49 protein-coding genes (1 of these 49 running past the window's edge) are annotated in these 57671 nt (G+C 72.6%); 37 read left to right on the forward strand and 12 right to left on the reverse strand.

The features are described from left to right. Window positions 1-105: 105 nt before the first annotated feature. The 10 genes from AC07FY_RS08880 (at window position 106) to AC07FY_RS08925 (ending at window position 11344) form a co-directional block, all read left to right on the forward strand. Window positions 106-852, forward strand: a complete 747-nt coding sequence (locus AC07FY_RS08880) for an enhanced serine sensitivity protein SseB (protein WP_479002613.1) — start codon at window positions 106-108, stop codon at window positions 850-852. Between the two features lie 54 nt (window positions 853-906). Beyond that, a complete protein-coding gene (locus AC07FY_RS08885; protein ID WP_479002616.1) occupies window positions 907-1647 on the forward strand; it encodes an enhanced serine sensitivity protein SseB C-terminal domain-containing protein in 741 nt (246 codons plus the stop codon). Window positions 1648-2099: 452 nt separating this feature from the next. Then, window positions 2100-3095 (forward strand): ABC transporter permease, encoded by a 996-nt coding sequence (locus AC07FY_RS08890; RefSeq protein ID WP_479002619.1) that lies wholly within the window; start codon window positions 2100-2102, stop codon window positions 3093-3095. A 73-nt stretch (window positions 3096-3168) separates the two neighbouring features. Beyond that, window positions 3169-4950 (forward strand): ABC transporter substrate-binding protein, encoded by a 1782-nt coding sequence (locus AC07FY_RS08895; protein ID WP_479002621.1) that lies wholly within the window; start codon window positions 3169-3171, stop codon window positions 4948-4950. Window positions 4951-5102: 152 nt separating this feature from the next. Next, window positions 5103-6101, forward strand: a complete 999-nt coding sequence (locus AC07FY_RS08900; RefSeq protein ID WP_479002624.1) for an ABC transporter permease — start codon at window positions 5103-5105, stop codon at window positions 6099-6101. After that, window positions 6098-7195 carry an ABC transporter ATP-binding protein gene (locus AC07FY_RS08905; protein ID WP_479002627.1) on the forward strand — a complete coding sequence of 366 codons (1098 nt, stop codon included), beginning with the start codon at window positions 6098-6100 and terminating at the stop codon, window positions 7193-7195. Before AC07FY_RS08900 ends, AC07FY_RS08905 begins: the two co-directional genes overlap by 4 nt. Window positions 7196-7200: 5 nt before the next feature. Next, entirely contained in the window at window positions 7201-8316 is a 1116-nt protein-coding gene (locus tag AC07FY_RS08910) for an ABC transporter ATP-binding protein (protein WP_479003187.1), read from the forward strand. Window positions 8317-8533: 217 nt separating this feature from the next. After that, the gene (locus AC07FY_RS08915; RefSeq protein ID WP_479002630.1) at window positions 8534-9190 is read left to right on the forward strand and encodes a trimeric intracellular cation channel family protein; all 657 of its coding nucleotides are present in this window, start codon (window positions 8534-8536) and stop codon (window positions 9188-9190) included. Window positions 9191-9237: 47 nt separating this feature from the next. Then, window positions 9238-10092, forward strand: a complete 855-nt coding sequence (locus AC07FY_RS08920; protein ID WP_479002633.1) for a thioesterase family protein — start codon at window positions 9238-9240, stop codon at window positions 10090-10092. A gap of 88 nt (window positions 10093-10180) precedes the next feature. Continuing rightward, a complete protein-coding gene (locus tag AC07FY_RS08925; RefSeq protein WP_479002636.1) occupies window positions 10181-11344 on the forward strand; it encodes a cysteine desulfurase family protein in 1164 nt (387 codons plus the stop codon). 91 nt (window positions 11345-11435) lie between these two features. Here the strand turns inward: AC07FY_RS08925 and AC07FY_RS08930 are convergent, their stop codons facing one another. Beyond that, complete coding sequence (locus AC07FY_RS08930) at window positions 11436-12119, reverse strand: N-acetylmuramoyl-L-alanine amidase (RefSeq protein ID WP_479002639.1); 684 nt, start codon at window positions 12117-12119, stop codon at window positions 11436-11438. Window positions 12120-12187: 68 nt separating this feature from the next. On the opposite strand from AC07FY_RS08930, the gene mnmA reads away from it, so the two are divergent. Beyond that, window positions 12188-13327 (forward strand): tRNA 2-thiouridine(34) synthase MnmA, encoded by a 1140-nt coding sequence (gene mnmA, locus AC07FY_RS08935; RefSeq protein WP_479002642.1) that lies wholly within the window; start codon window positions 12188-12190, stop codon window positions 13325-13327. A 214-nt stretch (window positions 13328-13541) separates the two neighbouring features. Here mnmA and AC07FY_RS08940 read toward each other — a convergent pair whose 3' ends face one another. Further along, the gene (locus tag AC07FY_RS08940; protein WP_479002645.1) at window positions 13542-14471 is read right to left on the reverse strand and encodes an NADP-dependent oxidoreductase; all 930 of its coding nucleotides are present in this window, start codon (window positions 14469-14471) and stop codon (window positions 13542-13544) included. A 125-nt stretch (window positions 14472-14596) separates the two neighbouring features. Here AC07FY_RS08940 and AC07FY_RS08945 point away from each other — a divergent pair, with 125 nt between their 5' ends. The 10 genes from AC07FY_RS08945 (at window position 14597) to gatB (ending at window position 26420) form a co-directional block, all read left to right on the forward strand. Beyond that, a complete protein-coding gene (locus tag AC07FY_RS08945; protein ID WP_479002648.1) occupies window positions 14597-15631 on the forward strand; it encodes a GlxA family transcriptional regulator in 1035 nt (344 codons plus the stop codon). Window positions 15632-15718: 87 nt separating this feature from the next. After that, window positions 15719-16063, forward strand: coding sequence for a DUF1330 domain-containing protein (locus AC07FY_RS08950; protein ID WP_479002651.1), 345 nt, complete (start codon window positions 15719-15721; stop codon window positions 16061-16063). Window positions 16064-16099: 36 nt separating this feature from the next. Beyond that, window positions 16100-16789 carry an SDR family oxidoreductase gene (locus AC07FY_RS08955; RefSeq protein WP_479002653.1) on the forward strand — a complete coding sequence of 230 codons (690 nt, stop codon included), beginning with the start codon at window positions 16100-16102 and terminating at the stop codon, window positions 16787-16789. After that, window positions 16786-17781, forward strand: coding sequence for a methionine synthase (locus AC07FY_RS08960; protein WP_479002655.1), 996 nt, complete (start codon window positions 16786-16788; stop codon window positions 17779-17781). The genes AC07FY_RS08955 and AC07FY_RS08960 overlap by 4 nt, the downstream gene beginning before the upstream one ends. A 30-nt stretch (window positions 17782-17811) precedes the next feature. Next, on the forward strand, window positions 17812-20010 hold the full coding sequence (ligA, locus tag AC07FY_RS08965) for an NAD-dependent DNA ligase LigA (protein ID WP_479002658.1): 2199 nt from the start codon (window positions 17812-17814) through the stop codon (window positions 20008-20010). Window positions 20011-20423: 413 nt separating this feature from the next. Next, on the forward strand, window positions 20424-22604 hold the full coding sequence (locus AC07FY_RS08970) for a putative bifunctional diguanylate cyclase/phosphodiesterase (RefSeq protein ID WP_479002661.1): 2181 nt from the start codon (window positions 20424-20426) through the stop codon (window positions 22602-22604). Between the two features lie 241 nt (window positions 22605-22845). Beyond that, a complete protein-coding gene (gene gatC, locus AC07FY_RS08975) occupies window positions 22846-23142 on the forward strand; it encodes an Asp-tRNA(Asn)/Glu-tRNA(Gln) amidotransferase subunit GatC (RefSeq protein WP_165335824.1) in 297 nt (98 codons plus the stop codon). Between the two features lie 5 nt (window positions 23143-23147). Then, window positions 23148-24647, forward strand: a complete 1500-nt coding sequence (gatA, locus tag AC07FY_RS08980) for an Asp-tRNA(Asn)/Glu-tRNA(Gln) amidotransferase subunit GatA (RefSeq protein ID WP_479002664.1) — start codon at window positions 23148-23150, stop codon at window positions 24645-24647. Continuing rightward, window positions 24644-24889 (forward strand): hypothetical protein, encoded by a 246-nt coding sequence (locus AC07FY_RS08985; RefSeq protein WP_479002667.1) that lies wholly within the window; start codon window positions 24644-24646, stop codon window positions 24887-24889. Before gatA ends, AC07FY_RS08985 begins: the two co-directional genes overlap by 4 nt. 37 nt (window positions 24890-24926) lie before the next feature. Then, window positions 24927-26420 (forward strand): Asp-tRNA(Asn)/Glu-tRNA(Gln) amidotransferase subunit GatB, encoded by a 1494-nt coding sequence (gene gatB / locus AC07FY_RS08990; protein WP_479003190.1) that lies wholly within the window; start codon window positions 24927-24929, stop codon window positions 26418-26420. Between the two features lie 72 nt (window positions 26421-26492). Here gatB and AC07FY_RS08995 read toward each other — a convergent pair whose 3' ends face one another. Continuing rightward, on the reverse strand, window positions 26493-27089 hold the full coding sequence (locus AC07FY_RS08995; RefSeq protein WP_479002669.1) for a GNAT family N-acetyltransferase: 597 nt from the start codon (window positions 27087-27089) through the stop codon (window positions 26493-26495). Continuing rightward, window positions 27086-29251, reverse strand: coding sequence for a penicillin acylase family protein (locus AC07FY_RS09000; protein ID WP_479002672.1), 2166 nt, complete (start codon window positions 29249-29251; stop codon window positions 27086-27088). Before AC07FY_RS09000 ends, AC07FY_RS08995 begins: the two co-directional genes overlap by 4 nt. A 52-nt stretch (window positions 29252-29303) precedes the next feature. Here AC07FY_RS09000 and AC07FY_RS09005 point away from each other — a divergent pair, with 52 nt between their 5' ends. Continuing rightward, window positions 29304-30038 carry a siderophore-interacting protein gene (locus tag AC07FY_RS09005; RefSeq protein WP_479002675.1) on the forward strand — a complete coding sequence of 245 codons (735 nt, stop codon included), beginning with the start codon at window positions 29304-29306 and terminating at the stop codon, window positions 30036-30038. Window positions 30039-30098: 60 nt separating this feature from the next. On the opposite strand, the gene AC07FY_RS09010 is transcribed toward AC07FY_RS09005, so the two are convergent. Then, entirely contained in the window at window positions 30099-30644 is a 546-nt protein-coding gene (locus AC07FY_RS09010; protein WP_479002678.1) for a DinB family protein, read from the reverse strand. Between the two features lie 56 nt (window positions 30645-30700). Then, window positions 30701-31495, reverse strand: coding sequence for a GNAT family N-acetyltransferase (locus AC07FY_RS09015; RefSeq protein WP_479002681.1), 795 nt, complete (start codon window positions 31493-31495; stop codon window positions 30701-30703). 60 nt (window positions 31496-31555) lie between these two features. Between AC07FY_RS09015 and AC07FY_RS09020 the strand changes: the two genes are divergently transcribed. The 5 genes from AC07FY_RS09020 to AC07FY_RS09040 all read left to right on the forward strand — a co-directional run bounded on the left by AC07FY_RS09020 (window position 31556) and on the right by AC07FY_RS09040 (window position 38529). Further along, a complete protein-coding gene (locus AC07FY_RS09020) occupies window positions 31556-31966 on the forward strand; it encodes a cupin domain-containing protein (protein ID WP_479002684.1) in 411 nt (136 codons plus the stop codon). A 171-nt stretch (window positions 31967-32137) separates the two neighbouring features. After that, window positions 32138-34378, forward strand: a complete 2241-nt coding sequence (locus tag AC07FY_RS09025) for an MMPL family transporter (RefSeq protein ID WP_479002687.1) — start codon at window positions 32138-32140, stop codon at window positions 34376-34378. A 94-nt stretch (window positions 34379-34472) separates the two neighbouring features. Continuing rightward, the gene (locus AC07FY_RS09030; RefSeq protein ID WP_479002690.1) at window positions 34473-35042 is read left to right on the forward strand and encodes a hypothetical protein; all 570 of its coding nucleotides are present in this window, start codon (window positions 34473-34475) and stop codon (window positions 35040-35042) included. Window positions 35043-35209: 167 nt separating this feature from the next. Further along, window positions 35210-35380: a hypothetical protein gene (locus tag AC07FY_RS09035; RefSeq protein WP_479002692.1), complete on the forward strand. Its 171-nt coding sequence runs from the start codon at window positions 35210-35212 to the stop codon at window positions 35378-35380. 80 nt (window positions 35381-35460) lie between these two features. After that, a complete protein-coding gene (locus AC07FY_RS09040; protein ID WP_479002695.1) occupies window positions 35461-38529 on the forward strand; it encodes a helix-turn-helix transcriptional regulator in 3069 nt (1022 codons plus the stop codon). Here the strand turns inward: AC07FY_RS09040 and AC07FY_RS09045 are convergent. The 3 genes from AC07FY_RS09045 to AC07FY_RS09055 all read right to left on the reverse strand — a co-directional run bounded on the left by AC07FY_RS09045 (window position 38492) and on the right by AC07FY_RS09055 (window position 41075). Next, window positions 38492-38680, reverse strand: coding sequence for a DUF6191 domain-containing protein (locus AC07FY_RS09045; protein WP_479002698.1), 189 nt, complete (start codon window positions 38678-38680; stop codon window positions 38492-38494). The two genes, AC07FY_RS09040 and AC07FY_RS09045, sit on opposite strands and share 38 nt — an antisense overlap. 34 nt (window positions 38681-38714) lie before the next feature. Further along, window positions 38715-39950, reverse strand: coding sequence for a PQQ-dependent sugar dehydrogenase (locus AC07FY_RS09050; protein ID WP_479002701.1), 1236 nt, complete (start codon window positions 39948-39950; stop codon window positions 38715-38717). A gap of 117 nt (window positions 39951-40067) precedes the next feature. After that, window positions 40068-41075 (reverse strand): aldo/keto reductase, encoded by a 1008-nt coding sequence (locus tag AC07FY_RS09055; protein ID WP_479002704.1) that lies wholly within the window; start codon window positions 41073-41075, stop codon window positions 40068-40070. Window positions 41076-41150: 75 nt separating this feature from the next. Here AC07FY_RS09055 and AC07FY_RS09060 point away from each other — a divergent pair, with 75 nt between their 5' ends. The 7 genes from AC07FY_RS09060 (at window position 41151) to AC07FY_RS09090 (ending at window position 51666) form a co-directional block, all read left to right on the forward strand. After that, complete coding sequence (locus AC07FY_RS09060; protein WP_479002707.1) at window positions 41151-42098, forward strand: 2-hydroxyacid dehydrogenase; 948 nt, start codon at window positions 41151-41153, stop codon at window positions 42096-42098. A gap of 278 nt (window positions 42099-42376) precedes the next feature. Beyond that, a complete protein-coding gene (locus AC07FY_RS09065) occupies window positions 42377-45277 on the forward strand; it encodes a putative bifunctional diguanylate cyclase/phosphodiesterase (protein WP_479002709.1) in 2901 nt (966 codons plus the stop codon). A 204-nt stretch (window positions 45278-45481) separates the two neighbouring features. After that, window positions 45482-47368, forward strand: coding sequence for an acetolactate synthase large subunit (locus AC07FY_RS09070; RefSeq protein ID WP_479002712.1), 1887 nt, complete (start codon window positions 45482-45484; stop codon window positions 47366-47368). Between the two features lie 31 nt (window positions 47369-47399). Continuing rightward, window positions 47400-47924, forward strand: a complete 525-nt coding sequence (ilvN, locus tag AC07FY_RS09075) for an acetolactate synthase small subunit (RefSeq protein ID WP_069922074.1) — start codon at window positions 47400-47402, stop codon at window positions 47922-47924. An 85-nt stretch (window positions 47925-48009) separates the two neighbouring features. Further along, window positions 48010-49011, forward strand: coding sequence for a ketol-acid reductoisomerase (ilvC, locus tag AC07FY_RS09080; RefSeq protein ID WP_479002715.1), 1002 nt, complete (start codon window positions 48010-48012; stop codon window positions 49009-49011). Window positions 49012-49272: 261 nt separating this feature from the next. Next, entirely contained in the window at window positions 49273-50862 is a 1590-nt protein-coding gene (serA, locus tag AC07FY_RS09085; protein WP_479002718.1) for a phosphoglycerate dehydrogenase, read from the forward strand. 183 nt (window positions 50863-51045) lie between these two features. Beyond that, on the forward strand, window positions 51046-51666 hold the full coding sequence (locus tag AC07FY_RS09090; RefSeq protein WP_479002721.1) for a TetR/AcrR family transcriptional regulator: 621 nt from the start codon (window positions 51046-51048) through the stop codon (window positions 51664-51666). An 89-nt stretch (window positions 51667-51755) separates the two neighbouring features. Here AC07FY_RS09090 and AC07FY_RS09095 read toward each other — a convergent pair whose 3' ends face one another. Further along, window positions 51756-52970 (reverse strand): PucR family transcriptional regulator, encoded by a 1215-nt coding sequence (locus AC07FY_RS09095; protein ID WP_479002724.1) that lies wholly within the window; start codon window positions 52968-52970, stop codon window positions 51756-51758. Between the two features lie 161 nt (window positions 52971-53131). On the opposite strand from AC07FY_RS09095, the gene AC07FY_RS09100 reads away from it, so the two are divergent. Both AC07FY_RS09100 and pruA read left to right on the forward strand, forming a co-directional pair. Further along, window positions 53132-54058: a proline dehydrogenase family protein gene (locus tag AC07FY_RS09100; RefSeq protein ID WP_479002727.1), complete on the forward strand. Its 927-nt coding sequence runs from the start codon at window positions 53132-53134 to the stop codon at window positions 54056-54058. A 31-nt stretch (window positions 54059-54089) separates the two neighbouring features. Next, window positions 54090-55721, forward strand: coding sequence for an L-glutamate gamma-semialdehyde dehydrogenase (pruA, locus tag AC07FY_RS09105; protein WP_479002729.1), 1632 nt, complete (start codon window positions 54090-54092; stop codon window positions 55719-55721). An 85-nt stretch (window positions 55722-55806) separates the two neighbouring features. On the opposite strand, the gene AC07FY_RS09110 is transcribed toward pruA, so the two are convergent. Further along, entirely contained in the window at window positions 55807-56508 is a 702-nt protein-coding gene (locus AC07FY_RS09110) for a nitroreductase family protein (protein ID WP_479002731.1), read from the reverse strand. A gap of 77 nt (window positions 56509-56585) precedes the next feature. Here AC07FY_RS09110 and AC07FY_RS09115 point away from each other — a divergent pair, with 77 nt between their 5' ends. Then, window positions 56586-57131, forward strand: coding sequence for a GNAT family N-acetyltransferase (locus AC07FY_RS09115; RefSeq protein WP_479002734.1), 546 nt, complete (start codon window positions 56586-56588; stop codon window positions 57129-57131). 100 nt (window positions 57132-57231) lie between these two features. Here the strand turns inward: AC07FY_RS09115 and AC07FY_RS09120 are convergent, their stop codons facing one another. Next, on the reverse strand, window positions 57232-57671 hold the 3' portion of the coding sequence (locus AC07FY_RS09120; protein ID WP_479002737.1) for an NADP-dependent oxidoreductase. It continues 508 nt past the right edge of the window; the window shows 440 of its 948 coding nt (coding positions 509-948); its start codon lies off the right edge, out of view; its stop codon occupies window positions 57232-57234.

The following is a 57671-nucleotide window of genomic DNA, read 5'->3' on the forward strand; positions in this document are numbered from 1 at the left end:
GCCCGTCCGGCGTCCGGGTGGCGGCTCCCCTGGCGGAGCCCGGGGCGGGCCGGGCCGATAACCTCGCCTCGACACGCGCGGACCACAGACGGAGGCAACGGGCACATGGAAGGCAGCGTCAGCGGAAACGGCTGGCCCGGGAACGAGCTGGAGCAGGTGCTCGGCGCCGCGCTCGGGCAGCCCGATGCCGGGGCCCGGATCCTGGAGGTGCTGGGCCGCAGCAAGGTCTGGGTGCCCCTGCCGGGCGGCGGCTCACCGGACGCCGGGAGCCTGGACCTGCCCACCATGGACATCGGCGGCGCGGCATACGTCCCCGTCTACAGTTCCGAGGCCCAGTTCCGCTTCTGCGCCGGCCCCGGCATGGACTTCGCCGTGGCCCCGGCCGTCGAATTCGCGCGCGGCCTGCCCCCGCAGCTCGGCATCGCGCTCAACCCCGAGGGCGCCGTCGGCGTCCCCCTGCCGCCGCCCGCCGTGGCGGAGCTGTGCCGCACCGGGAGGTCCCCGCTCGACGGGCCGGCCACCGGCGGCCGGGTCCGGCTCTACGAGCCCGACTGGCAGGAGGACCCGGTGGACTTCCTGGCCGCCGCCGGCGAGGAGTTCCGCGCCACCGGCGTGGTCGCGGCGGCGCACCGCTGCCTCGCCAGCGTCGAGGGCGGGGAGCCGGAACTGTTCATCGGCGTCCGCCTGGTGGGATGGGAGCCCGAGACGCAGGGCGCCCCGATGGAGGCCCTCGGCCGCGCCCTGGCCCGGGTGCCGGCGCCCTGGCCGGTGCAGTTGATCCTCCTCGACGCCGTGCAGGACCCGGTCACGGACTGGATTCGTGAGCGCGTACGCCCCTTCTACCTTCCGTAGGGCCGCTTAAGCTGGGGTACGCGTGGACGACGGGCGGACGAAGAGGGGTACCGGGTGAGTGCGTCAGGCACGGCCGCGGCCGGGCAGGTCGAGCACATGCTGCGCCAGGTGACTCCCGGGCGCTATGAGAGCTACGAGTCACTTCTGCACGCCCTCGCCGAGGGCCGGCTGTGGATGCTGCTGTGGCAGGGGCAGGCGGGCTCCGCCGACGCCCAGTACGGCGGCATGGAGGTGGAGGGCCTCGGCTACGCGCCGTGCGTCACCTCCCCGCAGGAGCTGGCCGCCAGCGGCTGGAACCGGGGATACGAGGTGGTCACCGGGCGGGACGTGGCCCGCGCGCTCTACCCGGACCGGTGGGGCCTGTGGCTCAACCCGCACGCCCAGGGCGGCGGACTGGGCGTCCCGTGGGCCGACCTGCGCCGGGTCGCGACCGGCCTGGACCGGATGCCGGCCGGGCCGCTGCGGCTGTCCGAGCCCTCCCTGGAGCTCCCGCAGTTCTACGGGCTGCTGACGCAGCACGCGCACCGCACCCCGGCCGTCCGGTCGCTGCGCCGCGCCTGGGTGCAGCCCGCGCTGGGCTCCCCGTACCTCGCCGTCGGGCTCGACCTGTACGACGCCTCCGCGCCCGCGCTGGAGTCCGTGCGCGAGATGATGCGGCAGTCGGTCGGCGTGGTTCCCGAGGGCGTCCCGGTGTGCACGGTCGCGCTGGCGGACGAGCACGACCCCGTCGCGATGTGGCTGCGCGCGCAGTCCCGCCCCTTCTACGACCGCGAGGGCCAGGCCCCCGCCTACTGACGGCGCCGTTCCGGCCGCACGCCGACCGGATCCCGCGCATCCGCATACCGAGACATCCTTCTCGAAGGCCGCACCGGCCCCACCGGTGCGGCCTTCGGCATATCCGCCGAATGCACCCAAGATCCGCCCCGGAAAAGGCAGTTGGGCCGGATGTCCGTTCCGCGCCGAACAAGCGGTGTTTCACCGCTCACCAGAGCACGCGGTTCGGATAACGGAAGGTGGCGGTGCAGATCACGGTTGCGCATCACATCCCCGGCAGGTCTGGCGGCAGATTGAGAGGCCGTTGAAGACTCCCCCCACCGAAGGCCGGTCAATCTGACAACCACCAGCCCTTCACGTGCACTTCAGGCGCATTTCGCGCCATTCGCACCACACGCGACGCCGAACGAAACAAGCCGCCACAGCGGCGGGCATGGGCCGGCCACCGTCGGCCGAGAGGGGTCCCCACCACGATGACGGCACCACTGCACGACACCACCGCGGCCGAGCCCGCAGCCGTGGACGCCCCCGGAATCCCCCAGAAGGCGATCGAGGGACGTTCACCCTGGAAGATCGCCTGGCTGCGCCTCAAGCGTGACAAGGTCGCCCTGGCCGGCGGTGTCATCGTGCTCCTGCTGATCCTCGTCGCGATCTTCGCGCCGCTGATCGTCAAGGCGTTCGGCCACCCGCCGGAGGAGCTGCACGAGGACATGCTGGACCCGCTGCTCGGCCTGCCGGCAGGCGACTGGGGCGGGATCAGCGGCGACTTCCTGCTGGGCGTGGAACCGGTCAACGGCCGCGACGTGTTCAGCCGGATCGTCTACGGCGCCCGGATCTCGCTCCTGGTCGCCTTCCTGTCCGCCTTCGTGGCGGTCTCGCTCGGCACCTTCTTCGGCATCATCGCGGGCTACTTCGGCGGCTGGATCGACGCGGCGATCAGCCGGGTGATGGACCTCCTGCTGGCCTTCCCGCAGCTGCTCTTCATCATCGCGCTGATCTCCGTCGTCCCCGGCAAGCTGTGGGGCTTCGAGGGATCGGGCCTGCGCATCGCCGTCCTGGTGCTGGTCATCGGGTTCTTCGGCTGGCCCTACATCGGCCGCATCGTGCGCGGGCAGACCCTGTCCCTGCGCGAGCGCGAGTACGTGGAAGCCGCGCGCAGCCTCGGCGCGGGCCGCATGTACATCCTCTTCCGCGAGCTGCTCCCCAACCTGGTGGCGCCCATCACCGTCTACTCGACGCTGATGATCCCCACCAACGTGCTGACCGAGGCGGCGCTCAGCTTCCTCGGCGTCGGCGTCAAGCCGCCCACGCCGTCCTGGGGGGAGACCCTCTCCACGGCCGTGCGGACCTACGAGGACGATCCGCTCTTCATGATCTTCCCCGGCGTAGCGATCTTCATCACCGTGCTGGCCTTCAACCTCTTCGGCGACGGCGTCCGCGACGCCCTCGACCCGAAGGGCTCCCGCTAGCCGCAGCAGGGCACACCAGGAACCGGCTCCGAGCCGTTCGTTCACCGTAACTACACCGGAGGTTGCGAGCATCGTGACTACCCATCGCACGTCGAAGCGCAGGCTCGCCGCTGGCACGGCCACCGTGCTCGCGGTCATGCTGACCGCGACCGCCTGTGGCGGAAACGACAAGGACGCCAAGGACGACAAGGCCGCGTCCGGCGGCGGTTTCAACGCCGGCATCAACAAGATCGCCAACCCGTCGGACAAGAAGGGCGGCGAGCTCAAGTTCGTCGGCACCCAGGAAGCCGACTCGTGGGACCCGCAGCGCGGTTACTACGGCTTCATGTGGGACTTCTCGCGCTACTACACGCGCCAGCTGGTCAGCTTCAAGCCGGGCCCGGGCCCCGAGAGCACCGAGCTCGTCCCCGACCTCGCGACCGCCAAGGCCGAGATCAGCGACGAGGGCAAGACGTACAAGTACACCCTCAAGGACAACGTGACCTGGGAGGACGGTACGCCCATCACCGCCCAGGACATCAAGTACGGCATCGAGCGCACCTGGGCCCAGGACGTCATCTCCGGCGGCCCGGTCTACCTGCAGGAAGTCCTCGACCCGAAGCTCGAGTACCCGGGCCCGTACAAGGACCCCAGCCCGGACAAGCTCGGCCTCAAGCAGATCGAGACCCCGGACGCGAAGACCATCGTCTTCAAGCTCCCGAAGGCCAACGGCGACTTCGAGCAGATGCTGGCCATGCCGGCGGCGAGCCCGGTGAAGCAGGACAAGGACACGGCGGCCAAGTACGGCCTGCGGCCCTTCTCCAGCGGCCCGTACAAGATCGACTCGTACGAGCCCAACAAGAGCATGAAGCTCTCCCGCAACGAGAACTGGAAGCGCGAGTCGGACACCATCCGCAAGGCGCTGCCGGACACCATCTCGGTCACGTTCATGGCGAACGCGGACGACATGGACAAGCGCCTGATGAACGGCGAGTTCGACCTGGACCTCAACGCGACCGGCATCGGCCAGGCGGCCCGCGCCACCGCGCTGAAGGACCACAAGGGCAACCTGGACAACGGCCAGACCGGCTTCATCCGGTACGCCGTCTTCCCGCAGACCGTCGCGCCGTTCGACAACATCGAGTGCCGCAAGGCCGTCATCTACGCGGCCGACAAGAAGTCCCTGCAGACCGCCCGCGGCGGCCCGCAGGCCGGTGGTGACATCGCCCCCAACATGCTCCCGCTCGGCATCAAGGGCTCCGACGCCAAGTACGACCCGTACGAGGTCCTGAAGAACGACGGCAAGCCGAACGTCGAGAAGGCCAAGGAGGCCCTCAAGGCCTGCGGCAAGGAGTCCGGCTTCAAGACCACCATCGCGGTCCGCAACAACAAGCCGGTCGAGGTCGCCACGGCCGTCTCCCTGCAGAACGCCCTGAAGCAGGTCGGCATCGAGGCCGACGTCGACCAGTTCGACGGCGCCCAGACCTCCGGCATCATCGGTTCGCCGAAGGTGGTCAAGGACAAGGGCTACGGCATCATCATCATGGGCTGGGGCGCCGACTTCCCGACCGGTCAGGGCTTCTCCCAGCCGCTGGTCGACGGCCGCTACATCCGCCAGAGCGGCAACAACAACTTCTCCGAGCTGAACGACCCGGCGATCAACAAGCTCTTCGACGACGCCATCGCGGAGACCGACCCGAACAAGGCCGGCGACATCTACAAGCAGATGAACCAGAAGGTCTCCGAGGCCGCCGTCTACCTGCCCTTCGTCTACGACAAGACGATCACCTGGCGCGGCTCCCGCCTCACCAACGCGTACACCACCGACGCCTACAACGGCCGGTACGACTACGCGTCGCTCGGAGTCATGAAGTAACGGTTCACCCGTCAGGCAGTCAGCCAGGCAGTCCAGTTCCAGTGTTCCAGTGCCACACCCGCTAGGCACGAAGGGCAGGTGATGGCCGCGGTTCCGGCCTGGGGGCGCCCTCCAGAAGAGGGCGCCCCCGGGCCGCAGCCAGGCCGAGCGCAGTGCTTGCATATCTCCTCCGACGGATCTTCGCCGTCATCGTCATGCTGTTGGTCATCTCGCTGGTGACCTTCGGAATCTTCTTCCTCTTCCCGAAGCTGATCGGGACGGATCCGGCGCTGTACTTCGTCGGCAAGCAGTCCGACCCCGCGGCCATCGAGGGCATCCGGCAGAAGATGGGTCTCGACGACCCGATCCTCGTCCAGTTCGGCAAGTTCGTCGTCGGGCTGGTGGCGGGTCGTACGTACGCCAACGGCTCCGACGTCACGCAATGCGCCGCGCCCTGCTTCGGCTACTCCTTCAAGACCGAGCAGGAGGTGTGGCCGCTGCTGCTGGACTGGCTGCCGGTCACCCTGTCGCTCGCCGCCGGCGCCGTCGTGCTCTGGGTCATCGGCGGTGTCGCCACCGGCGTCATCTCCGCCCTCAAGCGCGGTACGGCACTGGACCGGTCGGCCATGGGCATCGCCCTCGCCGGCGTCTCCCTCCCCATCTACTTCACGGGCATGCTGTTCATCGCCTTCTTCTCCGACCAGCTCGGCTGGTTCGGGCGCCCCGAGGCGACGTTCGCCGACGACCCGGGCAAGTGGCTCAACGGCATGGTCCTGCCGTGGGTCTCGCTCGCCTTCCTCTACGCGGCGATGTACGCGAGGCTGACCCGCGCGACCATGCTCGAAGTCCTCAACGAGGACTACATCCGCACCGCCCGGGCCAAGGGCCTGACCGAACCCGTCGTCATCGGCAAGCACGCCATGCGCTCCACGATGACGCCGATCCTGACCGTCCTCGGCCTGGACCTCGGCGCCCTGATGGGCGGCGCGGTGCTCACCGAGTCCACGTTCTCGCTGCACGGCCTCGGCTACAACGCGGTCCGCGCCATCAGCGACCACGACCTGCCGGTCATCCTGGGCATCACCCTGATCTCCGCGTTCTTCGTCGTCGCCGCGAACCTCATCGTGGACCTCCTGTACGCGGTGATCGACCCCCGAGTGAGGCTGTCATGACCGATCTCACCCAGACCGGAGCGCTGAACGAGCCGGTCGGCGGTACGCGGCCCTCCACCGCCTTCCTCGAGGTCCGCGACCTCAAGGTGCACTTCCCGACCGAGGACGGACTGGTCAAGTCGGTCGACGGGCTGTCGTTCACGCTGGAGAAGGGCAAGACCCTCGGCATCGTGGGCGAGTCCGGCTCCGGCAAGTCGGTCACCTCGCTCGGCATCATGGGCCTGCACCGCGTGGGCCAGTACGGCCGCCAGCGGGCCAGGATCTCCGGCGAGATCTGGCTGGACGGCAAGGAACTGCTCTCCGCCGACGAGGACGAGGTGCGCCGGCTGCGCGGCCGGGAGATCGCGATGATCTTCCAGGACCCGCTGTCCGCGATGCACCCGTACTTCACCGTCGGCAAGCAGATCGCCGAGGCCTACCGGGTCCACCACAAGGTCGACAAGAAGGCGGCGCGCGCCCGCGCCGTCGAGCTCCTCGACCGGGTGGGCATCCCCGAGCCGCACAAGCGGGTCGACAGCTACCCGCACGAGTTCTCCGGCGGCATGCGCCAGCGCGCCATGATCGCGATGGCACTCGTCAACAATCCCGAGCTGCTCATCGCGGACGAGCCGACGACCGCCCTGGACGTCACCGTCCAGGCGCAGATCCTCGACCTCATCCGGGACCTGCAGAAGGAGTTCGGCTCGGCGGTCATCATGATCACGCACGACCTGGGCGTGGTCGCCGAGATGGCCGACGAGCTCCTGGTGATGTACGGCGGCCGCTGCGTCGAGCGCGGCACCGCCGAGAAGGTCTTCTACGAGCCGCGGCACCCCTACACCTGGGGCCTGCTCGGCTCGATGCCGCGCATCGACCGCGAGCAGACCGAGCGCCTGATCCCGGTCAAGGGCTCCCCGCCCAGCCTCATCAACATCCCGAGCGGCTGTGCCTTCAACCCCCGCTGCCCGTACGCCGACGTACCCAAGGGCAACGTGACCCGCACGGTGCGGCCGGAGCTGGTCGAGGAGGACGGCAGCCGCCACTGGTCCGCCTGCCACATGTCGCAGGAGGAGCGGACCCGGATCTGGACCGAAGAGATTGCGCCGAAGCTGTGAGCGACATCAAGAAGACGGATCCGCCCGTCATTCCCGAGCAGGCCACGGACTCTCCCGACGCCTCCGCTCCGGCTCCCGAGGTGCTGCTCAAGGTCACCGGCCTGACCAAGCACTTCCCCATCACCAAGGGACTGCTGCGCCGCAAGGCGGGCGCCGTCAAGGCCGTCGACGGCCTCGACTTCGACGTCCGGCGCGGTGAGACCCTCGGTGTCGTCGGCGAGTCCGGCTGCGGCAAGTCGACCATGGGCCGGCTGATCACGCGACTGCTCGAACCGACTGGCGGGAGCGTGGAGTTCGAGGGCAAGGACATCACGCACCTCGGCGTCGCCGGGATGCGGCCGCTGCGCCGCGACATCCAGATGATCTTCCAGGACCCGTACGGCTCGCTGAACCCGCGGCACACGGTGGGCACGATCGTCAGCGCGCCGTTCAAGCTCCAGGGCGTGGCGCCGGAGGGCGGCCTCAAGGCGGAGGTGCAGCGCCTGCTGTCCCTCGTCGGCCTCAACCCCGAGCACTACAACCGCTACCCGCACGAGTTCTCGGGCGGCCAGCGCCAGCGCATCGGCATCGCGCGGGCCCTGGCGCTGAATCCGAAGCTGGTGGTGGCGGACGAGCCCGTCTCGGCGCTCGACGTCTCCATCCAGGCGCAGGTGGTCAACCTGCTGGACGACCTCCAGCAGGAGCTCGGGCTCACCTACGTGATCATCGCGCACGACCTCTCGGTCATCCGTCACGTGTCGGACCGGATCGCGGTGATGTACCTCGGCAAGATCGTCGAGCTGGCGGACAACGCGTCGCTGTACGGGGCCCCGATGCACCCGTACACCACGGCGCTGATGTCGGCGGTGCCGGTGCCCGACCCGCGGCGGCGCGGTGCCAAGAGCGGCCGGATCCTGCTCAAGGGCGACGTGCCGTCGCCGATCTCCCCTCCGAGCGGCTGCCGCTTCCACACGCGGTGCTGGAAGGCGACGCAGATCTGCGCCACGCAGGAGCCGCCGCTGCTGGCCCTGAAGACGGGCCACCAGGTGGCCTGCCACCACCCGGAGAACGCCCCCGACCAGGCGCCGGGCGACCGGCCCCTGCCGGGCGCGGCCGACGCGGTGGCCACGGTTTCGGAGTAGCGGCCGAAAGCGGGGGCGGGGCTGGACCTCCATCCAGCCCCGCCCGCGCGACCAGCCCCGCCCGCGTGCCGTCGCGGCCGCCCCGACCCCGGCCTCCGGTCCGGCCCGCCCCGGACTCCGGCCGCAGCCCCGCCCCCCTTGGCTCCGGCCCCCGCCCGTACCGCCCGGTGGCCGGGCCCCGGCCGGCCGGGGGAGCGGCGCGGGTGACAATGAGCTGGTGCTCCACGATCTCTTCCCGCCCGGGGTCCAGCATGCGCTGGACCTCGCCGGCATCTTCGTCTTCGCCACCGCGGGCGCCCTGCTCGCGGTCCGCAAGAACTTCGACGTCTTCGGCATCGCCGTCCTCGCCCTGGTCACGTCCCTCGGCGGCGGCCTCTTCCGCGACCTCGTCATCGGCGCGGTCCCACCGGCCGCCTTCGGCGAGCTCAGCTTCTTCGTGACCCCGCTGATCGCGGCCGCGCTCGTCTTCTTCCTGCACCCCGAGGTCCAGCGGATCAACCGCGCCATCAACGTCTTCGACGCGGCCGGACTCGCCCTCTTCTGCGTGACGGGCACGACCAAGGCGTACGAGTTCGGCCTCGGCCTCACGGCGTCCGCCGCCCTGGGACTGGCCACGGCCGTCGGCGGCGGCGTCCTGCGCGACGTCCTCGCCAACGAGGTGCCCTCACTGCTGCGCGACCGCGAGATGTACGCCGTGCCGGCCGTCGTCGGAGCCGCGATGGTCGCCGTCTTCATCGGGCTGGACTTCCTCAACGCCCTGACCACCGGCCTCGCGATCGTCACCACGTTCGTCCTGCGCCTGCTCGCCATGCGCTACCACTGGCGCGCGCCGCTGGCCTGGAACCGCCGCTCCTCGGTGGCCGAGGAGCCGTAACAAAAGAAAGCTACCGCTTAGTAGGGAGCGGGTGTACCGTCGGTTGCATGTCACACGCAGCTGCCCAGGCAACCATCGGCGACAGCGAGTTCGACCGCGACACCACCGTCACCGCGCGCGCGGGCGAGCCCGGGGTGTACGACGCGGAGCTCTCCGCCGGTTGGACGATCATCAGCGCCGTCAACGGCGGATACCTGCTGGCCCTCGTCGGCCGGGCCCTGTCGGCGGCCCTGCCGCACCCGGACCCCTTCACCGTCTCCGCGCACTACCTGACTTCCTCCGTGCCCGGCCCCGCCGTGATCCGCACGCAGGTCGTACGCGTCGGCCGCACCCTCTCCACCGGTCAGGCCTCGCTGTTCCAGTACGACGAGAGCGGCGCCGAGGTCGAGCGCATCCGCGTCCTCGCCTCCTACGGCGACCTCGCCGCCCTGCCCGACGACGTGCGCACCACGGCGCTGCCGCCCGGCATGCCGGCGTACGAGGACTGCGTCGGCCCCGAGGCCGGCCCGGCGCCGATTCCCGGGAGCTCCGCCATCGTCGACCGGCTGCGGCTGCGGCTGGATCCCGCCACCGCGGGGTGGGCGCTGGGCGCACCCTCGGGCAAGGGCGAGATGCGGGCCTGGTTCGAGCTGGCCGACGGCCGCGACGCCGACCCGCTGTCCATGCTCCTGGCGGTGGACGCGCTGCCGCCGACCTCCTTCGACCTCGGCCTGATGGGCTGGACCCCGACCGTGGAGCTCACCACCCACGTCCGGCGCCGGCCGGCCCCCGGCCCGCTGCGGATCTCCATCACCACCCGCAACCTGGCGCACGGCTTCCTCGAGGAGGACGCCGAGGTCTGGGACTCGACCGGGCACCTGGTCGCCCAGTCCCGGCAGCTCGCCCGGGCGCCCCGTACCTGACGGGCGGCGCCCCGCACCCGCCGGCCGGGGCCCGGTACCCGGCGGGCGGCGCCGGGGCGGCCCCGCGGGCTCGTAGAATCGGGGGATCATGGCCTACCTCGACCACGCCGCCACCACCCCGATGCTGCCGGAGGCCGCCGCGGCGATGTCCGCGCAGTTCGCCGCCACGGGGAACGCGTCCTCCCTGCACGCCGCCGGCCGCCGGGCGCGCCGCACCGTCGAGGAGGCCCGCGAGGCCCTCGCCGACGCGATCGGCGCCCGCCCCAGCGAGGTGGTCTTCACCGCCGGCGGCACGGAGGCCGACAACCTCGCCGTCAAGGGCCTGTACTGGGCCCGCCGGGACGCCGACCCGGCCAGAACCAGGGTCCTGGCCAGCCCCGTCGAGCACCACGCCGTGCTCGACGCCGTCCACTGGCTCGCCGAGCACGAGGGCGCCCGGGTCGAATACCTGCCCGTGGACCGCTACGGGCGCGTGCACGCGGAAGCCTTCCGTGAGGCGGTCGAGCGCGACCCCTCCGACGTGGCCCTGGCCACCGTCATGTGGGCGAACAACGAGATCGGCACCGTCATGCCGGTGCGCGAGCTGGCCGCCATCGCCCGGGAGCACGGCATCCCGCTGCACTCCGACGCCGTCCAGGCCGTCGGGCAGCTCGACGTGTCCTTCGCGGACAGCGGCCTCGCCGCCATGACCGTCAGCGGCCACAAGATCGGCGGCCCGTACGGCATCGGCGCCCTGCTGCTGGGCCGCGACCAGAGCCCCGTCCCCGTCCTGCACGGCGGCGGCCAGGAGCGGCACGTCCGCTCCGGCACCCTCGACGTGCCGGCCGTCGCCGCCTTCGCGGTGGCGGCCGTCCTCGCCGCGGAGCGGCGCGAACGCTTCGCCGCGGAGGTCGGCGGGCTGCGCGACGAGCTGATCGCGGCCGTCCGCGCGGCCGTACCGGACGCCGTGCTCGGCGGGGACCCCGAGGACCGGCTCCCGGCCAACGCCCACTTCAGCTTCCCCGGCTGCGAGGGCGACTCCCTGCTGCTCCTGCTCGACGCGCAGGGCATCGAGTGCTCCACCGGCTCGGCCTGCACCGCCGGCGTGGCCCAGCCCAGCCACGTCCTGCTGGCCGCCGGCACCGACCCCCGGCTGGCCCGCGGCACCCTGCGCTTCTCCCTGGGCCACACCTCCACCAAGGAGGATGTCGCCGCCCTGGCCGCGGCCATCGGCCCGGCCGTCGAACGCGCCCGCACGGCCGGCCTCAGCTAGGCCCCGTCGTCGAAGTCCCGCCCGGCCCGCGACGCCCGGCACCGGGGCCGACCAGCTCTACTTCGACGACAGGACCTGGGCGTCTTCCGGATCAGGCCGGACCCGCCAGGGACTCGCCGACCATGCGGATGTACCGGTCCCAGTCCCAGTGGCGGCCCGGGTCCGTGTGGTCGGCGCCCGGGACCTCGGAGTGGCCGACGATGTGCCTGCGGTCCGCCGGTATGCCGTACCTCCGGCAGACGTCTGCCGCCAGCCGGGCCGACGCAGCGTACATCGCGTCCGTGAAGTCCTTCGGGCGGTCCACGAACCCCACGTGCTCGATGCCGACACTGCGCTCGTTCATGGAGCGGCTGCCCGCGTGGAACGCCACGTCCAGCTCGCGGACCATCTGCTCGATGTGGCCGTCCCCGCGCACGATGTAGTGGGCGGACGCCTTGTGCCACGGGTTCTTGAAGGCGTCCACGGAGGACGCGAAACCGCCCTGGGTGACATGGACGACGATCCGGTCCACCCGGTAGTCGTCGGGCCGGTCCGCCAGCCGCCAGTTCGCCGGCGAGGCCGCCGTCCAGCTCGCGCCCGGGTGATCGAGCTCCCCCTCCCGGCGCGGCTTGCTCACCCCTGGCAGCAGCCACCAGGCCCGGCCGATCTCCTCGCGCCCGGCGATCGCGGCGGCCGCCACGACCCCCAGTCCGCCGAAGAGCACCGCCCTGCGCGTCCTGCCCGGCCCCTTCGGCGCTCCGGGCGCCTTCGAGGTCTTCTTCCCCTGCTCAGCCATGTGATCCACCCCCCACAGCCGATAACGCGCCGTGGCCCCGCGCGGTTCCCCGTACCCTGGACGGTGCTATGACTGAGAACCTGCCGCGCACCGCCCGCCCCCTTCGCGTCCTGGCCGCCATGTCCGGCGGCGTGGACTCCGCCGTCGCCGCCGCCCGCGCGGTCGAAGCCGGGCACGACGTGACCGGCGTCCACCTCGCGCTCTCCGCGAACCCGCAGTCCTTCCGGACCGGCGCCCGGGGCTGCTGCACCATCGAGGACTCCCGCGACGCGCGCCGCGCCGCGGACGTCATCGGCATCCCCTTCTACGTCTGGGACCTCGCCGAGCGCTTCCGCGAGGACGTCGTCGAGGACTTCGTCTCCGAGTACGAGGCCGGGCGGACCCCCAACCCCTGCCTGCGCTGCAACGAGAAGATCAAGTTCGCGGCGCTCCTCGACAAGGCCCTCGCCCTCGGCTTCGACGCCGTCTGCACCGGCCACTACGCCACCGTCGTCGAGAACGAGGACGGCTCCCGCGAGCTGCACCGCGCCTCCGACATGGCCAAGGACCAGTCGTACGTCCTCGGCGTGCTCGACGAGAAGCAGCTCGCCCACGCCCTCTTCCCCCTCGGTGACACGGTCACCACCAAGGAGGAGATCCGGGCAGAGGCCGAGGAGCGCGGGCTGGCCGTGGCCAAGAAGCCCGACAGCCACGACATCTGCTTCATCGCCGACGGCGACACCCAGGGCTTCCTCGCGAGCCGCCTCGGCAAGGCCGAGGGCGCCATCGTCGACGAGGCGACCGGCGAGAAGGTCGGCACCCACGACGGCGCCTTCGGCTTCACCATCGGCCAGCGCAAGGGCCTGCGCATCGGCCACCCCGCCCCCGACGGCAAGCCGCGCTACGTCCTCGACATCTCCCCGGTGGACAACACCGTCACCGTCGGGCCCGCCGAGGCCCTCGACGTCACCGCCCTCACCGCGATCCGCCCGCGCTGGTGCGGCTCCACGCCCGCCGCCCCCGGCACCTACACCGCGCAGCTGCGCGCCCACGGCGGCGAGACCGAGGTCTTCGCCGAGGTCGTGGACGGCGAGCTGCGCGTCTCCTTCACCGAGCCGGTCCGCGGCGTGGCCCCCGGCCAGGCGATCGTGCTCTACGACGGCACCCGCGTGGTCGGCTCCGCCACGATCGCCACGACCACCCGGGCCACGACCGCCGCCTCCCTCTAGGCCCTGTCGTCGAAGTCGCGCCTGGCCCGCGGCGTCCGGCGCCGCGCCTCGCCGCGTTGTCGGGGCGCCCGAGTACGTCCCGTACACGGGCGCCCCTGCGCCGTGCGATGCACGGCACCGGACGCCGCGGGCCTGACCGGCGCCACTTCGACGACAGGACCCAGGGCCCGGGCGCCGCCACCGTCCGGAGCCCGGCCGCACGGTCATCCTGCGGTCAGCCCTGGGCGACCGTCAGGACGATCTTGCCGGTGGTGCGGCCCAGCTCGCCGATCTCGTGGGCCCTCGCGGCCTGATCCAGCGGCAGCACCGTGTCGACCAGCGGCTCCAGCAGGCCCTGCTCGGCCAGGGCCGCGATCTCCTGCAGGCCCTTCAGGTCGGGCTCCACCAGCAGCCAGGACGCGCGCACCCCGTCGGCGTCGGCCGGGACGGAGTCCGGGCCGGGCAGCGAGATCAGGTGCCCGCCGGGCTTGAGGACCCGCAGGGAGCGCCGGGCGGTCTCGCCGCCCAGCGCGTCCAGCACCACGTCCACGTCCGAGACCGTCTCGGTGAAGTCCTGCGAGCGGTAGTCGACCAGCTCGTCGGCGCCCAGCCCCCGCAGCAGCTCGTGCTTGGCGGCACTGGCCGTGCCGATGACGTACGCACCGCGCGCCTTCGCGATCTGCACGGCCAGGTGGCCGACCCCGCCGGCCGCCGCGTGCACCAGCACCCGCTGCCCGGCGGTGACGCCCGCGGTGTCCACCAGCGCCTGCCAGGCGGTCAGCGCCGCCAGCGGCAGGGCGGCGGCCCGCACGTGGTCGAGGGAGGCGGGCTTGGGGGCGAAGTGCCGGGCCGGGGCCACGACGTACTCGGCGTAGCCGCCGGCCTGCCGCGGGAAGAGGGGCATCCCGTACACCGCGTCGCCCGGGGCGTACAGGGTCACGCCGGGACCGACCGCCTCGACGGTGCCCGACACGTCCCAGCCGACGATCGGGGTCTCGCCCCAGGCGATCAGGGCGCCGCTGGCCCGGGTCTTCCAGTCGACCGGGTTCACCCCGGCCGCGTGGACGCGCACCAGGATCTCGTTCAGACCCGGTTCGGGCCGCTCGACCTCCCGCTCGACCAGGTTCTCCGGGCCGCCCCACTGGTTCACGACGATCGCGCGCATCCGTCCGCCTCATTTCCGTTCGCTTGCGTGATGTTCCGGGCCGTTGCCCGGCGACATCCCCAGATTCGGGCGTCGTGCACCGCGATGGTGTTGGCTGTTTGGCCACTATGGGACAGGATCTGGCCATGCAGGAGACCCGGGAGCAGCCCACCGCCACCGAGCCGGCCCCGGCGCCCGCAAGCGGCTCCGCCGGACGCCACCTGGTCGCGGTGCTCGCCCTGCCCGGCGTCCCCCCGTTCGAGCTCGGCATCCCCTCCCGCGTCTTCGGCAGCGCGGTGGACGAGGACGGCGAGGCCCTCTACGAGGTCGTGGTCTGCACCGCCGACGGCGGGCCGGTGCTCAGCGACGCCGGGTTCACCATCCAGCCCGCGGCGGGTCCCGAAGCCCTCGCCGGCGCCGACACCGTGATCCTCCCGCCCACCCACGCCATGCCCGAGCTGGCCCGCGGCGGGCCGCTGCCCCCCGAGGTGTCCGCCGCCCTCGCCGGGATCCGCCCCGGAACCCGCCTGGTCTCGATCTGCACCGGCTCCTACGTGCTCGCCGCCACCGGCCGCCTCGACGGGCGCCGCGCGACCACCCACTGGAACCTGGCCCCCGAGTTCCGCCGGGCCTACCCCCGCGTCCGCGTCGACGAGGACGTCCTCTTCGTCGACGACGGCGACGTCCTGACGTCCGCCGGCGTCGCCGCCGGGGTCGACCTGTGCCTGCACCTCATCCGCACCGACCACGGCGCCGTCGTCACCAACCGGGCCGCCCGCATGTGCGTCGTACCGCCCTGGCGCGACGGCGGCCAGGCCCAGTACATCGACCGGCCCGTCCCCGAGCCCACCGTCGCCACGACCACCGCCACCCGCACCTGGGCCCTGGAACGCCTCGCCGAGCCCCTCACCCTGGCCGAGCTGGCCACCCACGCCCGGATGAGCCTGCGCACCTTCACCCGGCGGTTCCGGGACGAGGTTGGCATGACCCCGGTCCAGTGGCTCACCACCCAGCGCCTGGAGGTCGCCCGCCACCTCCTGGAGTCCACCGACCTGCCGGTCGACCTCGTCGCCCACCGGGCCGGCTTCGGCTCCGGCAACTCCCTGCGCCAGCACATGCGGTCCGCCCTCGGCGTCTCCCCGATCGGCTACCGGCGCACCTTCCAGCCGGCCCCGGCATGACCCGCGAGGTAATCGCCGCCCCGGCCGCGCCCTGACAGCATCAGGGCAACGGCCCGCACCACCGGGCCCCGTGACAGGGGAGCAGCCATGACCGCCTACGCCGTCGCCCACCTCCGGCCCGAGACGATGAACGAGGACGTCCTCACCTACATCGAGACCATCCAGTCGACGATGGACCCCTTCGGGGGCCGCTTCCTCGTCCACGGCAAGGAGGTCGAGGTGCTGGAGGGCCCCTTCCCCGGCACCGTCGTCATCATCGGCTTCCCCGACATCGAGCGGGCCCGCGCCTGGTACGCCTCCGAGGCGTACCAGGCGATCCTCCCGCTGCGCACCGGCCACATCGCGGGCGAGGCGTTCCTCGTCGAGGGCGTCGCCGCCGACTACGACGCGGGCCGCACGGCCGCCGCCCTGCGCGAGGCCGCGGGCCTCTGACCACGGGCGGCCGGCCGGGGGTGCGAGCATGGCCGTATGGCTACTCACCTGATCACCGGTGCCGGGTCCGGCATCGGCGCCGCCGTCGCCGCCCGGCTGCACGCCCGCGGCGACGACCTCGTCCTCCTCGCCCGCGACGCCGCGCGCGGCAAGCAGCTCGTCGAGCGGTACCCCGGGGCGGGCGTGCTCGTCGGCGACCTCGCCGACCCCGACCGGCTCTCCTGGGCGTTCTCCAAGCAGGCCGTCCCCGAGCGGATCGACTCGCTGCTGCACATCGCCGGGATCGTGGACCTCGGCCCGGTCGGCGAGCTGCGGCCCAAGACCTGGCACCAGCAGCTCAACGTCAACCTGATCGCCCCCGCCGAGGTCACCCGGCTGCTGCTGCCCACCCTGCGCGCCTCGAAGGCCACCATCGTCTTCGTGAACTCCGGCGCCGGGCTGCGCGCCCACGCCGACTGGAGCGCCTACGCCGCCTCCAAGCACGGGCTGAAGGCCCTCGCCGACTCGCTGCGGGAGGAGGAGAAGGCGAACGGGATCCGCGTGACCTCCGTCTACCCGGGGCGCACCGCCAGCCCCATGCAGGCCAAGGTGCACTCCCAGGAGGGCAAGGACTACGACCCGGCCGCCTGGATCGACCCCGAGTCCGTGGCGACCACCGTCGTCATGGCCCTGGACCTGCCGCGCGACGCCCAGGTCGACGACGTGTCCGTCAGGCCCGGCCGATGAGCGGGGGCGCCACCGGGATCGGTTCGCTGCCCGGCGGGGACGCCCGTGAGGCCGCGAGGACCGTGACGGGCTCCTTCGAGGAGTTCCCCCACCTCGCCGAGCTGCCCGCCCGCGGCCCCGGCGCGGACATGATCGGCCGCTCCCTCGGGCTGCTGGTCGACATGTACGCGCACGTCGAGCCCAGCGGCTGGCGGGTGAGCGACCGCCCGGGCCGCGACAGCAGGCGGGCACGGTCCTGGCTCGGCGAGGACCTCGACGCCCTGGAGGAGTTCACCCAGGGGTACACCGGCCGGCTCAAGGTCCAGGCCGTCGGGCCGTGGACGCTGGCCGCGGCCCTGGAGCTGCACGGCGGCGAGGCCGTGCTCCAGGACGCCGGGGCCTGCCGGGACCTGGCCGCGTCGCTGGCCGAGGGCCTGCGCGCGCACCTGGCCGACGTACGCAAGCGGATCCCCGGCGCGCAGGTCGTCCTGCAGTTCGACGAGCCGTCGCTGACCGCGGTACTCCTCGGGCGGGTGCGGTCCGCGAGCGGGTACCGGACGTACCGCGCGGTCGACCGGCAGGTCGTCGAGGGCACGCTCCGGGACCTCTTCGCCGTCACCGACGCCGTCGGGGGCGGTGAGGTGATCGTGCACTCCTGCGCCCCCGAGGTGCCCTTCGGGCTGCTGCGGAGGGCCGGCGCCGCAGGAGTGTCGTTCGATTTCTCGCTGCTCACCGAGCGCGAGGACGACACCATCGGCGAAGCCGTCGAGGGCGGGACGAAACTCTACGCCGGAGTGGTGCCGGGCACCGACGGCCCGTTGTCGGACCCTGCCGGTAGCGTCATGGGTGTCAGGAAGCTCTGGCGCAGGCTGGGGCTGGCCCCGGGGACTCTCGCGGAGTCCGTGGTGGTCACCCCGTCGTGCGGTCTGGCGGGCGCTTCACCCGCCTACGCCCGCGCGGTGCAGGCGCACTGCGTCAGGGCGGCGAGGTCGCTCGCCGACAACCCTGAGTGACGGTCGAGACGGGCCACGGGAGGACACGGCATGGCAGCCGAACAGCAGGACACGGCAGTACCGGCGGCGGTGCGCGAGCAGCACGCGCTGCTCGCCGAGCAGATCGAGGAGCACCGCTTCCGGTACTACGTGAACGACCAGCCGGTCGTGAGCGACGCCGAGTTCGACACGCTGCTGCGCTCGCTGGAGGCACTGGAGGAGGAGTACCCGGAGCTGCGCACGCCCGACTCGCCCACCCAGAAGGTGGCCGGGGCGTACGAGACGGACTTCGCCTCCGTCCGGCACCGGGAGCGGATGCTCTCCCTGGACAACGCCTTCGACGAGGAGGAACTGTCCGCCTGGGCCGACCGGGTGGCCCGGGACGTGAACACCCGGGACTACCACTACCTGTGCGAGCTAAAGGTGGACGGCCTCGCCGTCAACCTCACCTACGAGAACGGCCGGCTGACCCGCGCCGCCACCCGCGGCGACGGCCGCACTGGTGAGGACATCACGCCCAACGTCCGCACCATCGCGGAGATCCCGGACCGGCTGAAGGGCGAGCGGATCCCGGCGCTCGTCGAGATCCGCGGCGAGGTCTACTTCCCGATGGAGAAGTTCGAGGAGCTCAACGCCCGGCTCGTGGAGGCGGAGGGCAAGCCCTTCGCCAACCCGCGCAACGCGGCGGCCGGCTCCCTGCGCCAGAAGGACCCCAAGGTCACGGCGAGCCGGCCGCTCCACATGGTCGTGCACGGCATCGGCGCCCGCGAGGGCCTCGAGATCGAGTACCAGTCCCAGGCGTACGAGCTGCTGCGCGAGTGGGGCCTGCCGACCGCCCGGCACAACAAGGTGGTCTCCACCCTCGAGGAGGTCCGCGCGTTCATCGCGTACTTCGGCGAGAACCGGCACTCCGTGGAGCACGAGATCGACGGCGTCGTCGTCAAGCTCGACGAGATCGCCCTTCAGGGGCGGCTCGGTTCCACGGCGCGGGCCCCGCGCTGGGCGATCGCCTGGAAGTACGCGCCCGAGGAGGTCAACACCAAGCTCCTCGACATCAAGGTCGGTGTCGGCCGCACCGGCCGCGTGACCCCGTACGCGCAGGTCGAACCGGTAACGGTGGCGGGTTCCGAGGTCGAGTTCGCGACCTTGCACAACCAGGAGGTCGTCAAGGCCAAGGGCGTGCTCATCGGCGACACCGTCGTCCTGCGCAAGGCGGGCGACGTCATCCCCGAGATCCTCGGGCCGGTGGTCGACCTGCGCGACGGCAGCGAGCGGGAGTTCGTGATGCCCGCCCACTGCCCGGCGTGCGGGACGGAGCTGCGGCCGATGAAGGAGGGGGACATCGACGTCCGGTGCCCCAACGCGCAGACCTGCCCCGCCCAGCTGCGCGAGCGGCTGTTCTACCTGGGCGGCCGGCAGTCCCTGGACATCGAGAACTTCGGCATGGTGGCGGCGGCCGCGCTCACCGGCCCGCTGGAGCCCGCCCGGCCGCCGCTGCGGGACGAGGGCGACCTTTTCGGGCTGACCATCGAGGACCTGCTGCCCATCAAGGCCTACGTCCTGGACCCGGACAGCGGCCTGCCCAAGCGGGACCCGAAGACGGGCGAGGAGAAGATCGTCACGGTCTTCGCCAACCAGAAGGGCGAGCCGAAGAAGAACGCCCTGGCGATGCTGGAGAACATCGCCGCCGCCAAGCAGCGCCCGCTCGCCCGCATCATCAACGGCCTGTCGATCCGCCACGTCGGCCCGGTGGCCGCCGAGGCGCTCGCCCGCGAGTTCCGCTCCATCGAGCGCATCGAGCAGGCCACCGAGGAGGAGCTGACCGCCACCGACGGGGTCGGCGCGATCATCGCGGCCTCCCTCAAGGAGTGGTTCGCCGTCGACTGGCACCAGGAGATCCTGCGCAAGTGGCGGGAGGCGGGCGTCCGGATGGAGGAGGAGGGTTCCGCCGAGGAGGAGGGGCCGCGCCCCCTCGAAGGACTGACCGTCGTTGTCACGGGCACCCTGCAGGGCCACACCCGCGACGGTGCGAAGGAGGCCCTGCAGAGCCGCGGGGCCAAGGTCACCGGGTCGGTGTCGAAGAAGACCTCCTTCGTGGTGGTCGGCGACAACCCGGGCTCGAAGTACGACAAGGCCGTGCAGCTGAAGCTGGCCATCCTCGACGACGCCGGGTTCGAGGTCCTGCTGGAGCAGGGCCCGGACGCCGCGCGCGAGGCGGCGCTCCCGGTGGACGGCGGCGGAGCGCAGTAGCGGAGCGCGGCGACGGCCGCCGGGCGAGCGCACCGGCGGCTCCGCGGACGGGCCGCGGAGGTCGGCAGACGCGCGGCGTGCGGCCGTACGGGCGGGCGCATGCCCGGTGGCGGCGTTCGGTGGTGAACGGCCGGTACAAGGCTGGTGGCGGGCAGGTGAACTGTCGGATCATCAGACCGAGGAGCGCGGGGTCCTGGTCCGAACTCACCCGTTCGGCGGATACCGTACTGATGAGGATGGCCGGGTCGCATTCGGGCAACCACCGCCGACCGCTGCCCCTGGGACCCTCCCGCGTCCTACTGTTGTGGGGTGCGCCTGTCGTGCACGGCTGCCGGACGTGATCCCGGCCCGTGATGGCACGACATCCGGGCCATCGCGTGACATCGGCATCGCCGGCTGTGAGAGGGACGGGCATGAAACCCACCGAAAGCGCCGACCCGTCACCTGAATTCGGCGGGGACATCCCGTCCATGCGGGCGGGCCGGCCGGGTGTCCTGGGGAAGAGGACGCCGGAGAGCCGGGCGCACGGCGCCGGTGCGGAGGAAAGGGGACGGCGCGGCGTGCTGCCCTTCGCCGTCGTGGGCCTGGCCGTCGCGGTGCTCACCACCGGTGTCGTCTCCGCCCTGACCGGCCGTCACGCGCTGTTCCCCGGCGGGGCGGTGGGCTGGGCGCTCGCCCTGCTCACCGGCGTCATCGTCGGCCACCTGGTCGCCCTGGGCCGCGACCGCTGGTGGGGCGGCACCGGCTCGGGCGCGGCGCTCACCCTCGGCGTGCTCCTGCTCTACGGCTGGGTGCCCGCCGGGCTCGTCTCGCTCGCCGTGGTCTCCCTCGTCGGAGCCGCCCGCCGGCACCGCTGGCGGCAGGGGCTGCTGCACGGGTCCGCGGACATCCTCGGCATCGGCGCGGGAGCCCTCGTGCTCGCCGCCTTCGGCGAGACGCCCTCTGTGGAGAACCCGTGGCGCCCCACCACCTGGGAGATCGACGCGGTACCCGAGATCGTCCTCGTGGCGGTCGCCTACCTGCTCACCACCCGGGTCCTGCTGTGGGTCGCGCTGACCCGGCGCGGCGCCGGCCTGCCCACCGCCGCCCGCACCGCGCTGCTGCGCCAGGCGTTAGTCGCGGTCGCGCTGCTCGGAATCGCCCCGCTGATCTGCGTCGTCGCGGTCACCCAGCCGGTTCTGCTGCCCCTGTTCGCCGTACCGCTGATCGCCCTGGACTCCACCCTGTGGATCGCCCGGGCACGCGCCGAGGAACAGCTGCGGGACCCGCTGACCGGGCTGCCGAACCGGCAGTGGCTGCTGGAACGGGCCTGGACCGCGCTGGACGAGGCCGAACGCCTGGGCACCCGGGCGGCCCTCGTGCTGATCGACCTGGACCGCTTCCGGGCGGTCAACGACACCCTCGGCCACCTCGCGGGGGACCGGCTGCTCCTGCAGATCGCCGACCGGCTGCGCCAGGCGCTGCCCGAGGACGCCGAGGCGGCCCGGCTCGGCGGGGACGAGTTCGCCGTCCTGCTGCCCGTCGCCGACTCCACCACCAGCGCCCAGCGGATCGCCCGCCACCTGGTGGCGGAGCTCAGCTCCCCGCTGGACCTGGACGGCCTCACGCTCGTCCTGGAGGCCAGCGCCGGCCTCGCCGTCTTCCCCGACCACGCCCTGGACGCCGAGGGACTGCTGCGCCGCGCCGACGTCGCGATGTACCAGGCGAAGCGCGACCGCACGGGCGTGGAGGTCTACGAGTCCAAGCGGGACAGCAACACCCCCGACCGGCTGGGCCTCCTCGGCGACCTCCGCCGGGCCCTCGACGCCGGGGAAGTGGAACTGCACTACCAGCCGAAGGTCCGCTTCGACGGGCAGGTGGCCGGGCTCGAGGCCCTGGTGCGATGGGTGCATCCGGAACGCGGGAGGGTCTCCCCGGACGAGTTCATCGCGATCGCGGAGACCTCCGGGCTGATGCCGCACCTGACGGAGTACGTCCTGGAGACGGCCCTCGCGCAGGTCGCGCGGTGGCGGGCCCAGGGCCTGAAGGTGCCGGTCGCCGTCAACGTCTCGCCGCGCGACGTCCACACGCCCGGGTTCGCCGGAGCGGTGGCCGCGCGGTTGGCCCGGCACGGGGTCCCGGCGAGCGGCCTCCAGCTGGAGATAACGGAGCACGTGCTGCTGGAGGACCCGCAGCGGGCGGCGGACACCATGGCCGGCCTCACGGGCCACGGCGTGAAGATGTCCCTGGACGACTTCGGCACCGGCTACTCCTCGCTGGTCCACCTGAGGCGGCTGCCCGTCAGCGAGCTGAAGATCGACCGCTCGTTCGTGGGCCGGCTCGCCGTCGACGCGCAGGACGCCGAGATCGTCCGCTGCACGGTCGACCTCGCCCACTCGCTGGGCCTGCTCGTGGTCGCCGAGGGCGTGGAGGACGACGAGACCTGGGAGCGGCTGCGGGACCTGGGCTGCGACGCGGTGCAGGGCTGGCTGGTCGCCGCCGCCATGCCCCCGCAGGAGGCCACGGCATGGCTCCTCGCCCGGGGCGAGCGCGGCTGGCGGCGCCCCGCCGACATCTCGGCGGAACTCGCCGCGGCCGAGGCCGAAGCCATGTGACCGCCCTGCGCCACCGGGCTCCCGCCCGGGGGCCGGCATCCGTCCGCACCCGTGAGCGCTGGGGATCCGGCCCCGCCGGCGGACGGGGCGCCGGCCCGGGCGGCGACCGGCACGCCCCGCGCCGCGCCCCGTACGGCCGTCCCGCGCGGCGGGCACGGCAAACCGTTTAGCGGGTCAGGGGGCGGGCCCCATAGGATTGGGCCCGAAACCTACACGCTCACCACCCCCAGAGGATCGCTGCATGCCTGGCATCACGCGCGAGGAGGTCGCCCACCTCGCTCGGCTGGCACGTCTGGAGCTCAAGGCCGAAGAGCTGGAACACTTCGCCGGACAGCTCGACGACATCATCGGCGCGGTCGCCCGCGTATCCGAGGTCGCCGACCAAGACGTACCGCCGACCTCCCACCCGCTGCCCCTGACGAACGTCATGCGCGCGGACGAGGTCCGTCCTTCGCTCACCCCCGAGCAGGCGCTCTCCGGCGCTCCCGCACAGGAGCAGCAGCGTTTCAAGGTGCCGCAGATCCTGGGGGAGGACTAATCACCATGGCTGACACCCACATCATCAAGCTCACGGCCGCCGAGACCGCCGAGAAGATCGCCTCCGGCGAGCTCACGGCCGTCGAGGTCACCGAGGCCCACCTGGCCCGCATCGACGCGACCGACGAGAAGGTCCACGCCTTCCTGCACGTCGACCGCGAAGGCGCCCTCGCCCAGGCCCGCGCCGTCGACGCCAAGCGCACCGCCGGTGAGCCCCTCGGCCCGCTGGCCGGGGTACCCCTCGCCCTGAAGGACATCTTCACCACCGTCGGGGTCCCGACCACCGTCGGCTCGAAGATCCTCGAAGGCTGGATCCCGCCCTACGACGCCACCCTGACGCGCAAGCTGAAGGAAGCCGGCGTCGTGATCCTCGGCAAGACCAACATGGACGAGTTCGCCATGGGGTCGTCGACGGAGAACAGCGCCTACGGCCCGACCGGCAACCCGTGGGACCTCACCCGGATCCCCGGCGGCTCCGGCGGCGGCTCCGCGGCCGCGCTCGCCGCCTACCAGGCACCCCTCGCCATTGGCACGGACACCGGCGGCTCCATCCGCCAGCCCGCCGCCGTCACCGGAACCGTCGGCGTGAAGCCGACGTACGGCGGCGTCTCCCGCTACGGCATGGTCGCCTTCTCCTCCTCCCTCGACCAGGGCGGTCCCTGCGCCCGCACGGTCCTGGACGCCGCGCTGCTCCACGAGGTCATCGCCGGCCACGACCCGCTCGACTCCACCTCCATCGACGCCCCGGTCCCGCCGGTCGTCGAGGCCGCCCGCAACGGCTCCGTCGCCGGAATGCGCGTCGGTGTGGTCAAGCAGTTCGCCGGTGAGGGCTACCAGGCCGGTGTCGTCCAGCGGTTCAACGAGTCGGTGGAGCTCCTCAAGGAGCTCGGCGCCGAGATCGTCGAGCTGGATTGCCCCTCCTTCGACCTCGCGATGGCGGCGTACTACCTCATCGCCCCCTCCGAGTGCTCCTCCAACCTGGCCCGCTTCGACGCCATGCGCTACGGCCTGCGCGTCGGCGACGACGGCACCAGGTCTGCGGAGGACGTCACCGCCCTGACCCGCGAGGCCGGCTTCGGCGACGAGGTCAAGCGCCGCGTCATCCTCGGCACGTACGCACTCAGCTCCGGCTACTACGACGCGTACTACGGCTCGGCCCAGAAGGTCCGCACGCTCATCACCCAGGACTTCGAGAAGTCCTTCGAGCGGGTCGACGTGATCGTCTCCCCGACGACCCCGACCACCGCCTTCCCCATCGGCGAGCGCTCCGACGACCCCCTCGCCATGTACCTGGCGGACCTGTGCACCATCCCGACCAACCTGGCCGGCAACTCCGCCATGTCGCTGCCCTGCGGCCTGGCCCCGGAGGACGGTCTCCCGGTCGGGCTCCAGATCATCGCCCCCGCGATGAAGGACGACCGGCTCTACAAGGTCGGCGCCGCCGTCGAGGCCGCCTTCGTCGCCCGCTGGGGGCACCCGCTGCTTGAGGAGGCACCGTCCCTGTGAGCACCAGTGCACTGTCCAAGGCCAAGGGCTTCAAGAAGTCCAAGTCCGGTACCTACCTGTCGATCGGCACCACCGCCTTCGGCGCGATCAGCGTGATCAAGCAGGCCAGGAAGGCCCGTACGGACAACGACATGCTGAAGCTCGTCGACGCCGCCGTGTCCGCCGCCGCCATCGTCACCGGTCTCGCGATCCTGTACCGCGAGCTGAAGCGCCTGGGCGACGACGACGTCCTGCTGGGCTGAGAGGGAAAGTTTCACCGTGAGCACCTACACCGAACTGATGTCGTACGAGGACGCCCTCGCGTCGTACGACCCCGTCATGGGCCTCGAGGTCCATGTCGAGCTCGGCACCAGGACCAAGATGTTCTGCGGCTGTTCCACCGAGCTGGGCGCCGAGCCCAACTCGCAGACCTGCCCGACCTGTCTGGGTCTGCCCGGCTCCCTGCCGGTCGTCAACGCGATCGGCGTCGAGTCCGCCGTCAAGATCGGCCTCGCGCTGAACTGCGAGATCGCCGAGTGGTGCCGCTTCGCCCGGAAGAACTACTTCTATCCGGACATGCCGAAGAACTTCCAGACCTCCCAGTACGACGAGCCCATCGCCTTCAACGGCTACCTGGACGTCCAGCTGGAGGACGGCGAGGTCTTCCGCGTGGAGATCGAGCGCGCCCACATGGAGGAGGACACCGGCAAGTCGCTGCACGTCGGCGGCGCCACCGGCCGTATCCACGGCGCGTCCCACTCCCTGCTGGACTACAACCGCGCCGGCATCCCGCTCATCGAGATCGTCACCAAGCCGATCGAGGGCGCGGGCGCACGGGCCCCCGAGGTCGCCAAGGCGTACGTCGCCGAGCTGCGCGAGGTCATCAAGGCGCTCGGCGTCTCCGAGGCCCGCATGGACAAGGGCCAGATGCGCTGCGACGTGAACCTGTCGCTGCGCCCGACCCCCGAGTCGGAGTTCGGCACCCGCAGCGAGACGAAGAACGTCAACTCGCTGCGCTCCGTCGAGCGCGCGGCCCGCTTCGAGATCCAGCGCCACGCGGCCGTGCTCAGCGGCGGCGGCTCGATCGTGCAGGAGACCCGGCACTTCCACGAGGAGGACGGTTCCACCACGGCCGGCCGCATCAAGGACAACGCCGAGGACTACCGGTACTTCCCCGAGCCGGACCTCGTCCCGGTGGCCCCGGCCCGCGCATGGGTCGAGGAGCTGCGCGCGACCCTGCCGGAGATGCCGCGGGTGCGCCGCAACCGGCTCCGCGAGGAGTGGGGCGTCACCGAGCACGACATGCAGTCGATCCTCAACGCGGGCGCGGTGGACTCCATCGTCGCCACGATCGAGGCGGGCGCCGACCCGGCCGCCGCACGCAAGTGGTGGATGGGCGAGCTGGCCCGCAACGCCAACGAGCAGGGCGTCGTCGTCGACGAGCTGCCGATCACCCCGGCGCAGGTCGCCCGGGTCGCGGAGCTGGTCGCGGCCGGCGAGCTGAACGACAAGCTGGCCCGCCAGGTCCTCGAAGGCGTCCTTGCCGGCGAGGGCACCCCGGACGAGGTCGTCGACAAGCGCGGCCTGAAGGTCGTCTCGGACGAGGGCGCGCTCGGCGCGGCCGTGGACGAGGCCATCGCGGGCAACGCGGCCATCGCCGACAAGATCCGCGGCGGCAAGGTCGCGGCCGTGGGCGCGCTGGTGGGCGCGGTCATGAAGACCACCCGCGGTCAGGCCGACGCCGCGCGCGTCAAGGAGCTCATCCTGGAGCGCCTGGGCGTGTCCGGGGGCTGACCGCTCCGCTGTTCGCGCGAAGGGGCCGTACCCGGCGTTTTCCGGGTACGGCCCCTTCGCGCTGCCCCGCCGTCAGCCGGCTGCGGGCGCCGGCGCACCGAGGAAGCACAGGCGGGCCCGCTTGGCGGGGAGGTACACCTCGGGCAGGTCTATCTCCGGGAGTTCGATCTCCGGGCCGAGCGTGAAGCCGGTCCGCTCCAGGCGGGCGATGGCCTTGTCGTTGCGGGCGTCCGGTTCGGCGACGACGCGCCGGGTGCGGCCGTCGGAGAAGAGGAAGCCGATGAAGGCCGTCATCAGCCCGGCGCTGAACCCCTGTTCGGGGCCGGCGTCGTGGGGGGCGACCAGCAGGTGGACGCCGGTGTCACCCGGCTGGACCTCATAGCACTCGCCGACCCGGTCCTCCGCGCAGTCGTACGTCTGGAACAGCGCGACCGGCACCCCGTCGCGGGCCACCATGAACGCGTGGTGCGTAGTGCGGCGGTCGACGTCCTCGTAGATCTCCTGGACGAGTTCCCGGCTCGCCCCGCCCATGCCCCAGAAACGGGCCCGCTCCTGCGTGACCCAGCCGTGGATCAGGGCGGAGTCGGCGGCCGGGTCGACCGGCCTGATGGTCACGGTGCCGAAGCCCTCGACGAGCTGGCTGTAGACGGGCTGTCCGGTCGAGATCATGCGGATTCCTTGGTGAGACGGGCCCAGTCGGTGACGACGGGGACGAGTTCGCAGCGCGCCCAGAGGGGGAGCTGGTCACGGTGGTGGGGGGCGCCGGGGACGCCGTCCGCGCCGAGCGGGACCGCCCAGAGGCTGTCCTCGCGGCGGGCGAGGTCCCAGACGTAGCGGGCCGCCGACGCGCGGGAGCTGAGGTCGGTGAAACCGGGGACGGACGAGGTGGCGTTGACGCAGTCGTGGTCGCCGCCGAGGCCGGGCCACTCGGCTGCCGGGTCCGGCAGCGCCGACCAGGGGGCGAGGCGGTGCACCTCTGCCCAGGGCACGTCGGCCGCGCCGGCCGCCGCCGTCTCCTCCAGGGCGGCCCGGACGTGCGCGGCGCGGTCGAGGCCGGGCAGGAGGGAGGTGGTGAGCAGTCCCTCCAGGGCGTATCCGATCCGGGGGACCAGATACAGCCAGGGGTGGAACACCTCCGGGCCGGTGGGGGCCGCGGCCAGGTCCGCGAAGACGGGGTCCGCGGCGAGGCGGCGTACGGTCGCGGTCCGGAAGGCCGAGAAGACGGTCGCGTCGGTGCTGTCGGCCGCCATGTGCCGGTCCCAGTCCAGCAGCCGGGCGCGCAGGGCCGCCGCGGCGGGGGACAGCGTGTCGGGCTCGGGCAGCAGGGCGAGCAGCGGCTCGGCGGAGGCCAGGTGGGTGTCCGCGTGTACGCCGGCCATCGCCTCCGGCGACCAGTCGGCGGAGCCGCTGAGCAGTTCGCGGATCCGGTTGGCGCGGTGCGGGGGCGCGAACTCCACGCCGAGCGGGGAGGCGATGCCCCGGGCGTTCGCCATGACCGCGAAGCCCTGCACGGGCTCGACGGGGGTCTCGGCCCAGCCCTGCCAGGCGTGGCGCGGATCCCAGGCGGCCACGGGGCGCAGCCGGTTGGCGCGGTCGCGCAGCGGCACGGCGCCCGCGACGCGGTGCAGCAGGCCGCCCTCGGAGTCGGCGGCGTGGACGACGTTGACGGGCTCCGCCCAGCCGTCGAGGGCGCGGTCGATGTCGGCGACGGTGCGGGCGCGCAGCAGGGCCGGCAGGGCGGCGAAGCCGAGGTCCTCGCGGACGCGGGGCGGGTAGCGCAGCGAGAGCGTCCGGCCGTCCTCGTTGACGACGACCGGGCCTCGGGCGGTCTCCAGGACTTCGACCTCGACCTCGGTGGTGGTCCCGTGCGCGCCCTCGGCGCCCGCCACGGTGAGGGTCTCGGTGTGCCGGGCGACGGCCTCCCAGACGCCGTCCGGGCCGAGGGCCTCGAGCGAGGGGCCCTCGCCGCGCAGCCGCTCGGTGTACAGGTCCTGGTAGTCCGCCATCGCGTTGGTGATGGCCCAGGCGGCGGAGCCGGTGTGCCCGAAGTGGGCGAGGCCGGGGACGCCGGGGACGGCCAGCCCGAGCACGTCGTACTCCGGGCAGGACAGACGTATCTGCTGGTAGACGCCCGGGTCCTCGATGAACCGGTGCGGGTCGCCCGCGATGATGGCGGCGCCCGTGGCGGTGCGGTCGCCGGGCACCATCCAGCCGTTGCTGCCGGCGGTGCCGGGGCCGTCGGTGGCGAAGAGGGTGACCGCGTCCTCGCCCAGGGCGCGGGCCACCCGGTCGCGCCACAGCTTGGTGGCGAAGCCGGCGAACAGGATGTGGGTGGCGGTCCAGACCGCCAGCGGGACCCAGGGCTCCCAGGGGGCGGGGGTCAGGCCGGTGCGGGCGAAACGCCCGTCGCGGGCGGCGCCGGCGGCGAGTCCGGCGTTGACCCCGTCCACGTACGCGCGGACCCAGGCGGCGGTCTCGGGGTCGTCGGCGTCCAGGGCCCGGTAGCAGCGGCGGGCGGTGTCGGCGATGCGGCTCTGGCGGGCGAACCGGTCCCAGGGCACGCAGTCCGCACCGAGGAAGGAGGCGCTGGAGCCCTGGGCGCGGTGCCGTTCGACCTCCAGCTGCCAGGCGCGGTCGAGCGCGGTGGTGCGGCCCTGGGCGTAGGCCAGGGCGAGGGCGTCGCGGGCACGCAGGTGGGGAACGCCCCAGGGGTCGCGGAAGACCTCGTGGGTCCCGTACGCTGCGCGGGCCTCCTCGGCGCCGCCGCCCTCGCGGTCGTCGCTGCGCGCGCCGCTCTCGCTGCTGGTCACACTGCTCACACTCTTCCCCATGGTGCTTAGGTTAGGCTGACCTAACTATAGGGTGTCAGGGGAGGGGCTGGACATGGCGGTCGGCAAGGGCTGGGAGGGCGTGGTCCTCAAACTGCTGCGGGGCAAGGACTTCACCTTCACGGTGACGGGGGCGCAGGACGTCACGGAGCACTACCGCCGGGTGCACTTCACGGACGGCGGGCTGCTCGCCGCTGTGGGGGAGTCGCTGCACCCCACGATGTGGGTGCGCGTGTGGTTCGAGGGCGCGGGCAAGCCGCACCAGCGCGCCTACACCCTGGTGGACCCGGATCCGCGAACCGGCACCTTCTCCTTCGAGTTCGCCCTCCACGACGGCGTCGCCAGCGCCTGGGCGCGCACGGCCCGGCCGGGCGACACCGTCGAGGCCACCGTGCAGGGGACGGGGTTCACCGCGCCCGAGCCGGCCCCCGAGCGGCTGCTGGTCATCGGCGACGCGGCCTCGCTCCCGGCGGTCAACTCCCTGCTGGACGCCTATCCGCAGACCCCGGCCACGGTCTGGTTCGAGACCCAGCACGCCTCCGACGAGGGACTGCCGCTGCGGGCGCATCCGGAGCGGCACGACATCCGCCGGGTGGAGCGGGCCGGGACGGCACTGGCTGACCGGGTCCGGGCGGAGCTGCCGGAACTGACCGGCCCCGACCCGGCCTCGGCGTACGTCTGGCTCGCCTGCGACACGGAGACGACCCGCGCGCTCACGGCGTACCTGCGCAAGGACCTCGCCCTGCCGAAGCAGCGGGTGAACGCGCTGGGCTACTGGCGCCCGGCCTGAGCCGAGCGCCCGGCGGCGGTACGCCGGCCGCCGCTGCCGGGGGCGGCGTGGTGGTGCGGCTCAGGAGCCGGTGGCCCCGTCGATGGCCTCGCGGAGGAGGTCGGCGTGGCCGTTGTGCCGGGCGTACTCGTGGACGAGGTGGAGCAGGAGCATGCGCAGCGAAGCCTCCTTCCCCCAACTCGGCACCGTGGCCGTCACGTCGAGCGAGGGGGCCTCGGCTTCGATGCGGCGGGAGTGGGCGACCTCCGCCTCCCACGCGGCGAACGCCTCCGCGCGGCCGCAGCCGGTGGTGTCGTAGGCGGCCTGGAAGTCGTGGCTGTCCGACCACAGGTGCGGGATCTCCTCGCCGTTCAGCACCCGGCGGAACCAGTGCCGCTCGACCTCCGCCATGTGCCGGACCAGGCCCAGCAGCGACAGGGTGGACGGCGGCATCGAGGCGCGGCGCAGCTGCTCGTCGGTCAGGCCCTCGCATTTCCAGGCCAGGGTGGCCCGGTGGTAGTCGAGGTAGGCGGTGAGGGTCTCGCGCTCGTCGCCGGTGAGGGGCGGGTCGATCCGTGCGGACGGTTCCATCTGTTCCCTGCGTTCGGTGCCGTCGGTGCGTTCCATGGGGTCGATCCTGCCCGTCGGCCCGCCGTGCCGGAAGACGCGTGCGGGCCCATCGCTCAGGCCGTGGACCGGATGTAGGGGGTGGTCACCCCCAGCACCTGGAAGCCGAGCCTCTCCAGGATCGGACGGCTGTCGGCCGACGCGTCCACCTGGAGGTAGGGGATGCCGAGCTCCGCCGCCACGCGCGCCCGGTGGGCCACCAGCACGCGGTAGATGCCGCAGCCGCGCCACCGGGGGTCCGTGCCGCCGCCCCACAGGCCGGCGAACGGCGTGCCCGGCCGCATCTCCATGCGGGCCGCGCTGACCGGGGTCCCGCCCGCCATCGCCACCACGGCGGCGACGGAGTCCGGCTCCTCCCGCAGCAGGCTCAGCAGCTGCTCCCGGATGTGCGGCCGCCGTGTGCCGAAGGCCCGGGCGTGGACCTCCATCATCAGGTCCACCCCCGCCTCGTCCGTCACCACCCGCAGGGTCACGCCCTCGGGCGGTTCCACCGGCAGCCGGGCCAGCGCGGCCGTCCTGCCCACCATCAGCGTCTCGGCGGGCTCGGGGACGAAACCCGCCGCCCGCAACCGCGCCCCCAGGTCCGCGGGCCGGTCGTGGCCGTACAGCTTCCACTCGAACTCGCCGGCCCCCAGCCCCGTGAAGTACGCGATCTGCGCGGCGATCTCCGCGTCCGCCGTCTCCTCGTCGAGGTCCGACCAGAGCACGCCGTTCCAGCCGAGGCCGGGGACGCTCTGGCGCACGACCCGGCCGACCCGCTCCACCCGGGCCTCCGCAGCGTCCGGCCGTGCGTCGCGGCGCATCCGGGTGTCGTACGCGGCCCGCACCGCCAGGAGTTCTTCGCCGTCCATGGTCACCGCCCCAGCTGACCAGTGCCGGCCGGGCGGCACAACTGCATTAGCCTCACCCCCGTGAACGACGACTCCACCATCTACACCGGCAAGGCCGCCCCCGACGCGGCCGCCGACCGCGGCTGGCTCCTCGGCCACTTCAAAGACCCCGCCGACCCCCGCCACAGCCAGGACGTGGAGATCAAGTGGGGGGTCCACCCGAAGGGCGACCGGCGGGAGCGCTGGGCGACCGCGGAGAAGCGCACCGCGCTGCTGGTGCTGATCAGCGGCCGCTTCCGGCTGGAGTTCCCCGGGCGGACCGTCGTCCTCGCCGAACAGGGCGACTACGTGCTCTGGGGGCGCGGCGTCGACCACTCCTGGTACGCGGAGGAGGACGCCGTGGTCCTCACCGTCCGATGGCCCTCGATCCCGGGCTACCGGGTCGACGAGCCGGACGACCGGGACCGGGATCCGGACCCGGACCCGCTGTGACCATGCACACGAAACGGACCAACGATCACGAAACGCTGAGATCGTTGCGGGGTAGACCATCAGGCCGGGACCCGGGGCGATCCTCCGGGCCTTCGGCCGCGCAGGAGTTCACGCGTTCTTTGCGACGGCCTGTCTCCCGGTGAAGACCCGATCCCCCAGGGAGCACGTTCGTTGGCAGCGATCGCACGGTGGTGCATGCGCCACCGACTCCTCACCGTCCTGATCTGGCTGCTGGCCCTGGGGGGGACCGCGGCGGCCGCGGGGAGCGCCGGAGCCGCGTTCTCCAACGACTACGAGGTCCCCGGCACCGAGTCCGGCAAGGCGCACGACCTGCTGCGCGCGGGCTTCCCCGGCCAGGGCGGCGACACCGGCACCATCGTGTGGCGGACCCCGGAGCAGCAGACGGCCAGGACCCCCGGCGTCGAGCAGCGGATGACCCGCGCGCTCGACGCCGTCGCCGCGCTGCCCGGCGTCGGCTCGGTCGCCGGCCCCTACGGCCCGGGCCCCGACAGCGCCGCCCGGATCAGCGCCGACGGCCGCACCGCCTACGCGGTGGTCACGTTCGACCGCCCGGCCGACGCCGTCCCCAAGTCCCAGGCGAAGGCCGTCGTCGATGCCGCGAAGAACCCGGCCACCGAGAGCGGCGGCCTCCGGGTCGAACTCGGCGGCCGCGCCGTCGCCCTGACCGAAGCCCCCACCGCCCACCTCGCCGAGGTCATCGGCGTCGCCGTCGCCGCCGTCGTCCTCTTCCTGGCCTTCGGCTCGCTCGCGGCGAGCCTGCTGCCCATCGCGACCGCCCTGGTCAGCGTGGGCACCGCGTATTTCGGCATCACCCTGCTCGGCCACGCGATGCCCGTCGCCGACTTCGCCCCGATGCTCGGCACCCTCGTCGGACTCGGCGTCGGCATCGACTACGCGCTGTTCATCGTCACCCGGCACCGCAAGGGCCTGGGCCGGGGGCTCGCGGTCGAGGAGGCCGCGGAGAACGCCGTCGCCACCACCGGCCGGGCCGTCGTCTTCGCCGGGGCCACCGTCTGCATCGCGCTGCTCGGCATGCTGGTGCTGCGCCTGGAGTTCCTGGACGGCGTCGCGGTGGCCGCCTCCCTGACGGTGCTGCTGACGGTCGCCGCCTCGGTCACGCTGCTCCCGGCCCTCCTGTCGGCCATCGGCATGCGGGCCCTCTCGCGCCGTGAACGCCGCAGGCTCGCCGCCGAGGGTCCGCGGCCCGAGCACACCACCGGCTTCGCCGCCCGCTGGTCCGCGTTCGTCGAACGCCACCCCAAACTGCTGGGCGTCATCGCCACCGCGGTCATGCTCGTACTGGCGCTGCCCACGGCCTCCCTCCACCTTGGCACTTCCGACCAGGGCAGCAACCCGGCCGCCTCCACCACCCGCCAGGCCTACGACCTGCTGGCGGAAGGGTTCGGGCCCGGCACGAACGGCCCGCTCACCGTGGTGGCGCGGCTGCACGGCGCGGGCGACCGGCTCGCCGTGGACCGGCTGGCCGACGCGCTCCGCACGACCGGGGGAGTCGCCGCCACCGGTCCCGCGGTCCTCAACCGCGGCGGGGACACCGCCGTCCTCACCGTCGTACCCGACACCGCCCCCCAGTCCCGGGCCACGAGCGAGCTCGTCGACAGGCTCCGCGAGGACGTCATCCCGCGCGCCGTACGCGACAACTCCATGGAGGTCCACGTCGGCGGGGTGACGGCCGGCCACGACGACTTCGCCGAGGTCATCGTCGGCAAGCTGCCCCTCTTCGTGGCGGTGGTCGTCGCCCTGGGCTGCGTGCTCCTGCTGCTGGCCTTCCGGTCCGTCGGCATCCCGGTCAAGGCCGCGGCCATGAACGTCGCCGCCGTGGCCTCCTCCTTCGGCGTCGTCGTGGCGATCTTCCAATGGGGCTGGGGCAGCGAACCGATGGGCCTGGGAGGCGCCGGGCCCATCGAACCCTTCCTGCCCGTGATCATGGTGTCCGTGCTGTTCGGCCTGTCGATGGACTACCAGGTCTTCCTCGTCAGCCGGATGTACGAGGAGTGGCTGGAGACCGGCGACAACCGGCGGGCCGTCCGCGTGGGCCTGGCCGAGACGAGCCGGGTCATCAACTCCGCCGCCGTCATCATGATCGCCGTGTTCCTGGCCTTCGTCCTCAGCGGCGACCGGATCATCGCGATGTTCGGCATCGCGCTCGCCGCGGCCGTGGCCCTCGACGCCTTCGTGCTGCGCACCCTGCTCGTCCCGGCGCTGATGCACCTGCTCGGTGGCGCCAACTGGTGGCTGCCCGCCTGGCTCGACCGGCGGCTGCCCCGCATCAGCATCGAGCCGCCCGACCGGAGCCCGCGTACGCCCCTTCCGGCGCAGCGGCCGGGCGAGGACAGCGCCGAGCCGGCCGGCCCCGTCCCCGTACCGCGCTGACAGCCCGCTCATCGGGCGCCGGCCGGCCCCCGCCGCGGCGGGGGCCGCCGCATTTCTCATCGGACTCTCAGACAGGCCGCCTACGGTGCCCCGCATGGACACCACGAAGCCCCCCGCCGCCAACGCCGCCGAGGCGGACCCCACCCCGGTCGACCTCGAGAAGGCCGAGACCCCCCAGCCCGCCGCGGCCGAGGCCGACGCCGTGCTCGCCGACGGGGACCTCGACGAGGACCCGTTCGGCGAGGACCCGGCCGAGGAGGACCGGCCCGGCCACGTCGGCTCCGCCGCCGCCGCGATCGTCGCCGCGGGTCTGTCCGTCGTCGCCCTCAGCGGCAGCTGGGTCGCCGGCGTCGTGTCCGAGCGCAAGAGCATCACCGGCCGCCTCGACCTGTCCCAGGCCGCCGACGCCAACGCGCAGATCGCCGCCCAGTTCGTCGGCCCGTGGCACACCACCGCCCTGGTCAACGGCATCTTCTCCACCCTCGCCCTGATCATCGCCGTCTTCGTGCTGGCCCTGCCCGCCCTCTCCACCCCCCAGCGCACCCTCCCCGCCTGGGTCCGGTCCGTCTCCTGGGCGGGCGTCGCCCTGGGCGCCCTGGGCATCCTGCTCTTCGTCCTCATGTACTTCGACCTCCTCCTCGCCGTCCCCAAGGCCGCCGGCTAGGCACTGCCTTAGGGTTCCTGAGCCCGTCCGCGGGACCTGCGGCCCTGGACTAAGGCCCCCCGACCCCGGTAGATGCGGCATGCGCCCGATGTGCCGGTACCCCCTGGGACGCGAAGCTCGGAGCACACCGAACGAGGTGCCCGACCGACGCGACCAGGGAGTACGACATGTTCGAGTACGAGATGGCAGCCGCCCGCACCGCCGACCTCATCCGCGAGGCCGCCGCGTACCGCCTGGCCCAGGAGGCCAAGAAGGCGGGCCGCACCGCCTCCTCCCGGGGCCGGGAACCCGAAGGGTCGGTGAGAGGACACCGCGGCCGCTTCACCCGCGCCGCGTGATCCGCGCCGCGAGCCGCGTGAGCTGACGCGTGATGAGAGGCGCACGGATAACGAGTGCCGCCGGACAGGACGTCTGTGCGATGCTCGGCGACGTGGAGACCAGATCTGTCAGCCCGGTGTTCGTCGGCCGAGCCGATGAACTGGCCCTGCTCACCAACGCCCTGACGCGCGCCGCCGACCGGGAGCCGCAGGCGGTGCTCATCGGGGGAGAGGCCGGCGTCGGAAAGACCCGCCTCACCGAGGAGTTCCTCGGCGAAGCCGCCCGCCGCGGCGCCGTGGTCGCCGTCGGAGGCTGTGTGGAGATCGGGGCGGAGGGACTTCCCTTCGCCCCGTTTTCGACTGCCCTGCGCACCCTGCACCGGGAACTCCCCGAGGAACTCGCCGCCGCCGCCGCGGGCCAGGAAGGCGAGCTCGCCCGGATCCTCCCCGAACTCGGCGACACCCCGCGCGGCCCGCACGACGAGGAGAGCACCGCCCGGCTGTTCGAGCTGACGGCCCGGATGCTGGAGCGCCTCGCCGCCGAACGCCTCGTCGTCCTCGTCCTGGAAGACCTGCACTGGGCGGACACCTCCACCCGCCACCTGCTCTCCTACCTCTTCCGCACGCTCGCCGACGGCCGGCTCGTCGTCGTCGCCACCTACCGCGCGGACGACGTCCACCGCCGCCACCCGCTGCGCCCGCTCCTCGCCGAACTGGACCGGATGCGCACGGTCCAGCGCATCGAGCTGCCCCGCTTCAACCGCGCCGAGGTACGCCGCCAGCTCGCCGGCATCCTCGCCTCGCAGCCCGCCGAGGACTTCGTCGACACCGTCTTCGACCGCTCCGACGGCAACGCCTTCTTCGTCGAGGAACTCGTCGCCTCCCGGGCGAGCGGCTGCCGGGCCGGACTCACCGAATCCCTGCGCGACCTGCTCCTCGTCCGTGTCGAGGTCCTCCCCGACGAGGCCCAGCGCGTGGTGCGCATCGTCGCCGAAGGCGGCTCCGCCGTCGAGTACCCGCTGCTGCGCGCCGTCGCCGGACTGGGCGAGGACGAGCTGATCGACGCCCTGCGGGCCGCCGTCGGCGCCAACATCCTGCTCGCCACCACCGACGGCGACGGCTACCGCTTCCGCCACTCGCTGGTCCGCGAGGCCGTGAGCGACGACCTGCTGCCCGGCGAGCGCTCCCGCCTCAACCGCCACTACGCCAAGGCGCTGCAGGCCGACGATTCCCTGATCCGCGCCGAGGAGCGGGTCATCAGGCTGGCCGACCACTGGTACCGGGCGAACGAGCCGGCCGAAGCGCTGCCCGCCGTCCTGGCCGCCTCCGTCGCCGCCCGGCGCCGGCACGCCTACTCCGAGCAGCTCCGCCTCCTGGAGCGCGCCATGGACCTGTGGGACAGCGCCCCGGAGGAGGTCCGCGAGGCGCTGCGCCCGGCGGACGACACCGACGTGTACCCGCCGTGCGGATGCGAGCCCGCCACCACGCCCCTGCAACGGCTCGACCTGCTGGCCGAGGCGACCGTCGCCGCCCGCTACGGCGGGGAGCGGGAACGCGCCCTGAAGATCACCAAGACGGCGCTGAGGACGCTGGAGGACGGCCACGACCCCCTGCGGGCCGCGTGGTTCTGGACCGAACGCTCCCGGCTGGTCGCGGGCCTCGGCCGCAGCGACGGCTGGGAGGAGATCGCCAAGGCCCAGGAGCTCGTCCGGGGGCTGCCCCCGTCCCAGGTGCACGCCGAGGTCCTCGTCCGGGCCGCGGGCTGGGGCATGCTCCACAACCCCGGCCCCGGCAACCTCGAGGCCGCCCGGCGCGCCGTCGCCTACGCGCGGATGGTCGGCGCCGAGGAAGTGGAGCTGAACGCCCGGATCACGGTCGGCTGCCTCCTCACCGAGAGCGGCACCGGCGACGCTGGGCTCGCCGAACTGCGCGCGGTCAAGGACCGGGCCACCGAACTCGGGCTCACGATGCTCGCGGGACGTGCGCATATCAACCTCACCTCTCAACTGGAAAGCCTGGGACGGTCACGGGAAGCGGTGGAGCTGGCCGAAGAGGGGGCGGAACTCGTCGGCAGGTCACGCCTGTTCGACACCGAGGCATGGGTGCGGGGCAACATGGCCGAGAGCCTGTACAGCCTCGGCCGCTGGGACGAGGCCACCGCCGCGGCCCGGCGCACCCTGCTCGTCGGGCAGAGTGCGGCCCCGCGCGGATCCGCCTCCGCACGGCTGGCCTACCTCGCCCTGGCCCGGGGCGAACTGGCGGAGGCGGCCCAGCAGCTCGCCGCCGCCCACGGCCACTTCGGAACCCACGACACCCAGCCCCAGCACCGGATACCGCTCTACCGCCTCGCCGTCGGGATCGCGGCGGGCGAGGGCCGGATCGCCGACGTCCGCTCCGAGACGGCCGCCGCGATCGAGTACGGCTTCCCCCTCGGGCAGCACCGGTACGGCTGGCCCCTGCTCCTGGCGGCCGCGACCGCCGAGGCGGACTCCCGGGGCCTGCCCGCCGCCGACACCGGCCGCGCCGCCGCCCTGGACGTCCTGCGCAGCGCCGCCCGCGCGCTCCCCACCCCCGCCCCGCTGTGGGCCGCCCACGCCGAGTACCTGCGCGCGGAGCTGCTGCGGGCGCAGGAGCGGGACACCGTCGCCGACTGGACCGCGGTGGAAGCGGCCGTCCGTCCGCTGGAGCGCCCCTACCTGCTGGCCCGGGCCCGCCACCGGCTCGCCGAGGCCCTGCTGGCGGCCGGCGGCTGCCGCGACTCGGCCGCCGCCCTGCTCCGCAACGCCCACGCCGTCGCCGACCGGCTCGGCTCGCGCCGGCTGCGCGAGGACCTGGCCCTGCTCGCCCGGCGCGCCCGGCTCCCGCTGATCCCCGCCGCCGCCACGCCCCCCGCCCCGCCCGGACCGGAGGCCGACCCGGTGGAGGCACTCGGCCTGACCAGCCGCGAGCGCGACGTCCTGCGCCTGGTGGCCGCCGGCAGAACCAACCGCAAGATCGCCGAGGAGCTCTTCATCTCCCCGAAGACCGCGAGCGTCCACGTCTCGAACATCCTGGCCAAGCTGGGTGTCGCGGGCCGGGGCGAGGCGGCCGCCCTCGCCCACCGGCTGCGGCTCTTCGCTCCCCGCGGGCCGGTCAGCCCCCGGCCGGAGGCTGCTGCCCGAGGCGTATGAGCACCCGGCCCGAGTCCAGGTCTATCGGCCCCCGTCCCCGGTCCCCGTCATTGACGTCGATCCGGGACAGCTCCAGCCGCTTCTTCTCCTCGTCCGTGTGCTTGCGTCCCGGGTTGAAGAGCTCCTCGATCATGTTGAACACCGCGTCCACCACACCTTTCGCCCCCACGAGGGGCCCATGCCGGTCACCGCACCGTCAGTGTCAGGATCCTGTCGTCGCCCGCTTCCGGCGACCCGCGCCCGTCCGTCTCGCTCGTGACCAGCAGCAGGCGGTCCCCGCCCAGCGGCACCACCGTGCGCAGCCGGCCGTACCTGCCCTCCAGGAAGGCCTCGGGCTCGGCCACCGGCTCCGCCCCGGCCAGCGGGATCCGCCACAACCGGTTCCCCTTGAGCCCCGCCATCCACACGGACCCCTCGGCCCAGGCGATTCCGCTGGGTGAGGCGTCATCCGTCTTCCACACTGCCACCGGGTCCCGCAGGCCCGGTCTGCCGGCCTTCCCCTCGGCCTGCGGCCATCCGTAGTTCGCGCCGGGCTCGATCAGGTTGAGCTCGTCCCAGGCCTTCTGGCCGAACTCGGCCGCCCAGAGCCGTTTGTCCTTGTCCCACGTGAGCCCCTGGACGTTGCGGTGCCCATAGGAGTAGACGACCGAGTCCGGCTCGGGATTGCCGTGCACCGGTTCGCCGTCCGGGGTCATCCGCAGGATCTTGCCGCCCAGCGACTTCCTGTCCTGCGCGAGCCCGGTCTCCCCGGTCTCGCCCGTCCCCGCGTAGAGCATCTTGTCCGGGCCGAAGGCGATCCTGCCGCCGTTGTGGACGAGCCCCTTGGGGATCGACCGGAGCACTGTGTCCGGAGCGCCCAGCTGCTGCCCGGCCGGCCGCTGCTCGTCATAGCGCATCCGGGCGATGCGGTTGTCGGACTCCGTCGTGAAGTACGCGTACACCAGCCGGTCCGAGGCGAAGGAGGGCGACAGGGCGAGACCCAGCAGCCCGCCCTCCCCGCCCGGGGCCACCCCCGGGACCTCGCCGATGGCGGTGACCGCGCCCGAGCCCACCGCGACCCTGCTGATCGTCCCCTTGTCCCGCGAGGCCACCAGCAGGTCGCCGCCCGGCAGCGGAGCGACTCCCCACGGGGACTCCAGGCCCTTGGCGACCTCGCCCGTCACCGTCACCGCGCCCTTCGCCGGCGGAGCCGATGCCTCCGCCGAAGCGGACGCACCCCCCGACGGCCCCGGCGACCCGGTGCCCGCCGCCGGACCCGGTGGAGAGCCGCCCCGCCCGCTTCCCGGCCCGCCCGGCGGGGAACACCCCGCCGCCAGCAGCGCGCCGCACCCGGCCAGCGCCACCGCCGCCAGAGCGCCCCGGCGTCGCGGGACCCCCGCGCCGTACCCCGCCTGCCGCCCGCGCCCGCCTGCATACCGCATGGCCCTGCTCCCTTCCGGTCGTCCGGTCCTGCCCTTCCACCAGACTCAACCGCCGCGACGGTTCCCGAAGTTCCACCCCTCGTACACCCGATCGAGTGGTTGTGGCCGCGGCTCCCGTCAGTCCCAGGCTCCCACCGCGACCGGCAGGGCCGCGATCTCCGCCAGGTCCCCGGCCGTGAGCCGCACCTGCGCCGCCCCCGCGTTCTCCGCCGCCCACCGCGCCCGGTCGGCCCCCGGCACCGGCACCACCTGCGGCCCCTGCGCCAGCACCCACGCCAGCGCCACCTGCGCCGCCGTGACACCCTCCCCGTGCCGCCCGGCCACCCGCCGCAGCCCCGCCACCAGTGCCTGGTTCGAAGCCATCGCGTGCGCCGTGAACCGCGGATGCCGGGCCCGCACGTCCTGCGACTCGAAGCCCTCACCCGGTGTGAGCGTCCCGGTCAGGAACCCGCTGCCCAGCGGCATCGCGGCCAGGACCCCCACACCGCGCGCCGCACACCACGGCAGCAGCTGCCACGCCGCCTCCGGCGACCAGACCGACAGCTCCGCCTGGACCGCGCTCACCGGGAACACCTGCTGCGCCCGCTCCAGGAGCCGCAGCGTCGCCCCGTACGCCCGGTCCCCCCGCCGCCCCGCCCCCGGCCCGGCCCCGGCGCCCAGCGTGCAGAACCCCAGCGCCCGCACCTTGCCCGCGCCCACCAGCTCCGCCATCGCACCCCAGGTCTCCTCCAGCGGCACGTCCGGGTCCACCCGGTGCAGCTGGTAGAGGTCTATGACGTCGGTCCGCAGCCGCCGCAGCGAGGCGTCGCAGGCCCGGCGCAGATAGCCCGGCCGACCGTCGGCCACCACGTGCCGGTCCCCCGCCCGCAGTCCCACCTTGGCCGAGACGAAGGCCTCCGACCGCCGCTGCGCCAGCACCCGCCCCAGCAGCAGCTCGTTGGTGAACGGCCCGTACACATCGGCCGTGTCCAGCAGGTTCGAGCCCAGGTCCAGCGCCGTGTGCACCGCGGCCAGGGACTCCTGCCCCCGCCGCCGCGAGGGCGCGTACGCCCAACTCATCGGCATACAGCCGAGCCCGACGGCGCCCACCGTCAGCGCCCCCGCCCCGATCGACCTGCGCTCCACCCGTGGATCCCCCTCCCGGTCCGCCGCCACCCCGGCCGACGGCCTGCACCGAACGCCTGGCATAGCCTCCTGATCATGACTGTAAAGACCTCCGACGTCTGGCTCCCGTTCCCCGCCGAGGAGATCCACGGCCTGCCCGACACCTTCACGTACCGCCACTGGGACGGGGAGGACGCCTTCCCGGCGGATCCCGCGGCCTGCGTCTTCTACGTCGCCCCGTACATGAAGTCCCCGGCGGTCACCGTCCGCCCGCTGGCCGCCATGCCCGCCGTCCGGGTCGTCCAGACCCTCACCGCCGGCACGGACCACCTCCTCGGGGGACTCGGCGCCCTGCGTCCCGGCGTGCGCCTGTGCAACGCGGCCGGCGTGCACACCGCGAGCACCGCCGAACTCGCCCTCACCCTGACCCTTGCCTCCCTGCGCGGCATCCCCGGCATGGTCCGCGGCCAGGACCGCGAGGAATGGCGGTTCGGGGTCTACGACGCCCTCGCCGACAAGTCCGTACTGATCATCGGCTACGGAGCGATCGGTGCGGCCGTCGAGGACCGGCTCCTGCCCTTCGAATGCGGGCGGATCACCCGTGTCGCACGCTCCGCGCGCACCGCACCGCACGGACCCGTCCACGCCCTGGCCGATCTGCCCGAACTCCTGCCCGGCGCCGACGTGGTGATCCTCACGACCCCGCTCACCGACACCACGCGGGGACTGGCCCGAGCCGAGTTCCTGGGCCGGATGAAGGACGGTGCCCTGCTGGTGAACGTCGCGCGCGGGCCCGTCGTCGACACCCGGTCCCTGCTGGCCGAGACCGAGTCGGGCCGGCTGCGCGCGGCGCTCGACGTCACCGACCCGGAACCGCTGCCCGCCGGCCACCCCCTGTGGCACGCCCCGAACGTCCTGATCACGCCCCATGTCGGCGGCAGCAGCACGGCCTTCGAGCCGAGGGCCAAGCGCATGCTGGCGCGCCAGCTCACCCGCTTCGCCGCCGGGGAGCCGGTCGAGCACACGGTGCTGGTCACGACCTGACCCGCGCGCACGCTCCGCTGTCACCCGGATGCACGCGGTGGGACCAACTCCCCACGTGGTAACGGAGCGTAGAGGAACTATGTCGCTGAGTGACGAAAGTGGTGTATCGTCCGGAAGCAGGGGCCGCGCCGCGTATCTCGGGCGCTGGGGAGTGATCGGACACTTGGGGGGCGACGGGCGATGCACGGCCGATGGGCGAAGGATCCGACGTGGCAGAGCCGCCGGAGGCGACGTTGCCGGGAATGCGCTGCTCCGCAACAAGCGGGCGAGGGGTACCGGTGAGCGCTCCGGGGGCGGCGCTGCTGAACCGCCCGTCGCTCTCGGGCGGTGGCAGGTGCCTGGCCGCGCAACTGCTCCTCGCGGTGGTCTGCGGGGGATACGCGGTCGGCGCCGCCCTCAACTGGGGTTCGGAGGAACTCGCCGAGATCATGGGGGACTTCGGGCTCAGCGCGGCCGGCCTACTGGCCGCGGTCTCCTGCTACTCCTACGCGCGGGCGATCGACAGCCGCGAGCGTCCCGCCTGGCTGCTCTTCGCGTTCTCGTCCCTCATGGGCGCCACCGGCAACGCGGTCTGGGGCTGGTACGAGGTGATCCTCGGGCAGGACGTGCCCAAACCCTCGCTGGCCGACTTCGCCTTCCTGTGCTTCGCCCCGCCGGCCATCGTCGGCCTGCTCGTCCTCGCCAAGCGGCCCGTGAACCGGGCCGGCTGGGTCTGCCTCGGGCTCGACTCCTGGCTCATCGGCGGTTCCCTGCTCACCCTCTCCTGGAGCCTCGCGCTGGCCCACGCGGCGCGGACCGCCCAGTCCGGCGCCCCCGGCAGCGTCCCGCGCGCCGCTCTCTCCCTCGCCTATCCGCTGCTGGACATCGCACTGGTCTCAATGGTCCTGGTCCTGCACTTCCGGCGGTCCGAGACCAACCGCTCCGCCGTCAACACCGCCATCGCCGCGCTCGCCCTGACCGTGCTCAGCGACGCCCTGTTCACCTCGCCGCTGCTGAGCGCGGAGTACCAGTCCGGCCAGCTGCTCGACGCCGGCTGGTTCGCGGGCTCGCTGCTCCTCGCGTACGCGCCCTGGGGCGCCCGGCGCCTGCCGCCCGTGCCGCAGCCCGTCGGCCCGCGGCGGATCGAGAGGCCGCACAACCGCCCCATCACCGGGTCGCTGCCCGCCCTCACCCCCTACCTCGCGGCCGCCGTGTGCACGCTCGGGATCCTCTACAACGTCGTCGACGGCCGGAAGGTCGACCGCGTGGTCGTCTTCACCGGCTGCACCGTCGTACTGGCCCTCGTGATCCGCCAGGGCATCATGCTCATCGACAACATCGCGCTGACCCAGGAGCTGGCCCAGAAGGAGAACCACTTCCGCTCCCTGGTCCAGGGTTCCAGCGACGTCATCATGATCGCGGCGCCCACCGGGACGCTGCGCTACGTCAGCCCCGCCGCCGCCGGGGTCTACGGCCGCGAGGCCGAGGAACTGATCGGCACCGAGCTCGCGACCCTGATCCACCCCGACGACCTCGGCCGGGTGGTCCACGAGGTGCGCCGCTTCCTGGCCGCCCCGCCGGCCGAGGAGCCCACCACCCGCATCGAGTGCCGCTTCAAGTCGGGGGGCGGCGAGTGGCTCAACGTGGAGTCCACCGTCAACCGCCACCAGGGCGGCCTGATCCTCAACAGCCGGGACGTCACCGAGCGGGTCCGGCTCCAGGCGCAGCTCCAGCACAGCGCCGAGCACGATCCGCTGACCGACCTGCCCAACCGGGCCCTGTTCACCCGCCGCGTCCGCCAGGCCCTGACCGGCCGGCGGGCCGGCGACCACAGCTCCGCCGTGCTCTTCATCGACCTCGACGGCTTCAAGGCGGTCAACGACACGATCGGCCACCAGGCCGGGGACGAGCTGCTCGTCGAGGCCGCCCGCAGGCTCCAGGACTCGGTCCGGGCCGGGGACACCGCCGCGCGCCTCGGCGGGGACGAGTTCGCCGCCCTGATCCTCGGCGACGGCAGCCGCGACCGCCGCGCCCGCGAGTGCCAGGTGCACGAGATCGCCGACCGGCTGCGCACCACGCTCTCCCAGCCGTACCGCATCGCGGGCAGTGAGGTCCGGGTCGCCGCCAGCATCGGCGTGGCCTTCGCCGATCCCGGCATCACCCCTTCGGCCCTGATGCGCAACGCGGACCTCGCGATGTACCGGGCCAAGGCCGCCGGCAAGGACCGCGTCGAGTTGTACGCCCCGCAGATGCAGGCCGAGGTGGTGCGCAAGGCCGAGCTGGCGGGGCGGCTGCGGACGGCGCTGCACGAGGGCGAGTTCGCCCTGCTGCACCAGCCCGTGGTCTCGCTGGCCACCGGTGAGGTCTCCGCCGTGGCGGCGCAGGCGCGCTGGCGTTCGGCCCAGGGCATCCTCTTCACCCCGGCGGAGTTCCTCCGGGTGGCCGAGTACAGCGAGGGCGCCGTCGTGGGCGCGGACGCCCCGCCCGCCGTCGCCGCCGGGACCGCCGCCCGCGGCGCCGAGCTCGGGCGCTGGCTGCTGGATCAGGCCGTGGAACAGGCCGCCGACCGGTACCGGGCCGGCCACGACGTGCCGGTGGCCGTCCGGATGACCGCGCAGCGGCTGCTCGACCGCGCCGTGCCCCTGGGCTCCGTGGAGGCGCTGCTGACGCGGCACGGGCTGCCCTCCGGCGCCCTGGTGCTGGAGCTGGCCGTATCCGACCCCAGAGTCCCCTTCGACGAGCTGGAGCGCCGCCTGATGGGCCTGCACCGGCTCGGGGTGGGGATCGCCCTGGACGGCTTCGGCAGCGGCTACGCGGCCATCAGCGCGCTGCGGCGCCTCCCGGTGGACGTGCTGAAGCTGGACCGCGGACTGGTGGAGGGCGTCGAGGAGTCAGCCCGCCTCCACAAGATCACCGCAGGTCTGTTGCGGATCGCAAACGACCTGGGCATGCAGTCGGTGGCCGATGGGGTGGACCTGCCCGAGCAGGTCGCCGCGCTACGCGCCATGGGGTGCACCCACGGCCAAGGGCTGGCCTTCTCCGGGCCGCTCGACGAATACAGGCTGCGGCGTGCGCTCGTGCGCGGTACGTTCCCAGTACCGGGCGGGGCGGTGCAGCCGGCCCTGGCCGGTGGTTCGCCCGGGGGTTCGATGGCCATCCACAGAGGCTCACATAATGAGACGCCCGTCCCACCTACTTGACATCACCCTCCCGCCGGAGGGAGGGTCAGTGCCATGCGCACCCGAATTCTCGTACTTGGAAAGCGCGTCGGCTGAAGCCGGGACCAGCATGTCCCCGCTCAACGCACCCGACGCGCTCCCCTCGCTTGCCTCCTGGCACGAGGGGTTTTTTGTTGCACTGGCACAGAGCCGAATCCGCGTACAACCCTCAGCTTCGAGAAGAGAATGCCGATGACCGAGCAGGCCACCGGGGCCCACCATCCGCAGCCGCGGCCCCGTTCCGGCGGACCGCAGTCCGTCGCAGTTGAGCACGTCACGGGTGCGCAGTCCCTCATCCGCTCTCTCGAAGAGGTGGGGTGCGACACCGTCTTCGGGATCCCGGGCGGCGCCATCCTCCCCGCGTACGACCCGATGATGGACTCCAAGAAGGTCCGTCACATCCTGGTCCGCCACGAGCAGGGGGCCGGCCACGCCGCCACCGGCTACGCGCAGGCCACCGGCAAGGTCGGCGTGTGCATGGCCACCTCCGGCCCGGGTGCCACGAACCTGGTCACCCCGATCGCCGACGCGCACATGGACTCCGTGCCGCTCGTCGCCATCACCGGCCAGGTCTCCTCCAAGGCGATCGGCACCGACGCCTTCCAGGAGGCGGACATCGTCGGCATCACCATGCCGATCACCAAGCACAACTTCCTGGTCACCAGGGCCGAGGACATCCCGCGGACGATCGCGGAGGCCTTCCACATCGCCTCCACCGGCCGCCCGGGCCCGGTCCTGGTCGACATCGCCAAGGACGCCCTGCAGGCGAAGACCACCTTCACCTGGCCGCCCGCCCAGGACCTCCCCGGTTACCGGCCGGTCACCAAGCCGCACGCCAAGCAGATCCGCGAGGCGGCCAAACTGATCTGCCAGGCCAAGCGCCCGGTCCTGTACGTCGGCGGCGGCGTCATGAAGTCCGGCGCGACCGCCGAGCTGAAGGTCCTCGCCGAGCTGACCGGGGTCCCGGTCACCACCACGCTGATGGCGCTCGGCTCCTTCCCCGACAGCCACCCGCTGCACGTCGGCATGCCCGGCATGCACGGCGCGGTCACGGCCGTCACCGCGCTGCAGAAGTCGGACCTGCTGATCGCGCTCGGGACCCGCTTCGACGACCGCGTCACCGGCAAGCTCGACAGCTTCGCCCCGTACGCCAAGATCATCCACGCGGACATCGACCCGGCCGAGATCGGCAAGAACCGCGCGGTCGACGTTCCGATCGTCGGCGACGCCCGCGAGGTCATCGCCGACCTGATCCAGGCCGTCCAGGCCGAGCACACCGAGGGCAACGCCGGGGACTACAGCGCCTGGTGGCGCGACCTCAGCCGCTGGCGCGAGACCTACCCGCTGGGCTACGACCTGCCGGAGGACGGCAGCCTCTCGCCGCAGCAGGTCATCGAGCGGATCGGCGCGCTGGCGCCCAAGGGCACGGTCTTCGCGGCCGGTGTCGGCCAGCACCAGATGTGGGCCTCGCACTTCGTCAAGTACGAGGAGCCCCGCACCTGGCTGAACTCCGGCGGCGCCGGAACCATGGGATATGCGGTCCCGGCCGCGATGGGTGCCAAGGTCGGCATGCCCGAGCGCGCGGTCTGGGCGATCGACGGCGACGGCTGCTTCCAGATGACCAATCAGGAACTGGTCACCTGCGCGCTGAACAACATCCCGATCAAGGTCGCGATCATCAACAACGGCGCACTCGGCATGGTCCGCCAGTGGCAGACCCTGTTCTACAACCAGCGGTATTCCAACACCGTCCTGCACGCGGACGACACCGGCCACGACACCGTCGGCTCCCAGCTCGGCGAGTCCGCCGCACCCCGCAAGGGCACCCGCGTCCCGGACTTCGTCAAGCTGTCCGAGGCCATGGGCTGCGTCGCCCTGCGCTGCGAGGACCCGGCCGATCTCGACAAGGTCATCGCCGAGGCCAATGCGATCAACGACCGTACGGTGGTCATCGACTTCATCGTCCACGAGGACGCCATGGTCTGGCCGATGGTCGCCGCCGGCACCTCCAACGACGAGGTCATGGCAGCCCGGGGCGTCCGTCCCGACTTCGGCGACAACGAAGACGACTGAGCCGAGAGAGCCGAGAGAGAGAACGCCTCACATGTCCAAGCACACGCTCTCCGTCCTGGTCGAGAACACGCCCGGCATCCTGGCCCGGATCGCCGCGCTGTTCTCCCGCCGCGGGTTCAACATCGACTCCCTCGCGGTCGGTGTCACCGAGCACCCCGACATCTCCCGCATCACGATCGTCGTGAACGTCGAGGACCTTCCGCTGGAGCAGGTGACCAAGCAGCTCAACAAGCTGGTCAACGTGCTCAAGATCGTCGAGCTGGAGCCGCACAACGCGATCGAGCGCGAACTCGTCCTGGTGAAGGTCCGGGCCGACAACGAGACCCGCTCGCAGATCGTCGAGATCGTCCAGCTGTTCCGCGCCAAGACCGTCGACGTCTCCCCGGAGGCCGTCACCATCGAGGCCACCGGCGGTACCGACAAGCTCGGCGCCATGCTCAAGATGCTGGAGCCCTTCGGCATCAAGGAGCTCGTGCAGTCCGGCACCATCGCCATAGGGCGCGGCGGACGGTCCATCACGGACCGCAGCCTGCGCGCGCTCGACCGCAGCGCCTGACGTTCGCATCGCGAGACCCAGAAACCCGCCTTCCGTTCCCCGCCGTACGGTGGGAGCAACACCAGCGCACCAAGGAGATATCCCAGTGGCCGAGCTGTTCTACGAGAACGACGCCGACCTGTCCATCATCCAGGGCCGCAAGGTCGCGGTCATCGGTTACGGCAGCCAGGGCCACGCCCACGCGCTGTCGCTCCGTGACTCCGGCGTCGACGTCGTCGTCGGCCTGAAGGAGGGCTCGAAGTCCAAGGCCAAGGCCGAGGAGCAGGGCCTGAAGGTCCTCCCGGTGGCCGAGGCCGCCGCGTGGGCGAACGTCATCATGATCCTCACCCCGGACCCGCTGCAGGCCGAGATCTACGAGGAGTCCATCAAGGACCACCTCCAGGAGGGTGACGCGCTCTTCTTCGGCCACGGCTTCAACGTCCGCTACGGCTTCATCAAGCCCCCGGCCAACGTGGACGTCGCCCTGGTCGCCCCGAAGGGCCCGGGCCACCTGGTCCGCCGCCAGTACGAGGAGGGCCGCGGCGTCCCGTGCATCGCGGCCGTCGAGCAGGACCACTCGGGCAACGCCTTCGCCCTCGCGCTCTCCTACGCGGCCGGCATCGGCGGCACCCGCGCCGGCGTCATCAAGACCACCTTCACCGAGGAGACCGAAACCGACCTGTTCGGTGAGCAGGCCGTCCTCTGCGGTGGCGCCTCCGCCCTGGTCAAGGCCGGTTTCGAGACCCTGACCGAGGCCGGCTACCAGCCGGAGATCGCGTACTTCGAGTGCCTGCACGAGCTGAAGCTCATCGTGGACCTTATGTACGAGGGCGGCCTGGAGAAGATGCGCTGGTCGGTCTCCGAGACCGCCGAGTGGGGCGACTACATCACCGGCCCGCGGATCATCACCGACGCCACCAAGGCGGAGATGAAGAAGGTCCTCGCCGAGATCCAGGACGGCGAGTTCGCCAACACCTGGATGGCCGAGTACAAGGCCGGCCTGCCGAAGTACAACGAGTACAAGAAGGCCGACGAGGAGCACCTGCTCGAGACCACCGGCAAGAAGCTGCGCAAGCTGATGAGCTGGGTCGACAGCAGCGAGAGCTGATCGGGTGCGCGGCGGGGCCGGGACGGTGTTCCGGCCCCGCCGCACACGGCCGCCACGGCCGGGAGATCACCCGGCTTGTCCAAGGCGGCCAACCACGGACGGGTGATCCTTCCGTACAGGCGGAAATCCGGACCCCCGCCGCCACTACACTGCTCAACACATACGCGTCAGGCCCACAGTGTCGTGCGTCTTCCACGCGGCTACCCCTCCACCGCCTGCGGCCGTCGGGACGGCCGTCCGCACTGGATCTGTGAGGACCACGTGAGCTCGAAACCTGTCGTACTCATCGCCGAAGAGCTGTCGCCCGCCACCGTGGAGGCGCTCGGCCCGGACTTCGAGATCCGCCACTGCAACGGCGCCGACCGCGCCGAGCTGCTGCCCGCGATCGTCGACGTCGACGCGATCCTCGTCCGCTCCGCGACCAAGGTCGACGCCGAGGCCATCGCCGCCGCCAAGAAGCTGCGGGTCGTCGCCCGCGCCGGCGTCGGGCTGGACAACGTCGACGTGTCCGCCGCCACCAAGGCCGGCGTGATGGTCGTCAACGCGCCGACCTCCAACATCGTGACCGCCGCCGAGCTCGCCTGCGGCCTGCTCGTCGCCACCGCCCGCAACATCCCGCAGGCCAACACCGCGCTGAAGAACGGTGAGTGGAAGCGGAACAAGTACACGGGCGTCGAGCTCAGCGAGAAGACCCTCGGCGTCGTCGGCCTCGGCCGCATCGGCGTCCTGGTCGCGCAGCGGATGTCGGCGTTCGGCATGAAGATCGTCGCGTACGACCCGTACGTCCAGCCCGCGCGCGCCGCCCAGATGGGCGTCAAGATGCTGACGCTGGACGAGCTCCTCGAGGTCGCCGACTTCATCACCGTGCACCTGCCGAAGACCCCCGAGACCCTCGGTCTCATCGGCAACGAGGCGCTGCACAAGGTGAAGCCGTCCGTCCGCATCGTCAACGCCGCCCGCGGCGGGATCGTGGACGAGGCCGCGCTGTACTCGGCCATCAAGGAGGGCCGGGTCGCCGGCGCGGGCCTCGACGTGTACGCCAAGGAGCCCTGCACGGACTCCCCGCTGTTCGAGCTCGACCAGGTCGTCTGCACCCCGCACCTCGGGGCCTCCACGGACGAGGCCCAGGAGAAGGCCGGCGTCTCCGTCGCCAAGTCGGTGCGCCTCGCGCTCGCCGGGGAACTCGTGCCCGACGCGGTCAACGTCCAGGGCGGCGTCATCGCCGAGGACGTCCGCCCCGGCCTGCCGCTCGCCGAGAAGCTCGGCCGCATCTTCACCGCCCTCGCGGGCGAGGTCGCGGTCCGCCTCGACGTCGAGGTCTGCGGCGAGATCACCCAGCACGACGTGAAGGTGCTCGAACTCTCCGCGCTCAAGGGCGTCTTCGAGGACGTCGTCGACGAGACGGTCTCCTACGTCAACGCCCCACTGTTCGCGCAGGAGCGCGGTGTCGAGGTGCGCCTGACCACCAGCTCGGAGTCCCCGGACCACCGCAACGTGGTGACCGTGCGCGGCACCCTGTCGGACGGCTCGGAGGTCTCGGTCTCCGGTACGCTCGCGGGCCCGAAGCACCTGCAGAAGATCGTCGGCGTCGGCGAGTACGACGTGGACCTGGCGCTGGCCGACCACATGGTCGTGCTGCGCTACACCGACCGGCCGGGCGTGGTCGGCGCCGTCGGCCGCGTGCTCGGCGAGGGCGGTCTGAACATCGCCGGCATGCAGGTCGCCCGCGCGGAAGAGCACGGAGAGGCCCTCGCCGTGCTGACGGTCGACGCCGAGGTCCCGGCGAACGTCCTCGCGGACATCGCCGCCGAGATCGGCGCCGTCTCGGCGCGCACGGTCAGCCTCGGCTGACCGCGGCACCCGACAGGGAAGGGCCCGGGGCGATCCCCGGGCCCTTTCGCGTCGTACGGCGCTCCTTAACCTGTCAGGGGTGCGCGCCGCCGGTACCACCGGCGGCGGCGTGCCCGTGACGCACGTCTGGAACGCTCGTCTTGGACGCCTGTCCGTGACGGCCGTCTTGCTACGGTGCCCGGCATGGGACACCGGGAAGATCTGCTCGAGGGCGCGAAGAAGTGCCTGCTGGAGAAGGGTTTCGTGCGCACCACGGCGCGGGACGTCGTCAAGGCCTCGGGTGCGAACCTGGCCTCCATCGGCTACCACTACGGCTCGAAGGACGCGCTGCTGGCCCAGGCGTTCGTCGCCCTGATGGACGAGCTGGGCGAGGACTTCCAGGGCGGGACGGAGGGCGAGGGAGGCTCGCTGGAGCGGTTCCGCGCGGTCTGGCAGCGGTTCCTCGCGCACCGGGAGGAGGCCGGTCCGGTCTGGTCGGCGGGCCTGGAGGTCGCCCTGGCCCGCGACCGGATGCCCGAGCTGGCGCGCCTGCTCACCGCCTCGCAGGCCGAGGGGCGGCGCGGCCTGGTCGCGATGTTCACCGGGACCCCGGAGGAGGAGGTCACCGAACGGCAGGAGCGCACGCTCGGCACCTTCTACCAAGCGCTGCTGAACGGGCTGATGACGCAGTGGCTGTTCGACCCGGAGTCGGCGGCGAGCCCGGAGGAGTTGACCGAGGGCCTGCGGGCGGCGGCCGCGGCGGCCCTGGCGCGCCCGGAGCCCGCGGCCGAGCCGGAAGCGGAGCGTGCCGCCGATCCCCGATAGGCAGCGGCGCGGCCGCGCGGGCATCGGGAGAACCCCGGAGCCCGGCCCTGGGAAGCCCCCTCCGTCACGCCGACCGGCGGAAGGCGGCCTCACCGCAGGCGGGCCGCCTTGAGGGCCATGTGCAGCAGCAGCCGGTCCTCGCCCTCGTCCAGGTCCAGGCCGGTCAGCTGCTCCACCCGGCCCAGCCGGTAGTACAGCGTCTGCCGGTGGATGCCGAGCGCCGCCGCCGCGCGGCCCGCCTGCCCGGCGTGGTCCAGGAACACCTCGGCCGTACGGGCGAGTTCGCGGTGGGCCGGGCCGAGCAGCGCGCGGGTCGCCGGATCGTCCACCGGATCGGCGGCCAGCGCCGCCAGCAGCCGGTAGGGGCCGATCTCCGTCCACCGCGCGACGGGCCCCAGGCCGGGCTGCGCGGCGGCCGCCCGGGCCGCGGCGACGGCCTGGTCCCAGGCGGCGGGCAGGTCCGGCAGGGCCCGCACCGGGTCGGCGACCCCGGCGGTGGCCGCCCGCTGCCGCGGGTCCGCGGCGGCTGCCCGCGGCAGGAGCCGCTCCGCCGCCGTCAGGGCGGGAGCCAGCGCGTCGGCCGAGCGCAGCCTCAGCAGGACGGCCAGCGCGGGGGGACGGCCGCCCGGCGCCGTCCCGGCCTCCGGGCCGCCGGGGCCGCCCCGGCCGCCGGGCACGGTTTCGCCCGGCACCACGCAGAGCGCGGCGGCGCCCGGCACCGAGGCAGGCGCCTCCCCGGACCACGGCGTCACGCACACCGCCGCGTGCAGTCCCTCCGCGGCGGGGCCCAGCGCCACCCGCAGCGCGGCCACCGCCATGTCCTGCTGCCAGCCCCGCGCCGCCGTCAGCACCGCGGCGAACTCGCGCGACAGATCGGCCCCCGCCTTCGCCTCCTCGTCGAGCAGGACCCCGATGCGCTCGGCGACCTCCATGGCCGCGGCCAGCTCCGCCGGGCCCGGTCCTGGGCCCGGATCCTGGTCCAGCAGCCATACGTAGCCCTGCACGACGCCCCGGCGCCGCACCGGCAGGCAGATCCGCCCCCGGAAGACCCCCGCCTCGGGCGCCGCCGGGATGTGCACCGGACCGGTGGCGCGGGCGATGCCGAAGCCCTCGAACCAGGACCGGACCGCCGCCGTGGACTGCCGGGTCAGGATCGAGCGGGTGCGCACCGGGTCCATCGCCCCGTCGTCGTCGCTGTCGTGCGCACCGAAGGCGATCAACCGGAAGTCGCGGTTCTCCAAGGTCGCCGGCGCGCCCAGCAGCGCCGAGATCTCGTCCACCAGGTCCTGGTAATCGCCCTTCACCCGGTCATTCTCCCACCGCTGCCCGGTCTCCTCAGACAGATGTATGAGATCGCGGACACGGATGCGTGACAGCTGTCGATGGCAGAGGATCGAACCGGTCCTTAGGTTTCACGGTGGTTCCACTTGCGCTTTTCTTCCTGTCACCCGTTGGAGGTGCACCCGTGCTGGGTCCCGTGATCCTCGCCGCTTCGCGCAGCGCCGCAATGCGTCGTATCGTCTCCGCCGCTCCGGTGACCAAGCCCGTGGTGGACCGGTTCATCCCCGGTGAGACGGTCGACCAGGTGATCCCGATCGTCGAGCAGCTCACGCGCGGCGGCCTGGAGGTCACCCTCGACGTCGTCGGCGAGGACATCACCGAGGTGGCGCAGTCGTACGCCGCCCGTGACGCCTACCTCCAGCTGATCGAGCGCCTCGCGGGCCTCGGCCTCGGCGAGACCGTCGAGATGTCCGTCAAGCTGTCGATGTTCGGCCAGGCGCTGGAGGGCGGCCACGAGCTCGCCCTCGCCAACGTCCGCCCGGTCGTCGAGGCCGCCGCCGCCATCGGCACCACCGTGACGCTCGACGCCGAGGACCACACCACCCTCGACTCGATGTTCGCCATCCACGAGGAGCTGCGGAAGGACTTCCCGCAGACCGGCTGCGTCATCCAGGCGTACCTCTTCCGCACCGAGGCCGACGCACGCCGCCTGGCCGCCTCCGGCAGCCGCGTCCGGATCGTCAAGGGCGCCTACAAGGAGCCCGCCGAGGTCGCCTACCAGGACCGCGCCGAGATCGACAAGGCGTACGTCCGGATCATGCGGATCCTGATGGACGGCGAGGGCTACCCGATGATCGGGTCCCACGACCCGCGGCTCATCGCCATCGGGCAGGAGCTGGCGCGCCAGGCCGGGCGCAAACTGGACGAGTACGAGTTCCAGATGCTGTACGGCATCCGCAGCGAGGAGCACCTGCGGCTCGCCGCGGAGGGCCACCGGATGCGGGTGTACACCGCCTACGGGACGGACTGGTACGGCTACTTCATGCGCCGCCTCGCGGAGAAGCCGGCCAACCTGCTGTTCTTCCTCCGCTCGATGATCACCAAGAACTAGCCAAGAACTAGGTCAAGGAGTTACCAGCCCCATGGATGCTGTGACCCAGGTCCCCGCTCCGGTCAACGAGCCGGTCCACTCGTACGCCCCCGGCAGCCCGGAGCGCGCGCGGCTCGAAGCACAGCTCAAGCAGCTGTCCGAGAACCCGGTCGACCTCCCCATGACGATCAACGGCGTCAAGCGGATGGGCGGCGGCGAGCGCTTCGACGTGGTCCAGCCGCACGACCACAAGTCGGTGCTCGGCACCTACGCCAACGCCACGCAGGCCGACGCCCAGGAGGCGATCGACGCCGCCCTGGCCGCCGCCCCGGCCTGGCGCTCGATGTCCTTCGACGACCGCGCCGCGATCATCCTGCGCGCCGCCGAGCTGCTGTCCGGCCCCTGGCGCGAGAAGCTCGCCGCCTCGACCATGCTGGGCCAGTCCAAGACCGCCCAGCAGGCCGAGATCGACACCCCCTGCGAGCTCGTCGACTTCTGGCGCTTCAACGTCCACTTCGCCCGCCAGATCCTGGCCGAGCAGCCGGTCGCCAACTCCGCCGGTGTGTGGAACCGCAGCGACCACCGCCCGCTCGAGGGCTTCGTCTACGCGATCACCCCGTTCAACTTCACCGCCATCGCGGGCAACCTGCCGACCGCCCCCGCCCTGATGGGCAACGTGGTCCTGTGGAAGCCGTCCCCGACGCAGACGCACTCCGCGGTCCTGCTGATGGAGCTCCTGGAGGAGGCCGGCCTGCCCAAGGGCGTCATCAACCTGGTGACGGGCGACGGCATCGCCGTCTCCGAGGTGGCCCTGACCCACCCCGAGCTGGCCGGCATCCACTTCACCGGCTCGACCAAGACCTTCCAGTACCTGTGGAAGACGGTCGGGAACAACATCGAGAAGTACCGGTCCTACCCGCGCCTGGTCGGCGAGACCGGCGGCAAGGACTTCGTCGTCGCCCACCCGTCGGCGGACCGCGCCATCCTGAAGACCGCCCTGACCCGAGGCTCCTTCGAGTTCCAGGGCCAGAAGTGCTCGGCGTCCTCGCGCGCCTACATCCCGGCCTCGATCTGGAACGACGGCTTCAAGGAGTCCTTCGCGGCCGAGGTCGACGGCATCGCGATGGGCCCGGTCACCGACCTGACCAACTTCATCGGCGCCGTCATCGACGAGCGCTCCTTCGCGAAGAACAAGGCCGCGATCGACCGCGCCAAGGCCGACCCGACCTGCGAGATCGTCGCGGGCGGCACGTACGACGACTCGGAGGGCTACTTCGTCCGCCCGACCGTCATCGCGTGCACCGACCCGGAGAACGAGGTCTTCACGACCGAGTACTTCGGTCCGATCCTCGCCGTGCACGTCTACGAGGACGACGAGTACGACGCGATGCTGGCGCAGATGGAGTCCGTCTCGGCGTACGCCCTGACCGGCTCGATCATCGCGGCGGACCGCTACGCGGCGGCGCACGCGATGGAGAAGCTCCGCTTCGCGGCGGGCAACTTCTACATCAACGACAAGTCCACCGGCGCCGTCGTCGGCCAGCAGCCCTTCGGCGGCGGCCGCGCCTCCGGCACCAACGACAAGGCCGGCGCCGCGTCCAACCTGCTGCGCTGGACCTCGACCCGCTCGATCAAGGAGACCCTGGTCCCGCCGACCGAGTACGGCTACCCCCACATGGGCTGATCCGCGCCCGCGTGAACCCCGCCCCCGCTCCGGTACCCCCAAGTCCGGAGCGGGGGCGGTTTGGCGTGCGGCCGGTCCCGCCGGATCAGACCTCGATGACGACCTGGTCCAGTGACTTGCGGACCAGGTCCGGGACCTCGCAGTCCTGCGCCGGGTAGCCGACCGGGACCACCGCGAAGGCCTTCTCGTTCTCCGGGCGGCCCAGCACCTCGGAGAGGAAGCGCATCGGGCTCGGCGTGTGGATCAGCGCGGCGAGTCCCGACAGGTGCAGAGCGGTCAGGAACATTCCGACGGCGATGCCGACCGACTCGTCGACGTAGTAGTGCTTGTGCCGGGTGCCGTCGGGGCCGAGCCAGTAGCGCTGCTGGAAGACCACGACCAGGGCCGGGGCGTCCGTCAGGTGGGTCTTGACGGCGTCGGTGCCGAGGGGGCGCAGGGCCGCGAGCCACTCCTCGCCGAGCCGGCCGTCGTAGGAGAGGACCTCCTCCCGCTCGGCCGCGTCGCGGATCCGGCGGCGCACGGCCGGGTCCTTGACCAGGACGAAGGTCCACGGCTGCTGGTGGGCGCCGGACGGGGCGGTCGCGGCGCACGCGATGGCGTCCCGTACGACCTGCTCCGGCACGGGGTCGGGGGAGAAGTGGCGTACGGTCCGCCGCTCGTCCATCCGCGCCCTCAGCTCGGCGGCGCGCGCCAGGGACTCGGGCGCGGGCATGCGGGCGGGCCGGTAGGGGGCGGGCCGGTACGGGCGGCCGTGGAGGGGGGTCCATTGCTCAGTGGTGGGCGACATGGAGCGAGTGTCCTCGTGCCCTCAGGGGGTCGGCCAGGAACGCGCAGGCCGAATCATGGCCGGAGGACACTGGTTCCATGACCGATACACGGACACGTCTCGCGCACACCTCGCAGTTGGGCCCCGGCACGCTGGAGGAGATCCGGGCGCTGCTCGTCCCGGCGTTCGACGGGGACTTCTCCGACGAGGACTTCGAGCACGGGCTCGGCGGGATGCACGCACTGGTGCACGAGAGCGGGGAGCTCGTCGCGCACGGAAGCGTGGTGCAGCGGCGCGTCCTGCACCGGGGGAGGGCGCTGCGGGTCGGGTACGTCGAGGCCGTGGCCGTCCGGACCGACCGGCGCGGACGGGGGATCGGCAGCGCCGTCATGGCGGGCCTGGAGGCGGTCATCGAAGGGGCGTACGTGCTCGGCGCGCTGTCGGCGTCCGAGGAGGGGGCCGCGCTGTACGAGCGCCGCGGGTGGACGGTGTGGCAGGGGGCGGTCGGGGTGCTCGGGCCCCGGGGGCCCGAGCGGCTCCCCGAGGAGGAGGGCAGCACCTACCTGTGGGCGCCGCCCGGCGGGGCCCTGCCGGATCCCGCAGGCCGGCTCGACTTCGACTGGCGCGACGGGGACGTGCTCTAGGTCCTGGCGTCGAAGTGGCGCGGGCCAGGCGCCGCTTCGACGACAGGGCCCAGGGCGCGTCTTTCGGATCGGGCCGGATCAGCCGCGCGCGGCCGGGGGTTCATACATCGAGCCGGACGAGCATCTTGCCCACGTTCTCCCCGCGGAGCATGCCCAGGAAGGCGTCCACCGTGCGGTCGAAGCCCCGGACCACGGTGGCGTCGGTCGTGACGGCGCCCGTGCGCAGGTGGGGGACGAGGAGGTCCTCCAGTTCCTCCTGCAGGTCGGTGTGGTCGCGCACCAGCACCCCCTCCAGCCGCAGGGACTTGTGGACGACCTCGAAGAGGTTGCGGGGCGCGGCGGGGGAGCGGTCGCCGTTGTAGGTGGAGACGGCGCCGACCCAGGCGATCCGCCCGTACGCGCGCAGCGCGCCGATCGCGCCCTCCAGGTGCTCCCCGCCGACGTTGTCCACGTAGACGTCGATGCCGTCCGGCGCCGCCTTCGCGAGCTGCTCGCCGACGGGGCCGTCGTGGTAGTCGAAGGCGGCGTCGAACCCGAGGT

The organism is Streptomyces sp. NPDC045967, from assembly GCF_056430495.1.

What these genes read in the sequence shown, in the direction of transcription:
- AC07FY_RS08880 (WP_479002613.1), top strand. Translation starts at nt 106, where the DNA reads ATGGAAGGCAGCGTCAGCGGAAACGGCTGGCCCGGGAACGAGCTGGAG.
- AC07FY_RS08890 (WP_479002619.1), top strand. Translation starts at nt 2,100, where the DNA reads ATGACGGCACCACTGCACGACACCACCGCGGCCGAGCCCGCAGCCGTG.
- AC07FY_RS08905 (WP_479002627.1), top strand. Translation starts at nt 6,098, where the DNA reads ATGACCGATCTCACCCAGACCGGAGCGCTGAACGAGCCGGTCGGCGGT.
- AC07FY_RS08920 (WP_479002633.1), top strand. Translation starts at nt 9,238, where the DNA reads ATGTCACACGCAGCTGCCCAGGCAACCATCGGCGACAGCGAGTTCGAC.
- AC07FY_RS08925 (WP_479002636.1), top strand. Translation starts at nt 10,181, where the DNA reads ATGGCCTACCTCGACCACGCCGCCACCACCCCGATGCTGCCGGAGGCC.
- AC07FY_RS08930 (WP_479002639.1), bottom strand. Translation starts at nt 12,119, where the DNA reads ATGGCTGAGCAGGGGAAGAAGACCTCGAAGGCGCCCGGAGCGCCGAAG.
- mnmA (WP_479002642.1), top strand. Translation starts at nt 12,188, where the DNA reads ATGACTGAGAACCTGCCGCGCACCGCCCGCCCCCTTCGCGTCCTGGCC.
- AC07FY_RS08940 (WP_479002645.1), bottom strand. Translation starts at nt 14,471, where the DNA reads ATGCGCGCGATCGTCGTGAACCAGTGGGGCGGCCCGGAGAACCTGGTC.
- AC07FY_RS08945 (WP_479002648.1), top strand. Translation starts at nt 14,597, where the DNA reads ATGCAGGAGACCCGGGAGCAGCCCACCGCCACCGAGCCGGCCCCGGCG.
- AC07FY_RS08950 (WP_479002651.1), top strand. Translation starts at nt 15,719, where the DNA reads ATGACCGCCTACGCCGTCGCCCACCTCCGGCCCGAGACGATGAACGAG.
- AC07FY_RS08955 (WP_479002653.1), top strand. Translation starts at nt 16,100, where the DNA reads ATGGCTACTCACCTGATCACCGGTGCCGGGTCCGGCATCGGCGCCGCC.
- AC07FY_RS08960 (WP_479002655.1), top strand. Translation starts at nt 16,786, where the DNA reads ATGAGCGGGGGCGCCACCGGGATCGGTTCGCTGCCCGGCGGGGACGCC.
- ligA (WP_479002658.1), top strand. Translation starts at nt 17,812, where the DNA reads ATGGCAGCCGAACAGCAGGACACGGCAGTACCGGCGGCGGTGCGCGAG.
- AC07FY_RS08970 (WP_479002661.1), top strand. Translation starts at nt 20,424, where the DNA reads ATGAAACCCACCGAAAGCGCCGACCCGTCACCTGAATTCGGCGGGGAC.
- gatC (WP_165335824.1), top strand. Translation starts at nt 22,846, where the DNA reads ATGCCTGGCATCACGCGCGAGGAGGTCGCCCACCTCGCTCGGCTGGCA.
- gatA (WP_479002664.1), top strand. Translation starts at nt 23,148, where the DNA reads ATGGCTGACACCCACATCATCAAGCTCACGGCCGCCGAGACCGCCGAG.
- gatB (WP_479003190.1), top strand. Translation starts at nt 24,927, where the DNA reads ATGTCGTACGAGGACGCCCTCGCGTCGTACGACCCCGTCATGGGCCTC.
- AC07FY_RS08995 (WP_479002669.1), bottom strand. Translation starts at nt 27,089, where the DNA reads ATGATCTCGACCGGACAGCCCGTCTACAGCCAGCTCGTCGAGGGCTTC.
- AC07FY_RS09000 (WP_479002672.1), bottom strand. Translation starts at nt 29,251, where the DNA reads ATGGGGAAGAGTGTGAGCAGTGTGACCAGCAGCGAGAGCGGCGCGCGC.
- AC07FY_RS09005 (WP_479002675.1), top strand. Translation starts at nt 29,304, where the DNA reads ATGGCGGTCGGCAAGGGCTGGGAGGGCGTGGTCCTCAAACTGCTGCGG.
- AC07FY_RS09010 (WP_479002678.1), bottom strand. Translation starts at nt 30,644, where the DNA reads ATGGAACGCACCGACGGCACCGAACGCAGGGAACAGATGGAACCGTCC.
- AC07FY_RS09015 (WP_479002681.1), bottom strand. Translation starts at nt 31,495, where the DNA reads ATGGACGGCGAAGAACTCCTGGCGGTGCGGGCCGCGTACGACACCCGG.
- AC07FY_RS09030 (WP_479002690.1), top strand. Translation starts at nt 34,473, where the DNA reads ATGGACACCACGAAGCCCCCCGCCGCCAACGCCGCCGAGGCGGACCCC.
- AC07FY_RS09035 (WP_479002692.1), top strand. Translation starts at nt 35,210, where the DNA reads ATGTTCGAGTACGAGATGGCAGCCGCCCGCACCGCCGACCTCATCCGC.
- AC07FY_RS09040 (WP_479002695.1), top strand. Translation starts at nt 35,461, where the DNA reads ATGCTCGGCGACGTGGAGACCAGATCTGTCAGCCCGGTGTTCGTCGGC.
- AC07FY_RS09050 (WP_479002701.1), bottom strand. Translation starts at nt 39,950, where the DNA reads ATGCGGTATGCAGGCGGGCGCGGGCGGCAGGCGGGGTACGGCGCGGGG.
- AC07FY_RS09060 (WP_479002707.1), top strand. Translation starts at nt 41,151, where the DNA reads ATGACTGTAAAGACCTCCGACGTCTGGCTCCCGTTCCCCGCCGAGGAG.
- AC07FY_RS09070 (WP_479002712.1), top strand. Translation starts at nt 45,482, where the DNA reads ATGCCGATGACCGAGCAGGCCACCGGGGCCCACCATCCGCAGCCGCGG.
- ilvN (WP_069922074.1), top strand. Translation starts at nt 47,400, where the DNA reads ATGTCCAAGCACACGCTCTCCGTCCTGGTCGAGAACACGCCCGGCATC.
- AC07FY_RS09090 (WP_479002721.1), top strand. Translation starts at nt 51,046, where the DNA reads ATGGGACACCGGGAAGATCTGCTCGAGGGCGCGAAGAAGTGCCTGCTG.
- pruA (WP_479002729.1), top strand. Translation starts at nt 54,090, where the DNA reads ATGGATGCTGTGACCCAGGTCCCCGCTCCGGTCAACGAGCCGGTCCAC.
- AC07FY_RS09110 (WP_479002731.1), bottom strand. Translation starts at nt 56,508, where the DNA reads ATGTCGCCCACCACTGAGCAATGGACCCCCCTCCACGGCCGCCCGTAC.
- AC07FY_RS09115 (WP_479002734.1), top strand. Translation starts at nt 56,586, where the DNA reads ATGACCGATACACGGACACGTCTCGCGCACACCTCGCAGTTGGGCCCC.